At 43.0% G+C, this 57,671-nt stretch carries 54 protein-coding genes, 2 tRNA genes and 5 pseudogenes (2 of these 61 running past the window's edge); 39 read left to right on the top strand and 22 right to left on the bottom strand.

The features are described 5' to 3' along the window. The 7 genes from JMY01_RS13945 to JMY01_RS13915 all read left to right on the top strand — a co-directional run. Positions 1-683, top strand: the 3' portion of a protein-coding gene (locus JMY01_RS13945; RefSeq protein ID WP_201576955.1) for an inovirus-type Gp2 protein. Its footprint begins 202 nt before the window's first position; only the last 683 of its 885 coding nucleotides appear in the window; the start codon falls outside the window, past its left edge; it ends in the stop codon at positions 681-683. 150 nt (positions 684-833) lie between these two features. Beyond that, complete coding sequence (locus tag JMY01_RS13940; RefSeq protein ID WP_227677946.1) at positions 834-1,115, top strand: hypothetical protein; 282 nt, start codon at positions 834-836, stop codon at positions 1,113-1,115. Positions 1,116-1,163: 48 nt separating this feature from the next. Beyond that, on the top strand, positions 1,164-2,156 hold the full coding sequence (locus tag JMY01_RS13935; protein ID WP_201576948.1) for a DUF932 domain-containing protein: 993 nt from the start codon (positions 1,164-1,166) through the stop codon (positions 2,154-2,156). A 121-nt stretch (positions 2,157-2,277) separates the two neighbouring features. Next, on the top strand, positions 2,278-3,387 hold the full coding sequence (locus tag JMY01_RS13930) for a YqaJ viral recombinase family protein (RefSeq protein WP_201576946.1): 1,110 nt from the start codon (positions 2,278-2,280) through the stop codon (positions 3,385-3,387). Between the two features lie 126 nt (positions 3,388-3,513). Beyond that, complete coding sequence (locus JMY01_RS13925; RefSeq protein WP_201576940.1) at positions 3,514-4,425, top strand: hydrolase or metal-binding protein; 912 nt, start codon at positions 3,514-3,516, stop codon at positions 4,423-4,425. A gap of 170 nt (positions 4,426-4,595) precedes the next feature. Further along, on the top strand, positions 4,596-4,856 hold the full coding sequence (locus tag JMY01_RS13920) for an AlpA family transcriptional regulator (RefSeq protein ID WP_227677944.1): 261 nt from the start codon (positions 4,596-4,598) through the stop codon (positions 4,854-4,856). A gap of 131 nt (positions 4,857-4,987) precedes the next feature. After that, on the top strand, positions 4,988-5,434 hold the full coding sequence (locus JMY01_RS13915; RefSeq protein ID WP_201576938.1) for a hypothetical protein: 447 nt from the start codon (positions 4,988-4,990) through the stop codon (positions 5,432-5,434). A gap of 80 nt (positions 5,435-5,514) precedes the next feature. Here the strand turns inward: JMY01_RS13915 and JMY01_RS13910 are convergent, their stop codons facing one another. Together JMY01_RS13910 and JMY01_RS13905 are read right to left on the bottom strand one after the other, a co-directional pair. After that, positions 5,515-6,504 carry an ATP-binding protein gene (locus JMY01_RS13910; RefSeq protein WP_201576936.1) on the bottom strand — a complete coding sequence of 330 codons (990 nt, stop codon included), beginning with the start codon at positions 6,502-6,504 and terminating at the stop codon, positions 5,515-5,517. 135 nt (positions 6,505-6,639) lie between these two features. Continuing rightward, on the bottom strand, positions 6,640-7,575 hold the full coding sequence (locus JMY01_RS13905) for a LysR family transcriptional regulator (protein ID WP_045452403.1): 936 nt from the start codon (positions 7,573-7,575) through the stop codon (positions 6,640-6,642). 162 nt (positions 7,576-7,737) lie between these two features. Here JMY01_RS13905 and JMY01_RS13900 point away from each other — a divergent pair, with 162 nt between their 5' ends. The 6 genes and pseudogenes from JMY01_RS13900 to JMY01_RS14495 form a co-directional block, all read left to right on the top strand. Further along, complete coding sequence (locus tag JMY01_RS13900; protein ID WP_045452401.1) at positions 7,738-8,685, top strand: glutathione S-transferase family protein; 948 nt, start codon at positions 7,738-7,740, stop codon at positions 8,683-8,685. Between the two features lie 21 nt (positions 8,686-8,706). Continuing rightward, positions 8,707-9,525: a class III extradiol ring-cleavage dioxygenase gene (locus JMY01_RS13895; protein ID WP_201576934.1), complete on the top strand. Its 819-nt coding sequence runs from the start codon at positions 8,707-8,709 to the stop codon at positions 9,523-9,525. A 97-nt stretch (positions 9,526-9,622) separates the two neighbouring features. After that, entirely contained in the window at positions 9,623-10,426 is an 804-nt protein-coding gene (locus tag JMY01_RS13890; protein ID WP_201576932.1) for an SDR family NAD(P)-dependent oxidoreductase, read from the top strand. 49 nt (positions 10,427-10,475) lie between these two features. Then, a complete protein-coding gene (locus JMY01_RS14210) occupies positions 10,476-10,748 on the top strand; it encodes a DUF2218 domain-containing protein (RefSeq protein WP_101210643.1) in 273 nt (90 codons plus the stop codon). 172 nt (positions 10,749-10,920) lie between these two features. Then, positions 10,921-11,304 (top strand): cytochrome b, encoded by a 384-nt coding sequence (locus tag JMY01_RS14205; protein WP_227692073.1) that lies wholly within the window; start codon positions 10,921-10,923, stop codon positions 11,302-11,304. Between the two features lie 207 nt (positions 11,305-11,511). Then, positions 11,512-11,634: pseudogene (locus JMY01_RS14495) on the top strand (IS3 family transposase); the annotation flags it as partial. Here the strand turns inward: JMY01_RS14495 and JMY01_RS13880 are convergent. After that, positions 11,629-12,102 carry a helix-turn-helix domain-containing protein gene (locus JMY01_RS13880; protein WP_201563759.1) on the bottom strand — a complete coding sequence of 158 codons (474 nt, stop codon included), beginning with the start codon at positions 12,100-12,102 and terminating at the stop codon, positions 11,629-11,631. The pseudogene JMY01_RS14495 and the gene JMY01_RS13880 overlap by 6 nt on opposite strands. Before the next feature lie 102 nt (positions 12,103-12,204). Between JMY01_RS13880 and JMY01_RS13875 the strand changes: the two genes are divergently transcribed. The 3 genes from JMY01_RS13875 (at position 12,205) to JMY01_RS13865 (ending at position 14,122) form a co-directional block, all read left to right on the top strand. Beyond that, complete coding sequence (locus JMY01_RS13875) at positions 12,205-12,933, top strand: SDR family oxidoreductase (protein WP_201563757.1); 729 nt, start codon at positions 12,205-12,207, stop codon at positions 12,931-12,933. 36 nt (positions 12,934-12,969) lie between these two features. Continuing rightward, on the top strand, positions 12,970-13,563 hold the full coding sequence (locus tag JMY01_RS13870; RefSeq protein WP_201576929.1) for a 2-hydroxychromene-2-carboxylate isomerase: 594 nt from the start codon (positions 12,970-12,972) through the stop codon (positions 13,561-13,563). Positions 13,564-13,756: 193 nt separating this feature from the next. Then, positions 13,757-14,122: a hypothetical protein gene (locus JMY01_RS13865; protein ID WP_201576926.1), complete on the top strand. Its 366-nt coding sequence runs from the start codon at positions 13,757-13,759 to the stop codon at positions 14,120-14,122. A gap of 127 nt (positions 14,123-14,249) precedes the next feature. Here the strand turns inward: JMY01_RS13865 and JMY01_RS13860 are convergent, their stop codons facing one another. After that, positions 14,250-14,756 carry a plasmid replication DNA-binding protein gene (locus tag JMY01_RS13860; RefSeq protein ID WP_201576924.1) on the bottom strand — a complete coding sequence of 169 codons (507 nt, stop codon included), beginning with the start codon at positions 14,754-14,756 and terminating at the stop codon, positions 14,250-14,252. 288 nt (positions 14,757-15,044) lie between these two features. Between JMY01_RS13860 and JMY01_RS13855 the strand changes: the two genes are divergently transcribed. Beyond that, positions 15,045-16,121, top strand: coding sequence for a Fic family protein (locus tag JMY01_RS13855; RefSeq protein ID WP_201576923.1), 1,077 nt, complete (start codon positions 15,045-15,047; stop codon positions 16,119-16,121). A gap of 74 nt (positions 16,122-16,195) precedes the next feature. Here JMY01_RS13855 and JMY01_RS13850 read toward each other — a convergent pair whose 3' ends face one another. Continuing rightward, positions 16,196-16,897 carry an IS1 family transposase gene (locus JMY01_RS13850; RefSeq protein ID WP_201576457.1) on the bottom strand — a complete coding sequence of 234 codons (702 nt, stop codon included), beginning with the start codon at positions 16,895-16,897 and terminating at the stop codon, positions 16,196-16,198. A gap of 161 nt (positions 16,898-17,058) precedes the next feature. On the opposite strand from JMY01_RS13850, the gene JMY01_RS13845 reads away from it, so the two are divergent. The 5 genes from JMY01_RS13845 to JMY01_RS13830 all read left to right on the top strand — a co-directional run bounded on the left by JMY01_RS13845 (position 17,059) and on the right by JMY01_RS13830 (position 20,360). Next, entirely contained in the window at positions 17,059-17,445 is a 387-nt protein-coding gene (locus tag JMY01_RS13845) for a hypothetical protein (protein ID WP_201576922.1), read from the top strand. Positions 17,446-17,504: 59 nt separating this feature from the next. Continuing rightward, positions 17,505-18,491, top strand: coding sequence for a WG repeat-containing protein (locus tag JMY01_RS13840; protein ID WP_201576921.1), 987 nt, complete (start codon positions 17,505-17,507; stop codon positions 18,489-18,491). 313 nt (positions 18,492-18,804) lie between these two features. Next, positions 18,805-19,014: an IS630 transposase-related protein gene (locus JMY01_RS14200; protein WP_307781411.1), complete on the top strand. Its 210-nt coding sequence runs from the start codon at positions 18,805-18,807 to the stop codon at positions 19,012-19,014. Then, positions 18,956-19,513, top strand: a complete 558-nt coding sequence (locus JMY01_RS13835) for an IS630 family transposase (protein WP_145989766.1) — start codon at positions 18,956-18,958, stop codon at positions 19,511-19,513. Before JMY01_RS14200 ends, JMY01_RS13835 begins: the two co-directional genes overlap by 59 nt. Before the next feature lie 70 nt (positions 19,514-19,583). Further along, a complete protein-coding gene (locus JMY01_RS13830) occupies positions 19,584-20,360 on the top strand; it encodes a lysozyme inhibitor LprI family protein (RefSeq protein WP_201576920.1) in 777 nt (258 codons plus the stop codon). A gap of 88 nt (positions 20,361-20,448) precedes the next feature. Here the strand turns inward: JMY01_RS13830 and JMY01_RS13825 are convergent, their stop codons facing one another. Together JMY01_RS13825 and JMY01_RS13820 are read right to left on the bottom strand one after the other, a co-directional pair. Beyond that, positions 20,449-21,375, bottom strand: a complete 927-nt coding sequence (locus tag JMY01_RS13825) for an IS30 family transposase (RefSeq protein WP_201576919.1) — start codon at positions 21,373-21,375, stop codon at positions 20,449-20,451. 190 nt (positions 21,376-21,565) lie between these two features. Continuing rightward, positions 21,566-22,198 (bottom strand): recombinase family protein, encoded by a 633-nt coding sequence (locus JMY01_RS13820; protein ID WP_201576918.1) that lies wholly within the window; start codon positions 22,196-22,198, stop codon positions 21,566-21,568. A gap of 101 nt (positions 22,199-22,299) precedes the next feature. Between JMY01_RS13820 and JMY01_RS14490 the strand changes: the two are divergent. Beyond that, a pseudogene (locus JMY01_RS14490) lies at positions 22,300-22,483 on the top strand (DDE-type integrase/transposase/recombinase); the annotation flags it as partial. Positions 22,484-22,944: 461 nt separating this feature from the next. On the opposite strand, the gene JMY01_RS13810 reads toward JMY01_RS14490, so the two are convergent. Then, positions 22,945-23,391: a hypothetical protein gene (locus JMY01_RS13810; RefSeq protein WP_025651568.1), complete on the bottom strand. Its 447-nt coding sequence runs from the start codon at positions 23,389-23,391 to the stop codon at positions 22,945-22,947. 253 nt (positions 23,392-23,644) lie between these two features. On the opposite strand from JMY01_RS13810, the gene JMY01_RS13805 reads away from it, so the two are divergent. Beyond that, the gene (locus JMY01_RS13805; protein ID WP_062846051.1) at positions 23,645-24,064 is read left to right on the top strand and encodes a PPC domain-containing protein; all 420 of its coding nucleotides are present in this window, start codon (positions 23,645-23,647) and stop codon (positions 24,062-24,064) included. A 392-nt stretch (positions 24,065-24,456) separates the two neighbouring features. On the opposite strand, the gene JMY01_RS13800 is transcribed toward JMY01_RS13805, so the two are convergent. Beyond that, complete coding sequence (locus JMY01_RS13800) at positions 24,457-26,250, bottom strand: helix-turn-helix transcriptional regulator (RefSeq protein ID WP_201576914.1); 1,794 nt, start codon at positions 26,248-26,250, stop codon at positions 24,457-24,459. A 758-nt stretch (positions 26,251-27,008) separates the two neighbouring features. Between JMY01_RS13800 and JMY01_RS14350 the strand changes: the two are divergent. The 5 genes and pseudogenes from JMY01_RS14350 to JMY01_RS13775 form a co-directional block, all read left to right on the top strand. Next, positions 27,009-27,155 (top strand): annotated as a pseudogene (locus JMY01_RS14350) (polyphosphate kinase 2); the annotation flags it as partial. Positions 27,156-27,490: 335 nt separating this feature from the next. Beyond that, positions 27,491-28,687, top strand: coding sequence for a benzoate/H(+) symporter BenE (benE, locus tag JMY01_RS13790; protein ID WP_201570490.1), 1,197 nt, complete (start codon positions 27,491-27,493; stop codon positions 28,685-28,687). Positions 28,688-28,799: 112 nt separating this feature from the next. Continuing rightward, complete coding sequence (locus tag JMY01_RS13785) at positions 28,800-29,213, top strand: hypothetical protein (RefSeq protein ID WP_201576910.1); 414 nt, start codon at positions 28,800-28,802, stop codon at positions 29,211-29,213. Positions 29,214-29,434: 221 nt separating this feature from the next. Continuing rightward, positions 29,435-29,908 carry a hypothetical protein gene (locus tag JMY01_RS13780; protein ID WP_201576908.1) on the top strand — a complete coding sequence of 158 codons (474 nt, stop codon included), beginning with the start codon at positions 29,435-29,437 and terminating at the stop codon, positions 29,906-29,908. A gap of 264 nt (positions 29,909-30,172) precedes the next feature. Further along, positions 30,173-31,693: a phospholipase D-like domain-containing protein gene (locus JMY01_RS13775; protein WP_201576906.1), complete on the top strand. Its 1,521-nt coding sequence runs from the start codon at positions 30,173-30,175 to the stop codon at positions 31,691-31,693. On the opposite strand, the gene JMY01_RS13770 is transcribed toward JMY01_RS13775, so the two are convergent. From JMY01_RS13770 to rsmH, 7 genes are all read right to left on the bottom strand, one after another. Continuing rightward, a complete protein-coding gene (locus JMY01_RS13770) occupies positions 31,674-32,660 on the bottom strand; it encodes a putative RNA methyltransferase (protein WP_201577699.1) in 987 nt (328 codons plus the stop codon). The genes JMY01_RS13775 and JMY01_RS13770 overlap by 20 nt on opposite strands. A 117-nt stretch (positions 32,661-32,777) precedes the next feature. After that, the gene (gene mraY, locus JMY01_RS13765; RefSeq protein ID WP_201576904.1) at positions 32,778-33,896 is read right to left on the bottom strand and encodes a phospho-N-acetylmuramoyl-pentapeptide-transferase; all 1,119 of its coding nucleotides are present in this window, start codon (positions 33,894-33,896) and stop codon (positions 32,778-32,780) included. A gap of 3 nt (positions 33,897-33,899) precedes the next feature. Next, positions 33,900-35,351, bottom strand: coding sequence for a UDP-N-acetylmuramoyl-tripeptide--D-alanyl-D-alanine ligase (gene murF, locus JMY01_RS13760; protein WP_201576902.1), 1,452 nt, complete (start codon positions 35,349-35,351; stop codon positions 33,900-33,902). A gap of 134 nt (positions 35,352-35,485) precedes the next feature. Further along, positions 35,486-37,153 carry a UDP-N-acetylmuramoyl-L-alanyl-D-glutamate--2,6-diaminopimelate ligase gene (locus JMY01_RS13755; protein WP_201576900.1) on the bottom strand — a complete coding sequence of 556 codons (1,668 nt, stop codon included), beginning with the start codon at positions 37,151-37,153 and terminating at the stop codon, positions 35,486-35,488. A gap of 304 nt (positions 37,154-37,457) precedes the next feature. Then, the gene (locus JMY01_RS13750) at positions 37,458-39,566 is read right to left on the bottom strand and encodes a penicillin-binding protein 2 (protein ID WP_201576897.1); all 2,109 of its coding nucleotides are present in this window, start codon (positions 39,564-39,566) and stop codon (positions 37,458-37,460) included. After that, complete coding sequence (locus JMY01_RS13745) at positions 39,559-39,996, bottom strand: cell division protein FtsL (RefSeq protein WP_201576895.1); 438 nt, start codon at positions 39,994-39,996, stop codon at positions 39,559-39,561. The genes JMY01_RS13750 and JMY01_RS13745 overlap by 8 nt, the downstream gene beginning before the upstream one ends. Before the next feature lie 201 nt (positions 39,997-40,197). Then, positions 40,198-41,256 (bottom strand): 16S rRNA (cytosine(1402)-N(4))-methyltransferase RsmH, encoded by a 1,059-nt coding sequence (gene rsmH / locus JMY01_RS13740; RefSeq protein WP_201577697.1) that lies wholly within the window; start codon positions 41,254-41,256, stop codon positions 40,198-40,200. A 384-nt stretch (positions 41,257-41,640) separates the two neighbouring features. Here rsmH and gltX point away from each other — a divergent pair, with 384 nt between their 5' ends. Further along, complete coding sequence (gltX, locus tag JMY01_RS13735) at positions 41,641-43,185, top strand: glutamate--tRNA ligase (protein WP_201576893.1); 1,545 nt, start codon at positions 41,641-41,643, stop codon at positions 43,183-43,185. A 74-nt stretch (positions 43,186-43,259) separates the two neighbouring features. Here gltX and JMY01_RS13730 read toward each other — a convergent pair whose 3' ends face one another. After that, positions 43,260-43,847 (bottom strand): hemolysin III family protein, encoded by a 588-nt coding sequence (locus JMY01_RS13730; protein WP_201576891.1) that lies wholly within the window; start codon positions 43,845-43,847, stop codon positions 43,260-43,262. A 105-nt stretch (positions 43,848-43,952) separates the two neighbouring features. Here JMY01_RS13730 and JMY01_RS14195 point away from each other — a divergent pair, with 105 nt between their 5' ends. The 4 genes from JMY01_RS14195 to JMY01_RS13715 all read left to right on the top strand — a co-directional run bounded on the left by JMY01_RS14195 (position 43,953) and on the right by JMY01_RS13715 (position 45,496). Then, on the top strand, positions 43,953-44,306 hold the full coding sequence (locus JMY01_RS14195; protein ID WP_227677608.1) for an IS630 transposase-related protein: 354 nt from the start codon (positions 43,953-43,955) through the stop codon (positions 44,304-44,306). Further along, positions 44,257-44,799 (top strand): IS630 family transposase, encoded by a 543-nt coding sequence (locus tag JMY01_RS13725; RefSeq protein ID WP_265089828.1) that lies wholly within the window; start codon positions 44,257-44,259, stop codon positions 44,797-44,799. Before JMY01_RS14195 ends, JMY01_RS13725 begins: the two co-directional genes overlap by 50 nt. 400 nt (positions 44,800-45,199) lie before the next feature. Then, positions 45,200-45,275 (top strand) — tRNA-Ala (locus tag JMY01_RS13720). A gap of 145 nt (positions 45,276-45,420) precedes the next feature. Continuing rightward, positions 45,421-45,496: transfer RNA gene (locus tag JMY01_RS13715), tRNA-Glu, on the top strand. Positions 45,497-45,731: 235 nt separating this feature from the next. Here the strand turns inward: JMY01_RS13715 and JMY01_RS13710 are convergent. Then, positions 45,732-46,277 carry a rhodanese-like domain-containing protein gene (locus JMY01_RS13710; RefSeq protein ID WP_265089877.1) on the bottom strand — a complete coding sequence of 182 codons (546 nt, stop codon included), beginning with the start codon at positions 46,275-46,277 and terminating at the stop codon, positions 45,732-45,734. Positions 46,278-46,648: 371 nt separating this feature from the next. Next, a pseudogene (locus JMY01_RS13705) lies at positions 46,649-47,919 on the bottom strand (IS256 family transposase). A 501-nt stretch (positions 47,920-48,420) separates the two neighbouring features. Between JMY01_RS13705 and JMY01_RS13700 the strand changes: the two are divergent. The 3 genes from JMY01_RS13700 to JMY01_RS13690 all read left to right on the top strand — a co-directional run bounded on the left by JMY01_RS13700 (position 48,421) and on the right by JMY01_RS13690 (position 51,163). Then, on the top strand, positions 48,421-49,800 hold the full coding sequence (locus JMY01_RS13700) for a solute carrier family 23 protein (RefSeq protein ID WP_201576884.1): 1,380 nt from the start codon (positions 48,421-48,423) through the stop codon (positions 49,798-49,800). A 104-nt stretch (positions 49,801-49,904) separates the two neighbouring features. Continuing rightward, positions 49,905-50,558, top strand: a complete 654-nt coding sequence (locus JMY01_RS13695) for a LysE family translocator (protein WP_201576881.1) — start codon at positions 49,905-49,907, stop codon at positions 50,556-50,558. A 254-nt stretch (positions 50,559-50,812) separates the two neighbouring features. Next, complete coding sequence (locus tag JMY01_RS13690) at positions 50,813-51,163, top strand: glutaredoxin family protein (RefSeq protein WP_201576878.1); 351 nt, start codon at positions 50,813-50,815, stop codon at positions 51,161-51,163. 93 nt (positions 51,164-51,256) lie between these two features. Here the strand turns inward: JMY01_RS13690 and acnA are convergent. Both acnA and JMY01_RS13680 read right to left on the bottom strand, forming a co-directional pair. Then, a pseudogene (gene acnA / locus JMY01_RS13685) lies at positions 51,257-54,063 on the bottom strand (aconitate hydratase AcnA). Between the two features lie 410 nt (positions 54,064-54,473). Next, positions 54,474-55,481 (bottom strand): DUF3025 domain-containing protein, encoded by a 1,008-nt coding sequence (locus tag JMY01_RS13680; protein WP_201576875.1) that lies wholly within the window; start codon positions 55,479-55,481, stop codon positions 54,474-54,476. Between the two features lie 254 nt (positions 55,482-55,735). Here JMY01_RS13680 and JMY01_RS13675 point away from each other — a divergent pair, with 254 nt between their 5' ends. Both JMY01_RS13675 and JMY01_RS13670 read left to right on the top strand, forming a co-directional pair. Further along, positions 55,736-56,452: a metal-dependent hydrolase gene (locus JMY01_RS13675; protein WP_201576872.1), complete on the top strand. Its 717-nt coding sequence runs from the start codon at positions 55,736-55,738 to the stop codon at positions 56,450-56,452. A 45-nt stretch (positions 56,453-56,497) separates the two neighbouring features. Continuing rightward, positions 56,498-57,079 (top strand): YchJ family protein, encoded by a 582-nt coding sequence (locus JMY01_RS13670; RefSeq protein WP_201576868.1) that lies wholly within the window; start codon positions 56,498-56,500, stop codon positions 57,077-57,079. Positions 57,080-57,083: 4 nt separating this feature from the next. On the opposite strand, the gene JMY01_RS13665 is transcribed toward JMY01_RS13670, so the two are convergent. After that, a protein-coding gene (locus JMY01_RS13665) for a class II glutamine amidotransferase (protein WP_201576866.1) crosses the window boundary here: on the bottom strand, positions 57,084-57,671 show its 3' portion. The gene runs 309 nt beyond the window's last position; only the last 588 of its 897 coding nucleotides appear in the window; its start codon lies beyond the right edge, outside the window — the gene reads right to left on this strand; the stop codon is at positions 57,084-57,086.

Genomic DNA, 57,671 nt, shown 5'->3' with positions numbered 1-57,671 from the left:
AAAAGTTTTTACATGCGCTAAATTTTTATCAGTACGAATTTACTACTACCCTTACGGACTTCGCTTTTCAAGAGCAGCGCAATAGCCAATCACTTAAAAAATATATGAGTTATTTTTTAGAAAAGTACGCACGTGTGCTTATCGTGAGGGTTGATATCAAAATAAAAGCAGAGTTTGCGCACCTTGTCGACGTTGAAACCTTTCAGGATTTCATGAATCAGCTTATGAAGGCTATCCAAAGAGATAGAGAAATAGAAAAGAAAAGAAAGGCTGGAAAGATAGCTGATAAATATAAAGGCTGTTTCGAGGATTTAAGGGGTTATGCTTGGGCTATAGAGCAAGGTGTTGATAACGGTGGTTTGCACTGTCACCTGTTATTGATCTATAACGGTGATAAGCGGCAGAAAGACTGGTATTTAGGCGATGCTGTCGGTAAGAGGTGGCTTGAGATAACAGAAGGTTTAGGATGGTCCACCAATGGTAATACCTCTGAACGTAAACAAGATTATGAGCGTAAGGGTCAGCGTGGTATTGCTATGATTCACGGAAATAAGCCCTTGGAAGTAAAAAACGCTTTCTATACAGCGCTGTACTTAACTCGACCTGACAAGTACGAGCAGCGCCTTAAAGCATGGCTACCGAATATGCGTAGCTTTGGTCGCGGTAGCTACCCTAAGAGCTAACTAGCGCTTGGTATGCTTATATCAAACTAATTTCAGATACATACTACAGTCATGAGATCGAGCATTAGCGTTTTAATGCTTATCCTTCTTCACCCATCAAAGGCCTGCCTCGTGCAGGCCTTTTTTATGCCCGCAATAAAAGGAGCCCTTATGAAACCAGTATGTCCACACTGTCAGTCATCCTCTGTTTATGTAATGACTGATAGTACTAGCCATCCACTTATCGAAGAGCTGTTATCACCTGCTGCACTGATCGGCCTTGGTGTCAGTTTATGTAAATTATTCAAAGTCCATCCTGTGATCGGTGTGGTTGCAGGTACTGCAATCGCAACCGTCATCGAGCTTGCAAAGCCTCATAGCGCTTTACCGATGCTGGTCAATAAGCAGCATCGCTGTAATGACTGTACGCATATTTTTTCAACCATCAACTAACTATCAATCATCAATTTACGTAACTTATCAATAAAAAGGAAATTAATCATGGCACATCTATTAGAAAGTATGGCATACGTTGGCGATACCCCTTGGCACGGTCTTGGCAGTCAACTACCTAAGAATCAGCCTATCGAGGTCTGGGCTAAAGAAGCTGGTATGGATTGGCGTATCGAATCATCGGACGTCAGCTATATGGCAAACAATGAAAAAGGTCAAAGTCTTATCATGCCCTTTGACAGCAACAAAGTGTTGTATCGCTCAGATAACTTAGAGCCGTTATCCGTGGTCAGTCAACGTTACCAAGAAGTGCAGCCACGTGAGATTTTAGAGTTCTATCGTGATCTCACTGAACAATCGCACTTCGAGCTTGAGACTGCTGGCATCTTAAAGGGTGGTCGTAAGATGTGGGCACTTGCTCGTACAGGTCAGTCTATGAGTCTAAAGGGTGGCGATGTGAGTAATGGCTACCTTTTGCTAGCAACCGCTTGTGATGGGACTCTAGCGACCACAGCACAGTTCACTAATATTCGTGTAGTTTGTAATAACACTTTAGCGGTAAGCCTCGCTGATGGCAGCGGTGGTGTGGTGAAAGTACCGCACTCTACGTCGTTTGATGCGGACAAGGTCAAGCAGCAACTAGGCGTTTCTGTTAAGCAGTGGAACGAGCACGTGTATGAGATGAAGCAGTTAACCCAGCGCCGTGTCACTCAGGCAGAAGCGGCAAACTATCTCAACCGAGTGTTCAACGATCAGGACAACGACATCATTCTGTTTAACAGTGCTAAGAAAGAGAAGGATGCGGTGCCTAACGCTCGAGCGATGAATCAGGTGATGAATATGTTTAACGGTCAAGGTCGCGGTGCAGATCTTGATTCTGCACGTGATACCGCTTATGGCTTGCTGTCGGCAATGACAGAATATGTTGACCATGAGCGCCGTGCGATGTCTACCGATCATAGGCTCGATTCCGCATGGTTTGGCGCTGGCGCTAAGCTTAAAGATAAGAGCTTAGAGGAAGCGCTACTGATGATCGCCTAAATCAACGTATGAAACTTAATGATTAAACCACGCTCAAGGGCGTGGTTTTTTTATGCCGTTTGTTTCTTATTAATCAGTAATCAACTAAAAACCAATAATCAATTTATCTAAGGAATTTACCATGAACATCATCGCTTTACACAACACCAATCGCACTGAGCCAAGACAGGCTAAGCGTGCAACCGTTAAGCTTAAACCCTCAGTAGTGAAAACAAAGCAAAACGATAGCTTTGATAAACCTGCTCAGTCTAATACCTCAACCACGGCCAAACGTCTGATCAACACCAAAGACTTAAGCCGTGAAGAGTGGTTAGCCGTTCGCAAGCAAGGCATTGGCAGTAGTGATGCCGCTGCTGCTTGTGGTATCCATCCGTATTTATCCATGCTGGAGCTATGGATGATTAAGACAGGACGCATGAGCTCAGACATCGATGAGAGCATTGAAGGGTACTCGCCTTTGTATTGGGGCAATACTTTAGAGCCCATGGTGGCCAAATACTACCAAGAACACACAGGCAATAAGGTACGGCGCGTTAATGCCATCTTGCAGCATCCTGATCCTGACAAAGCCTTTATGCTCGCCAATTTAGACTATGCCATTACTGGTAGTGACGAAGTGCAGATACTTGAATGTAAAACCGCTGGTGAACATGGCGCTAAGCTGTGGAAGCATGGCGTGCCGTTATATGTCACATGCCAAGTACAGCATCAGTTAGCGGTTACAGGTAAAACTGCAGCGCACATCTGTGTGTTGCTCTGTGGGCATGAGGCTAAGATTTATAAAGTTGAGCGTGACGAGCGCTTGATTGAATCCATCATCGAGCATGAGCGTCTGTTCTGGCAGTATGTAGAAACCGACACCCCGCCCACCCCTGATCATTCTGAATCTGCAGCCAAAGCACTAAAACTGCTATATCCAAGCCCTAAGCCGTCAAGCAAGATTGATCTGACGGATGACGACGGTGCCAATAAGTTATTTGAGCAATTACTGAGTTATCGTGACTACATGCAAGAGTTAGAGCAGCGTCATGATCAGGTGAAGCACCAGCTGCAAACGCTGATTGCTGATAATGAGATTGCGGTGTTCTCAAGTGGTGCGATCTCTTGGAAGCGCTCGAAAGACAGTATTGGTCTTGATAGCAAAGCGGTGATCAAAGCGCATCCTGAGCTGATGGATAAATTTAGTAAAACTCGCCAAGGTAGCAGACGCTTTGTGATCTTAAACGACTAGGTACTTATCTCATTAACTACAAATCAATCCACTTATCAAACAACGAAAATAAGCCCATAACAGCCCACCAGAATCGGTGGGCTTTTTTATGTCTTAACCAATTTATTAAATTTAAGGAATACCACCATGATTAAAGGTCTCACGATAACCCCACCCGTCTTAGGCAGAATCAGCATAGGACGTGTTATTCAAAAAGATGGCAAACGTCTGCCTGCCAAAGACGATCAATTCACCATTACCAGCCAAGTGCAGAATAAGGATGGCTGGGTCAATCATCCACTAGATGCAAAGCTGCGTAAGGGTACAACCGATAAGCTCAGACAAATACCAGTACGGATGTTGTTTAACGATCCTGAGCTTAACTTGCGAGCTGAATACACTTTGTTTGATAGACAGACAGGCAGACCGTTATGCGTGGGCGACGGTGAGCAGTGTCAGCGTCGCACAAGTAACGGCGTTGAGAAGTTGCCTTGTCCATCCCCTGATCGTTGCCCATTGGCGCAAGGTGGCGCTTGTAAGCCTTATGGGCGGCTTTACGTGAATCTCAGTGAAGACGATGAGTTGGGTACCTTTATCTTTCGCACCACAGGCTTTAATAGTATTAGAACGCTTGCCGCACGCTTAAGCTACTTTGCCGCGGTCTCAGGCAATAAACTGTCGTGTCTACCGCTGCAATTAACCCTAAGAGGTAAAAGCACCACCCAAAGCTATCGTACGCCCATCTACTTTGTGGATTTAACCTTGCGTGAGGGCGTCACGCTTAAGGATGCAGTACAACACGCTGGAGCGATTGATCGTGAGCTGAGTGAACACGGCTTTGATCAAGCGGCATTGGAGGAAGTCGCCAAACAAGGGTATGTGAACTCAGCCTTTGAGATCGATAGTGATGAGGCACTTGCCGCTATTGAAGAGTTTTATCCAGCCGAGAGTAGTGACACTAATCAACAGCAGCAAGAACACAGGCAAAATGGGCTAGCCACTCATGAGGTGAGTAGCATTGAGCAGGGACTACGGCAAAGTGTAACGGCTGTGAGTTAAAGCGGTTAAGACAGATAAGCGGCATAAAAAGGAGCTGAGTAATCAGCTCTGTTTTTTTATTAGCTACATCAAAGGCTAACTGTCGGACGGCATGGGATGCAGTAAAAAAATATAGGTCTCCCTAACTGTATGAGAGGAAATGCTCTCAATTACTCACAAGGAGCTCAATCATGGAACAGTTAAACACAAGCACTCATAAAAATGTAACAGTACCAAGCATGCCGCAAATACCGCGTATGCTACCGCTCAAGCAAGTCGTGCACTATACAGGGCTTAGCAGTACAACGATTTACGATATGCTCGATAAAAGATCAAATCGTTATGACCCTAACTTCCCTGTTCAGGTAAAATTATCAAAGGGACGTGTGGCTTGGGTTGAAAGTGAAGTTGCTCAGTGGATTGAAAGTAAGATAGCTGCTAGGATTTGCTAAATGATAATACAAAATAAGTTGCTTAGTGCAGCTTATTTTTTTCCTTCTTTTTGATCTAGTAGTTTAGTAGCATGCAATATAAAACATAGCGGCAATTATGAGTATAAGGCGATTAGACACGGACTTTTATTATGGACTTAAAGCAAGAAATGGCATTGGATATTGCTGCTGCACTATCTAAAAACCTCTCAGAGAAGATTACTAGACAAACTATCAGATGGATGCAAAGCCTTGATACCGCTTTAGATATGGGCTATCTCAAAAACCTATGGGATGACGTTTGCTATCAAAGTCAGAAAGAGGAATCTATTTTCTGGAGTTATTACGATGATATGATTTTACAATTTGTCTCATCGCAGCTCGAAGAGCTGAGTAAGCATGAGATCTATGCTATATGGTTACAAGATCCTGATTTATACTATCAATTAGACGATATCGACGTTGGCGAAGAGCGTATAGGTAAAAACCCACCTTACTGTATAAACGATATATCGCGATACATCATAAGCGAATATATTTACAAAGAAGCAGAAAGCTGGAGAAATGACAGACTCAGGCAGCTATTAGGCTACTTCTAGAATACTTACGTAGCTTGACCTAGCTACGTTTAGCCGCCTTTAGCTACGCTTAGCTGCATCTAGCTACCTTTTAGCTAAACCTAGCTATTTGCAAGATACCAAGTTTGGTTTTTAGAGGTCACTAGACCATCACGTCGCATTTTCTGCAATAGATTACGTACTTTGTTCTTACGTTGTTTGTCGTCTAGCACTTGCGGTAACTTATTAGCCAGCATTTTATCAAAGTCAGTTAGCCTACCTCGCTCAAATGTCTTGAGGTACTCTATGATCAAGCTTTGATAATGCATGTCATCTAAACCACGCATTTGCATATACTCTGCCTGCTGCTCAGTATGCTTGGCAAAATCAGCGGCAATGATATAGCTGTTTTTTCGTCCTTCAATCAATGACTTTTTACGTAACGTCTCCGCCTCCTCTTCAGTAATCGACTGCCCTTTTTGTACTTTATCCAGCGCTATGATGTCGTGTAATGTGAGATTATCGACGGTCGCTAGCTGTTTAGCGTACTCTTGATCAAGCACTTTGCCTGTGAACTTTACGAGTACTCTTTCACGGGTCAAGTCATAATCTGGCAATGGAAAAAAGCGTTTGGACTGAATCTGATACATTTTTTTGATGCCGCTACCGATGGTATCCATCATATTTAGACTGACCATGGCATTGACTAAAAACGGATTACGGTAACTCGCTTCAGGCGCGTCTTGTAGCAAGACATTTTCAATAGTCTTAGGAATAAACGCTCCGCTATTTTGAAAAATCAGCGTTGAGTCCTCTTTTTCAACCACTGTGATACGTCCGCCTAGTCGGTAGTCTTGATGACCAATGGCATTACTTAATGCTTCACGGATGATATAGAGGTCGTACTGCTGCACCTCTTCAGGGAACAACGTACCAGCAGGCATGTAGCGGTAATTTAGATTGCGAATTTTGTTATACACCTCGTCCAAGGCTAACAAAAATGGTGGCGAAAAATGCTCATAGTCTTTTTCAATACCATCAACGCCCTTTAGAATCCAAGTGATATGTGCTTGCGCTGGACTTAAAAAATACGTGGATTCATAACGTCCCAATAAAATAATCGCTGTGTTAGTTTAGGGGATAGTTACAAGCGGATACTAACAGCAATATCTCAACCGCTGTAAAGTGTAGTAGCATAAAAAATAGCAAGCCGCATCTATCTTAGGAGAAGCTAGTTATCCAGTGCCTCACGTATTACTGAGCGACTGGCTTTTGGCTATAGACTCATCCCAATAAGGCGGCGCTCCATAATAGCCTTCCATAAAATCGATAAAACACCTGACTTTGTGCGGTAGTAGCTTTCTATGGGCGTAGACGGCATATAAACCTAAGCGTTTAGGTTCAAGTTCAGGCAATACTATCACCAGCTTGCCACTGCTAACTGCTTCACTGACAATAAATGTCGGCTGTAATACCAATCCTGCACCTTCAATAGCTCCTTCTACCAACACATCACCGTTATTACTAAGAAACTCACTACCTTGCTTGAGAATCTTCGCCTTTAATAATTGGTAGACCTCTTCCTTCGCGTCCATGTTCATATAGCTATAATGTAAATAGCGATGATTCTCTAAATCTTCAGGCTTATCGAGTGTGTCATGCTTTTTCAAATATTCAGGCGACGCACACAGAACCACACGAATAGGTGCCACTTCCTTCGCAATAAGTGATGAGCTTTTCAGTTGACCTATACGCAGTGCAATATCAAACCCTTCTTCAACAATATCGACTTTACGATCAGTCAATTGTAGATCGACTGTGACCAATGGATAACGGATCTGAAAGTCAGTGACTAATTTAGCCATATGTTTTAAAGCAAAAGATACTGGCGCACTTATGCGCAACACACCTTTAGGGTTTTGCTGCAAACCACTTAGTTGCGACTCCATATCATCCATACTCAATAAAATCTGCTGCGCATGACCAAAGTAATGACTACCAGCTTCGGTGAGGCTTACTTTACGGGTGGTACGATTCAGCAGACGATTATTTAGCTGCTCCTCCAACTTAGAGACATATTTGCTCACCAATTGAGGTGACAGTTGCAGAGTATTTGCCGCATTAGTAAAGCTGCCTTCGGTCACCACCGCTACAAAGGCACGCATCGCATCGATTCTATCCATATTTTGCCCTGTTTTTCTTTAACTATCGAAATTGAACAATAAAGCCATTATCAACGATATGTTGTTAATTAATCAATATCACCTATCTTACTCTTTTTTTATGTTGATGGTAAAGTAGGGTCATGCTTTTTAAAAGCAATCATCTGACTAGGAGTAAGTATTATGTTAATCAATGGCAATTGGACTGAAGACTGGCAACCGGTACAAGCAGAAGACGAACAAGGGCGTTTTATTCGTCAAACCTCATCGTTCCGTCATTGGATTACTGCTGATGGACAAGCAGGACCAACGGGTACTGGGGGCTTTAAAGCAGAAAAAGACCGCTATCATCTATACGTAGCGCTGATTTGCCCTTGGGCCTCACGTACCTTGATGGCACGTCAGTTAAAAGGTCTGCAAGATATAATCGATATTACCGTGGTCAATCCGCAGCTTGGCAATCAAGGCTGGCAGTTTGGTGGCTTTGACGGTGCTGACAGTGATCCTATTAATCATGCCCAATTTGCTCATCAACTTTATACCAAAGCAGACCCTCAATTTACCGGACGCGCGACTGTACCTGTGCTTTGGGACAAAAAAACCAATACTATCGTTAATAATGAGTCTGCTGATATCTTACGTATGCTAAATACCGCTTTTACAGAACTCGTGCCAAATTACGTTGACTTGTTTCCAAAAGAGCTTGCTGATGATATCGAAGCCCTAAACTTAGTTATCTATGAGAATTTAAACAACGGCGTATACAAAGCAGGATTTGCGACGACACAAGGGGCTTATGAAGAAGCTTATCAGCAAGTATTTGACACCTTAGATATGCTTGAGGCGCGCCTGAGTGATGGTCGTCATTATCTATTTGGTGAGCAGCTGACGGAAACAGATATTCGACTGTTTGTGACTTTAGTACGTTTTGATGCCGCTTATCACGGTCTATTTAAATGCAACCGTAACTTGATCAAAGATATGAGTTCTCTACATGCTTATATGCTACGAATCTTAGCGCTTGATGGCATTTCAGAGACGGTGAGTATCAAGCACATCAAAGCAGGCTATTACTCTATCAAAGCGTTAAATCCCAATGGAATCGTGCCCACAGGGCCTGAACATATTTAGCAAGATAAAGGAGTAAAGTTCATGAATAATGAATCAACCACAGTCAAGCAACCTGTATTGTTTATACCTCATGGTGCCGGGCCTTGTTTTTTTATGGATTGGCAACCAGCAGACACTTGGGATCAGATGGCTGACTTTTTAACTAATAGCTCAAATGGTTTGCCAGAGCGTCCCAAAGCTATTTTAATAGTCAGTGCCCATTGGCAAACGCGGGAGTTTAGTATTACTGCCAGCAAGCAGCCTGAGCTGATTTATGATTACTCTGGCTTCCCTGAGCATACGTATCAGCTGACTTATCCAGCAGCTGGTGCGCCAGTACTGGCTGAGCGAATTGGTCATTTGCTCATCGATGCTGGTTTAAGCAATAAGCAGGACAGTTCCAGAGGTTTTGATCATGGGGTGTTTATTCCACTGAAACTGATGTTCCCTGACGCCGATATTCCAGTAGTACAGCTATCTCTGCGTCATGATTTAGACCCAAAAGTACATCTAAGAGCGGGCCAAGCGCTTGCCTCACTACGTGATGAAGGCGTGTTGATCGTAGGCAGTGGTATGAGCTTTCATAATATGCGCGGCTATGGTGATTCGAGTTTTACCGCACCGTCAGTAATATTTGACGAGTGGCTAACGACAGCAGTTGCAGCTAATGCAGATGAGCGCTTTGCAGCGCTTGCTAATTGGCCAGAGGCACCTCATGCATTGGATTCTCATCTATTAGGTGCGGAGGAGCATTTGCTACCTTTAATGGTTGCCGTAGGGGCAGCAGGAACAGATAGAGGTAAGAAAACATATTCTCAGCAAGTCATAAAAACTCAGATTTCAGCCTTTCAGTTTGGCTAAATTTATTAATCTGATATTCATTTAATTCTTTATAAACTGATACTCACAAAGCAGCAAACATACATAGACAAAAATTATTTATAAACGGAGAAATATTATGAACATCGACCTTAATGGAAAAACAGCACTCGTCACAGGTTCAACTGCGGGTATTGGCCTCGCTATTGCAACAGGTCTTGCCAAAGCTGGCGCACAAGTCACTATCGTTGGTCGCGATCAAGCTGGCGTTGATGAGGCGATCAAACAGCTTCAACAAGCTGATGCTGTTAATGATGCCAATAATATAAAAGGCATTGTTGCTGATGCGGGGACGGCTGGTGGCTGTCAGACAATTATCAACACCTTGCCAGAAGTAGATATCTTAGTGAACAATCTAGGGATTTATGGCGCCGCCCCTTTCTTTGATATTGATGACAATGCTTGGGAGGAGATGTTCCAAATTAATGTCATGAGCGGTGTCCGTCTGTCGCGGCATTATGCAAAAGCAATGAAGGAAAAAGGTTGGGGTCGTATTCAGTTTATCTCTAGTGAATCGGCATTGAATATCCCAGCTGAAATGGTGCACTACGGCGTGACTAAAGCAGCTATTCAAGGCGTATCACGTGGTCTTGCCAAAGTGTTAGCGGGCAGCGGTGTGACAGTGAATAGTATTTTGCCAGGACCGACTCGAACCGAGGGCGCAAAAGCCATGATGCAAGAACTGGCGGATGAGCGCGGCGTCTCAGCGGAGGAGATGGAAGGCGTATTCTTAGATGAGAACCGTCCATCAACGCTACTTAAGCGTTTTGCAACCCCTGAAGAAATTGCCAACATGAGTGTCTATATTGCCTCAACACAAGCGAGCGCAACCACGGGTTCAGCACTACGGGTTGAAGGTGGTATTGTAGAAAGTATTGCTTAACGAGTTTTAGACGGTAAGTTTCTATCATTAATAATAAGGGTATTTAATTATGCTAACATCTAGCGCAACGATACAAACACAAAATCCGCAGCAAATAATGAATCGACTGTGCAAGCACTGGGCACATAAGCTGCCCGTTACCCTAAGCTCAGATAAAGGTGAGATTGAGCTGCCCATGGGTGTCTGTCAGATGTATTGTACTGACTTACTGATAGTAACACTCAAAAGTGATACCGAGCAGTTGCCAAAATTACAGCAAGTTGTCAGTGATCATTTGCTACGTATGGCTGGCAAAGAGACGCTTGTTATCGAATGGGCTTAATTGAGCATCACAGCCAATACAAGAAGAAAAGGTTATGAATATTGATTCGAAAGAGCGCTATGGTCGCATTAGCAAATTTTTTCACTGGAGTATGACAGTATTAATCTTCTGGTAGTTACTTAAGTTCACTGACCGTATCAGCGACGGCGAGCATTGGATCGGTCAGACGTTAGTGCCTTGGCATGTTTCTATTGGTGTTCTATTGCTCGTATTAGTTGTCCTGAGACTGATGTGGGTCGCTTCGCAACGCCATCAACGTCCAGTACACGAGCCAACCACTGCCAAGCTGGTTATCGCTGGTCATGGTTTGCTTTACGCGTGTATGTTACTGCTGCCGCTAGCTGGAATCATGATAATGATTGGTGGAGGCTATGGCCTAACCGCATTCGGCTTTGATATCTTTGCTGAAGGTGAAAAGGTTGCTTGGGCGGCAACGCTGGGTCAACTGCATGCACCACTGGCTTGGATGCTGACAGCACTAATCATTGTCCACACTGCTATGGCTTTGTATCATCATTACATTAAAAAGGATAACACCTTAAAGCGGATGCTGTAGTGCCTTTAAAATTACTACAGAATAACTCTATTGAACTGTCCTGAGATGGTCGGAGACTTAACATTCTGAGTCAGGCAGCTAAGCCTGATAGATTTTTATTGAATAACCTGCCTATTCAAATGAGCCACCCCGATATTGATATTGAGCTATGCTGAAAAGACCGTAGAGATGAACTTGGTAGACTAAGCATCATAACAGGCGTTTATCATGCATAAAAAAATCAGGGCCTACAGAAACTACCTTAAAGCTCAAGCAGTTAAACAGATAGTAGACAATAATGGCAATATCTCAGCAACTGCAAAGCCGCTTGGCAGAACACTCTCTTCATATAGTAAGCTCATCGTCACCTATCCAATCAGGTCCTATTTCAACCTTAATATCCCGTGCATTAATTGGTTCATGGCATTCTGAACATACCGTTACGGAATGCATTATTTGGCCGCACTTATTGTGTCTATGTAGCAGCGGCGCACCCCGTTCATCAGCCATGTGTTTGTCTCCCCAGCTAACCAATGCTAAAACGATTGAATGCAAATCTAAACCACGCTCTGTCAATCGATATTCCTCGCGCAGTGGTTGCTGTTGATAGGCTACTTTTTTCAGAACGTCAAATTCAACCAGCTTACGAAGCCGGTCAGACAAGACATGACGTGTGATGCCTAAGCGTTTCTCAAATATATCAAAACGTCTGACACCTAAAAAACAGTCACGTAAAATCATTAGCGTCCAACGATCACCAATGACTGCCAAAGTGCGAGCTACTGAGCAAGGCTGTTTATCAAGTTCATCCCAACGCATATGTTACCTCCTACATGTGTGAGTAATAGATTAGCTTGACAGTCTCTGAAAAGAAAGCTATATTTTTGTTAGTTCTAAAAAGGAACCTATAAGGAAATAGAGATGTATAGAGCACCCGTAGCAGTTGTAATTGGCGCAGGCGATGCCACTGGCAGCGCTGTTGCGAGACGTTTTGCAAGAGAAGGTTTTACCTTATGCGTGACCAGAAGGAGTGTCGACAAACTTAGCTCGCTAGTCAGTGATATTGAAGCCGCTGGTGGAATAGCAAAGCCATTTGGTTGTGATGCGCGTGTAGAGCAAGAGATGGTTGAGCTGTTTACCCATATTGAACAAGACATTGGGCCGATTGAAGTGGTGGTATTTAACATTGGTGCGAACGTCCATTTTTCCATTGTAGACACCACAGAAAGAGTCTACCGAAAAGTATGGGAAATGGCAGCGCTATCTGGATTTCTCACAGGTAGAGAGGCGGCAAAAGCAATGCTTCCCCGTGGAAAGGGTACGATTATTTTCACTGGCGCGACGGCTTCTTTACGAGGTAGTAAAGGTTTTTCTGCTTTTGCTGGTGCTAAATTTGCTTTACGGGCTTTGGCGCAAAGTATGGCTCGAGAGTTAGGGCCAAAAGGTATACATGTGGCGCACCCTATCATTGATGGTGCCATTGATACCGCCTTTATTCGCGACAATTTTCCTGAGCGCTATGCACTTAAAGACCACGACGGGATCTTAAATCCTGAGCATATCGCTGAGCAGTATTGGCAATTGCATTGTCAACCGAGAGACAGCTGGACGCATGAGCTTGATCTACGCCCATGGTTAGAGACTTTTTAGAAACTTTTTAATATATTTTGTCAGGAGTACTTTGAGATGAGTAAAAAAGTAGAGTTTTTCTTTGATGTAGGCAGCCCAGCCAGTTATTTGGCATGGACACAATTAGAGGGTATTGCACAGCGCACCAACGCTAAAATCATTTGGCGGCCTATGCTGCTTGGTGCTGTTTTTCAAGCCACTGGTAATGCGTCACCAGCTGTGGTTCCTGCTAAAGGCGCTTATATGCTCAAAGACCTTAAGCGTTTTTCAAATATTTATGGGGTGCCGTTTAACTTCAATCCATTTTTCCCGTTGAATACGATGCATTTAATGAGAGGTGCGACCGCTTACTTGGAAGAACCTGAGTTCCAGACTTATTTAGCAGCCATTTTTAACGCTTTATGGTCTGAACAGCTAAACATGGAATCACCAGAAGTAGTGGCTGAGGTTTTGACCAAGGCAGGCATTGACGTGACTGATTTTATGGCTCGTATTAGTGAGACTGAGGTCAAGGAGCGTTTGAAAGATAGCACTGAGGAAGCTGTGGCGCGAGGTGTTTTTGGTGCGCCTAGTTTCTTCGTGAACGGTGAGATGTTTTTTGGTCAAGATCGCTTAAGTTTCGTTGAGACTGCTTTAAAAGAGTGGTCTTAACTAGCAGCGGTATAGCATAAGTTGAAAGCGTGTAGACTGTGCTCTTTCCTAATGATGACAGAGACCAATAAGAATATTAGTTATAATTGTAAATTGATTGAATAAACACTTTTGTGGTGTACTGTATGGGTTAATGAACTATGATTGTATATTGGTAAATATCTTCATATGTTACTAATAAACGGGTCATATCATGAAAAAAGAGACGCTGACAGGTTTGTCTATTATTACATCATTTGCAGCACTTTATATTTGGATTCAAAGCGACAGTAACTCATTTTATGAAGAAAAAGACACTGAACTCGAACAAGCTCGCAAAACATCAAAGATTGCACTGCTAACGAAGTGCCAAGAAAAGACAAAACCTATGCTTAGAAACCTTAAGTCTATGGAGATTAACCGCAAAAATACAGACTACAGACTATTAAATAACGGTAATTTCAAAGTTACAACGCATTACTACGCTAAAGATAGCGTGGATACTACTCCTCTGGTTGTGGTCGATTGCCTATTCGATAAAGATGGTAATTTACTAAAGACCATCCCAGATTCTGTGTAGCTGTCATTCAGCTTATAGCAATACTTACACACTTTTCAGGAAAGTCTCCTTTAACAAGCCCAATAAGGCTTTAGAGAGCTATCTACCAAAGATTAAGCACTAATACTTTTTCTAACACCCATTATAGTCAAAAGAACCACCGTTTTTTTTTCTTAGCCGTCGCGACGATTGAATCATCTTTTTTTTCTTGCTCTTGTTCAAGTGGCGGCTCATCACTCATTTCAGCCTGCTTAAATTCTAGTAGTCTCACCTGAGCAAAATCTTGGATACTGGCATTGGCTTTATCCAGCGTTTTGTTCAACTGTCCTATCTGCTGCTGATAATTTTCAATTAACTTTTTTTGATCGCTTACTTGTTGGCTAAGGTGTTCATTCTTGAGCTTTTCAAGCGCTAATAGGTGTTCAATGTCCGTATTGTACTGAACACTTTGACTGTTCAGAGGTGTACTTTGAACAGTGTCCACTGAACGTTCAGTACGTTTTTTAGAGATTGGTTCACCAAACACGCGCAACATTTCTGAAACGTCTATTTTTTTATCTGCTGTCCTAGAAAGCTCACCATCATTGACTTTCTGATAGATCGTAGTTCTTGATATACCCCATTCTTTTGCCGCTTTCGTCACTGATATGTTCATTATTCACCTAGTGTTCAAGTACGTTTTTAAGACCTGTACAGTACAACCGTCCAGAACGTTCAGTGAACAACTATCGCACTAACCTACCTATGAGGCAAATTATAATTTCTTGTCAGTCATTAGGCTCAAAAATTACTAAGGGTGTCATTGAGCGATACTGAATCAGTTTAATAAATCAGAAAATTTATATATCTCAAAAAAACATGTATAGAAAAGCTGGTTTTCTATACGTATATATATAACATGTATAGAAAAGCTGAAATATTATACATATCCAAAGAGGTGTCCATGGACGAGTATCAGATTATCCCTTTACCACTTCCTGACATGGAAGCGCTAGAGACCAGAGCAGTTCTTAAAAAACTGTCATCAGCCAATCGATATTTGGCTGAACTCAAAGGTGTGGTCTCATCCATTCCCAATGAGGCGATCTTAATCAATACCTTAGCTCTACAAGAAGCAAAACACAGCTCTGAGATAGAAAATATTGTCACTACCAATGATGAGCTGTTTAAAGCTGAGCTTGATATAGTCAACCAAAGCCTTGCGACCAAAGAGGTGCAGAACTATACGCAGGCGCTAAAATCAAGTTTCGATACGGTACGAAAAAGTGGCATTATTCGCTTAAGTGATATTCTAGCGATTCAAGAAGAATTAGAGAAAAACGTTGCAGGGTTTCGTAAGCTGCCGGGTACGACGCTTAAAAATAGCCAAGGTGATATTGTCTATACACCGCCTCAACACGGCGACGACATCAAAGCATTCATGGATAACCTAACCACTTTTATAAATGATGATGCGATATGCGATCTTGATCCACTGGTAAAAATGGCGGTCATTCATCATCAGTTTGAGAGTATTCATCCGTTCTATGACGGTAATGGGCGCACAGGGAGGATTTTAAATATTATCTATCTGGTGGCGCAAGGCTTACTAGACTTGCCCGTTTTATACCTCAGTCATTACCTGATTCGACATAAGGCTGATTATTATCACTACCTACAGCACGTTCGAGATACTGGCGACTGGGAAGGTTGGCTGTTATTTATGCTTGATAGTGTGGAAGAGACGTCTAAATCAACCATCACTTTAATTAAAGATATTAAGGCGTTGATACAAGCATATAAGCTCAAAATGCGCGAGGAGAAGCCCAAAATCTATCGCCAAGAACTATTGAACAACCTATTTAATCACCCCTATACCAAAATAGAGTTTGTGATGACTGAGTTAGAGGTATCGCGCACCACCGCGACTAAATACTTAGATGAGCTGACTGATATTGGGCTACTACAAAAAGAGAAAGTCGGGCGTAGCTCTTACTACATCAATGTCGAGCTATTGCAGATATTAATGAATCGAGCGTAGTATGACAAAGGTTGTACTCTCGTTTTAATGAGCAGCATTACTTTTTCGGTGGTGTTCTAAAAAGTATGCCGGCATCAGACGTAACCATAATTGATGTAAAAGAACACCAGATCAAACACTTTGAAGTGATTATCGAGCTTCTTAGAGAAACAACAGGTTTTTCTAACCGCCCGACGCAGTCGGTGTCTAAGACGACAGTTATTACCTTCAATGCCTACCGTATGAGGTTTACCAACTCGTTTGTGGTCAAATTTAAAGGCGGTTATAAAACTGTCCCAGTTATCCATGCTAATCGAGTCATAGCTGACTTTAAGCTGCTTGAGACGAGCTCTTAACTTCTTAGCCGTTTTTAAGTCACGTTTGCCCCAGACATAAGCGACAATCTCATTAGTAGCGCGATCATAAGCATAAATAAGCCAAACTTTACGCTTTTTGCGATACACGTAAGTCCAGAACTCATCAACCTCTAAGCGTTCATAGTAGCGCTTCTTAGGCGTAATCTTATAAACAGATGAGCCTATAGTACTAAGCACTTTACCAATACTAACTGAGGCTATAATAGCAATATCTCTAACACCGCAGCCTCTAACTGTCATGAGCCGTATAAGCTCTTCCACTTTAGAGTGACAGCCATGATAAGTTAAGGCATGGTCACCAATGAATTGACGTTTGCAGTTCTTACATTGATAATTCTGCTTGCCATAGCTTTTTTTGCCATTTTTCTTTAGACTGGGACTGTGACAGTCGGGGCAACTGATATCTATTTGTGTCTTCATAACCTCAAATATATCATCTTGCTTTGACTGTCACCCTCCTTTTATCTCCTCAGCATACTTTTTGATACACCACCACTTTTTCAAATCTTGTGACACCACCGTTATCGAAAGATCAGTATTTCCATGAAACTATCAAATACCTAATTATAAGATGTTATGTCATGAAACTATCTACCCTAAAAAAATTCTTATTAGTATCTATAGTTCTTCTTACTTCACCACTTGGCTTTGCAAGTAATAAGATCAGCGATGGGGCAGTTTATCCCGGTCCTATTAAAGTGTTGCCAACAATTTGCACTAAAGGTGGTAGTGCTTCAGTCATTATCAAAAGTGTAGATCTTAGCGATGGGTATCATGCTGACATGCTGCTAAATGGAAAGGTAGTTAGTGCTTATTGTGAAACGGGTGATTGCGCTCTACTCTATAATTATGGCATAACCAACGTCAGGGCTAAGGTTAAGCTTGGTTATACTTATATGGAAGAATACGAAAGTACTAAGACCTGTACGATTACCGATATAGAGCTTACTCCTGATCAAAAAATTTAAGACGGCATATCAAATGGATAGTAAGTAAAAGCGCTTTACTTGCTCTTGAGGGTTATTTAATGAGTAAAAGCTTAGTTAAAGCAGTTAGTGTTAGTTGGATAATTTTGATGCTTTGTACAACTGCATCAGCAAAGCTGACGCCATTTTATGAACAGTCTAATGACGAATGGTATTGTGGGTATAAAAATGATATAGGGGAAATAGTTGTACCTATTAAAAAATATGAACATTGTGGAGATTTTTCTGAAGGCCTAGCATATGTTGGCGAAATAGCGAGACCTCTTGTAGAAGTTCAGAGCGGTTATAAGTACCTACAGGGTTTTATCGATGAAACAGGTAATTTAGTAATACCTATTGAGCATGAAGTTTTAGATGGTGCTCTCTATACTGAGTTCAAAAGTTTCAGCGAGGGTTTGGTAGCCATTTATAGGAATGGTAAATATGGTTATATGAATAAGCAACGTGAACTTGTAATACCTTACAAATATCAAGACGCGCAAGATTTCAAAAATGGATTGGCTATAGTAGTTAATCAAAACGACAAATATGGCGCTATTAACCGTTTAGGCAATGTTGTTATTCCATTTAAATTTAACTACCTTAGTTCTTTTTCGGACGGACTCGCGCTATATACTGAAGATAACCATTGGAATGAAGGTTTTCAGTATGGCTTTGTTGATCTAAAAGGAAATATATCAATTAAAGCAAAATGGGATAGTGCTTGTCTGTTTTCTGAAGGACTGGCTGCTGTCAGAGTTGGCGACTATGAAACTGGTAAATGGGGAGTTATAGATAAAGCGGGTAACTTTCTTGTAAAACCTGAATATGATGCTCCACAAATTCAAACCTGGAGTGATGCCGATTATGATGACTGCTATTACAAAAAAGGGAAAATGGATATGTATAAATATACAAACCCAGAAGACCCATATGAAAGTAGTATCACGCGTTATACTCTTAATCATAATGGATCTATTCTTGCTAAGAAGTTTTATAGCAACTGGAATACAATTATTGATGAGTTTATTAAAGATAATGGTTTATAGAACTATTACCTAGATTGTTAAGCACTTAGGATTTTGAGCTTTTACTAAAAACCAAAGTACATGGTCTGTTGGCTTCCTTAAAAATGCTATAAATTAACTCCTGCGTACTGTATAAATATTGGCCTTTCAGATATACATCAAATATAGGACATATAGTAGAGCCTTTATAAAAGTGGTACATTAGTTTTAAAACAAGCGAAAAGTAAAAAGATTATGACTTATTCAGCAGATTTTCGTGCTCAAGTGATTAAAAGTGTTAAACAACAAGGTATGAGTATCAGACACGCTACAGAATTGGCTCAAAGATCCTAGTATCAAACTCACTCGCAATAAACCACCCAGTAAAATACCTAACGAAGCATTATTAAAAGATGTTGAACAACATCCAGACGATTACCTGTACGAGAGAGCACAGCGTTTTGGGTGTAGCAAGTCGGGCATCGAGGCTGCTTTAAAACGCCTTGGTGTCAGTCAAAAAAAAGACCTTGGCGCATCCAAAAGCTTGCCCCATAAAGAGAGCTAAGTATCTAAGCAAACTTAACAAATACATTGCTCAAGGCCTTGCTATTGTATACATGGATGAAAGCGGCTTTGAGTCTGAAACCATTCGTTCTCATGGCTATGCACCTATTGGAACCCCTTGCATCGATAGTTACAACTGGCAAGGTAAAAAACGAACCAACGTTATTGGTGCTCTCTATGACAAGACGCTGTTTGCACTCGATTACTTTGAGAAGAACATCAATGGCGATATCTTCTATAACTGGTGCAAAGACACGCTAATACCAAGCCTTAAAACTAAATGCGTGATTGTCATGGATAACGCTAGCTTTCACAAACGCGTTCAGAGACTGCTCAATAGACATGGTCATCGCTTGTTATTTCTACCGCCGTACAGTCCCGATTTAAACCCTATTGAGAAAAAATGGGCACAGGCTAAATTTCTACGCCAAGGATGGATGGAGAATAATCTACCTAAACTATTTCATAATATGGGTTGTACTAATTTTATTGTGGATTGACTGTAGCAAATAAAATACTCCCCTATAATTTTTATGTTTCAAAACACGTATTTTAAACAGAGAGAGCCGCATGAAACTATTCAACTTTACCACCCTAACCGCTATCGGTCTTCTAAGTTCTAGTCTACTCGCCATGCCAGCTTTTTCGGCCAGCTTTGATTGCGGTAAAGCCAGTACCTGGATCGAAAAAACGGTCTGTAGTAACTCTGAGCTATCACAACTTGATGAGAATATGGCAAAAAAATATAAAGCCGAGTTAGCGAGTGCTGATAATGAGGACTATAGCCAAAATCATAGAGTTATCACTAAAAATGCTCAGCGGCAATGGTTGAAGTTTCAGCGAAACACTTGCCAAAGCGAAGCCTGCCTCATTAGAGAATATCAAGAATATCTAGGTAAAAAGAGTCTCAATGGCGTAACTTGGGGCGATGCAGAAAGCTTAAGCGCTTCTGAGCTACCCAATAAAACAGCCTTTGGTAAATTTGCCACTACGGTAAATATCTCCATGTATAACCCGGATACTCAGCGCTGGGAAGATACGGGTAAGGTAACCAATGCAGTTTCTATTCATAAAGTTTCTGACAAACCTTATTTTGCCATCATTGATGGAGATTTAATTTTCACCAATGCTCATTCGTGCAGTCTCGATAATGAAAAAGCCATGTGGTCAGAGAACCATTGGGTATTAAACGATTATCAAGCGGGTAAGACCGTTGAGCTGCGTTTATATCCGGCCATCTATCAAGGCAAAACTCAGCTGTTATTCAAAGATATCAATAACGACTACCGAGAGTCGCGCTGCGGTATGCGTGGTTATTTTGATGGGATTGTTATAGATAATAAATGAGGGAGAAGTGTTTTGTAGGGTGGGTTAGCGGTAGCGTAACCCACCATTATTGATAATAAAAACTTAGATTAACACACCAAGTGCAACGCTAATTAATATTATAGAACGCCTGCATAGGCGTCTTAAACCCTAAGCGTTTTCTTGGTCTGTTGTTTAGTTTGTTCTCAATGTCCTGCATCTCATCATCAGAGACTTGTCTAAAGTCACAACCCTTAGGCAAGTACTCTCTGATAAGGCCATTGGTATTCTCGTTGGTTCCTCGCTGCCATGACGCATAAGCATCGGCAAAGAAGAAAGGGCTAAAGAGCTTTTGTTTCACCTTCTTATGCTGAGCAAACTCTTTACCATTGTCAGAGGTAATGGTCTTAACCTGCAAACTCACTGGCGCTAAGAGTTCTATCATTGCCTCTGATACTTGCTGTGCTGTTTTATGACCCACACGCTTCATCTTCAGCAGCCCCGTTTTACGTTCAACGAGCGTGACAATCGCTTGCTTGTGATGCTGACCGATAACGGTATCCGCTTCCCAGTCACCAATACGTGAGCGTTCTTCAACAATACAAGGGCGCTCATGGATAGAGACTCTGTCATTGATACGGCCTCGAGTCTCAGCGGTTAGACGCTGCCGATAAGGCTTGGCTTTACGTCTGAGACACTGCCATAACCTGCCGCCCTTACGCTTGTTTGTCCATATATAGCGATAAATGCTCATATGACTGAGTCCACCATGAACACCTGCTATTTGCTGGGGACTCCAGTTCTCTTTAAGCTTGTCTGTGACCCAGTCCCATACGTCAGCGATGATGCTGAGCGCATTGTTTGATCGTCTTGCACAAGCTTTCTTATGAGCGTTATTGACTCGGTAACCGCGCAGGCTTTTATTGCGTCTGATTTCTCTTAATATGGTACTGGGACTTCTGTTTAACGCCCGCGCTATAAAATTAATACTATGTTCTGCCCCTATAAGGGCATAAATCTGGTATCGTTCCCCTAGGCTTAGATGCGTATAGTTCATGGTTGCAATCTCACTTTGGTCGGTGGATAAAGACTTTGATGCTAGCGCATCTAGGCCTCTTTTTCACCTGCTCTTTGATATTGCACTTCATGTGTTAATCTAAGATTAGAAATATCCCAGCGGAACCATTTAAAAAGGCTCATTAATCCATTAATAAACTATTCATAGTAGACTGCCGTAGTGGATCTACTTAATGAGCAATGATAAGTTCCGGTCTTTCCTTGGCCACATCAGCAATCAGATGCCGTGAGCACTTGGTCATACCTTGTATCTCAGAATAGCTATGACCTGATTTGAGTAGACTAGCGATGATCTTACGCTTTTCGATATCTTTCCTGCGTCCTGAATACTTACCTTCTGCCTTAGCACGAGCAATACCTTGTATCTGACGGTTACGGCGATCCTCATAATCTTTTCGAGCGATAGCAGCGAGCATATCCAGCATCATCGAATTAATGGCCTGCAGTACACTACTCATAAATTCAGTGCTGCTTTCAGATTGAAGCGCCATATATGAGGTAGGTAGCTCTTTTGATACGATAGATAGTTTCTTTTCTGATAGCATTCTTTTGAGAGTATCCCAGTCAGCTTGGTTCAAACGCGCTAAGCGATCAATCTGCTCAACTAAGATAACATCGCCCTTATGAGCATCTTCAATCAGCTGCATAAGCTTGGGTCGCACCAAGATAGCTCCTGATTCGTTTTCGACATAGAAGGCGGCAATCTTGTGGCCATGCTCGTTGGCAAATGCTATGAGGTCGCTTTTGGCACGCTTAGCATCTTGTTCTTTGGTAGACGCTCGTAGATACGCTCTAATAAACATAAACACCTAAAATAGTCTGTTATAAGTGGTTCCATTATACCAGTCTGTTTTAAGTGGTCTATTAATACGTTTGAGGCGTGAAATAGCTGGTTCCCTTGGGGTATACTGCGTTTATTATAGATGTGTTTGTCCGTAGTATTGTTGGCTGGAAGGTGTCTAATCGTATGAACATCGATATGGTGATGGCAGCGTTAAATCAAGCCATTGCAGACAGAAACAACCCAAAAGACGTTATTCATCGTAGTGATAGAGGCGTTCAGTATTTATCTATTCGTTATACTGATCAGATGGCTGATTCTGGCGTTATTACCTTTGTTGGAACGCGGGTAATTCATGTGATAATGCATAGTACGATTGGTTATGTATCACCTTTTGAGTTTGAAAAGCAATATTATGATCGTCTTAATGAGTCAGGCAAAGTTGCCTGACTCAAATAAAACGCTCTCCGATATAGTCGGGGCGGTTCAGATAGCCAACTGGTTTAATATTATTCCGGTATATATGGGGTTAAAAAACGCACTAAGGCAGTGATTATTAAGAGTATTAGAAGAAGGTGTTGATATTTTATAAATCGTTCTGGGATAAATAAACACAGCACGGATACTATAAAAATTCCTATAATTTCAATCAAATTAGATAGACTTTGAGAGCCAAATCCTAGCCCAGTTAATACGACCCACAAAAATGATGGTAAGAATACTAGGCTAAATTTTTTCAATGGTTTATTCATAGGTTAGGCTTATCTTCTATGTGGGCGCAATTTCTATTGCACCGGCAACGGCACAACCCTGATATACTTCGCCTGCGTAAGTTAATATTGCAGTAAGTTCATTTTGATAGCCATTGTCATCGATACAAAGGTTATTTTTTATATTCACAACAATAGGCTGTCCATTGATAGTACTCGCGTATTCGACACCTTCAGTATTGACAGAACCAGAACCCACCACGATAACTGTTGCTGTCGTTGGCTTTAAGAAATTCGCCTCTATACTTAGCTCATTTCCTTCAATCACTATTCGCCAAATTTTTTCTTTAGCGGTGTTTCCAAAAGCAGTAAATGCCGCTGACGCTACCGGCACTTCTATTGTAGGCTGCTTACTCAGATCCGTGGTGTCGGCACGATGGTTATTACAAGCCACTAGAGCTAAGCTGCCCGTTAAGCACATTGTCGTTAGAAGCAAAGAACGCATAATTTTTCCTTTAAATATAATAAGAGAACACCACTATTTAGCAGTGTTCTCTTTGTTTACGTGATGAAATTCAGGTTTTTACTACCATAGGTAGGTTTACGGTAGGACTAGAAGTTAGGGTCGTTACAGGTGGCCTTATTCAGTAACTTACCAACGTACTCTCTATATTAGTAATACTAATATAACATATCTATAAAGGTTGACAGTGTGGAGTAAGATAAAATCGTTTTTTTACTGTTTGAGTGTTTAAAATATGAAAAACTTAACTGCTGCTATTCTAATTGCGCTTCCTGTTCTAATGGTAAGTCCTACAGTAATGGCCGCATCTTCAGATGCAGTGGCTAAAACTGTTGATGTTCAATTTAAAAAAGGCGCTAGTTCAGCTAACTATTATGGGAAATTAAAGGGTAGTAAGTACGATTCCTATACATTTTATGCCAAAAAGAACCAAAAGCTTTCTGTTAAAACAACGGGAGGGAATGTAGATTCTTATTTATTTAATAAGAATTTATCAGATTCTGTCAATGTAGGAGAATATTCCTCTGAACTAGATAACCAAGGTTATTACAAGCTTCCATATTCAGGTAAATATGAATTGCGTATTCTTCAGCCACGTTCTCAAGCTTCTAAAGGAAAAACACCTCCATATTGGCTAGAATTATCTATTCTATAGGTATATAAGCTTAATAATGGAGAGCATCCTATATTCTGTGTAACAGCTATGTGGCTTTCATCAATAATTACACAAAATGTAGGATGCTCTCAGCTTTTCATGCTACCAGCCATCTGCTGGGCCAGTTTTTTAATGTCGTTTTGGTTAGTCATTGCTTATTCTCCTGTTAATGGATTATAAGCAGTTACACAGTTTTTAGGAAACTCCCTAAAAGCCATCAATAAGGCTTGCTATTAGTTATTAGAATTTTTGAAAAAGTGCTTTTTTACTGAAAAGATTACCAAGCCAACAAAAGTAAAACGAGTTAAGTCTTGCGTAAGACTTAACTCCCCATACTTTGATAGTTACCATTAAAAAACTCCTAAAAACTTTAGGACTTTTCTAGAAAATGTTTAGCGTAGCATTTGTTTCTTTTCATATTGAATATATTCAGACTCCGATACCCCTAGACGTTCAGCTACCTCAGCATGCGACAAGTTTAGATGTTTTCTTAACCCTTCAAGGGTAGTTACGCCTTCACGAGCCATTAACGATGCCAATATATCAGGGTTAATTTTTACCCTTTGCATTGGGTCTATTGGAACTGGGTTTACCCAGTCGTTAAAAATATCTGGTAATACTGGTTCTAGCCTACCATCATCCCGAGTAGCAAACCCACTTTTACTGATATTGATACAATCAGATAGCTCTCTACCTTTTCCATCAACTAATTTGACGCAAAGTTTCCCGTTGATACGCTGTCCAACGCTCGTAGCTTCAATATTTACTTTAGACCTATTATTAGCATCAAGACTATAGATGAGAGCTCCATGACTTGTATTAATCTGGTTGTTTTGTCCTTCTACAAGAGCTTCTTGATTAAAGAACCACTCGTAATTAATAGGAAAGGCAGCTCTACAAACTGAAGCTTCAAACTCACCATGCCACACAACCTCTTGGGAGAACCTCCCAGGAACTCTCGATAAGATCAATGCTCCTGCTGCCTCTGTCCAACTCCTCTTAATTGAAACAAGTGGAGTGTTTTCTGGCATATCAGCTCTTTTAAAATCTGCAGCTAATATCAGATTATCTGTAATTTGCGCACTCGCAATTTCAAACTCATCTGCAATGGCACCAAGAGAATAAGATTGGGACGTCAAACCTCGGAGTGCGCTCTTAATTTCATCCTTAATAGCTTTTGCACCCAAAGTTGCTTTAACTTTAGGTTCACTTGCAGTAGGCTGCAACTTCCCATTTGTATCAATCTCAAAACTGATGTCAATAAAAAAACTTGCTTTTATAGGGAAGCGAAATTTAGATGCTTCGATATTACCTGCCACTCGCAACTTTTCGCCAACAATAGACGCTTGCATTTTTGTAATCTTGACATTAGATTTTTTAGTTCGAAGTAATATTGATTGATTAAGCTGTAGCGGTTTATCAAAATAATCAACCGACTTTCCAAGAGCTTTTGCTACTTCTGGTCGTATTACATGAGCCAAAAACCAATAACTACTGATGATAATAGCTGCTGAATGTCCACTTGAGATTAAATATGAATTAAGCTGACTGATATCACCTTCCCTATCATATGCCATTTGCAAGGCAAGTATAAGGCAGTTGCCTTGCGGTGAAATGGCAGTAGTAGCCTCTACGTTCGAAGGTAGGAAAGTATCAGTAATATAGGATCCCAATGGAATATTCGTAAAATCAATGCGTCCAATACTTGCTAGCTCATTACTCACTGTCTCAATTAAAAGACCGTTAGAGGACTCATTATTGCTATAAGAATCTAGTAAGTTCCTTATCGTTAGGTTGTCAATATGAACATCAACTTCAGAAAGTCCATTACCGAAATTTAATCCAATTGAGGCTGATCTAGCATTATTAAAGACGGCAATCCTATTTATAATAGTAATGCTTCCACCGAAAGATGGCCCAAGTGAATTATTATCAATCATTAACTGAGAGTTAGAAAAAGGAATTGTTATTTTGATTTCACCAGCAGATCCAGTTATTTTTATCGTTGGTATATCAAAATTTACACAAGCTCTAACTGATAAGGATTCATTAATATCAAAGCTTCGATCAATACCCGATGGAATACCACCATCACAACTCAAAAAAACTGCCTTTAACTGGTCATTAATTTCTCTTTCCGATATCTGTAAAAGTACATCGAAATCGTATGTATTAAACGTTGACATAACATTTCTCCTTGTTCATGAAACCAACATTACCAATCCTTGTAAAAATAAACTATTGTCTATTTAATATCTAGTTAAATAACTTTCCTTTCTGCTTTCCTTAGATAAGACCGATAACATCGACAAAAGCAATATCTTGTGTGCCTTGATAAATAAGATTATTTTTATAGTTCATTTTCTTAGTCCTTTAATATTACTGTAACATAATACAAATCAACATCAAACTTTTGTATATAGATATCCATACATTTAGTAGCTTAGATACATATAAATAAAAAAATGCATACTGAAAATTCAGTATGCATATATATCGCTAATATTGAAGCCGTACTAAACCTTCTCAAACACATCTGATATTACTTATTGTCTAATAGCTAAAAGTATATGTAGATCTTGGATTAGTATGATGAGCTTTATATAGCACTGGATATGAGACACCATATTTACCAAAAACACTTTTTTGGTTATGATGTATAATTGAATTATCGTAGTGATGACAAAAAACATTTACTTACAATTAATAGTAATGTAAATCCCATTTTTTACCTTGCATCCAACACTACAAACCTGTTGGTCTATTTGTTGGTCTAAGAAGATAGGTTTTTATAATGAAGTCAGTTAAATCAATTACTTACATATAAAGTTAGACTTCCTCCTTCACCGCCAATCTTATATACTCTGCTTAATCAAAACCTCTGTTTTACTATTCTGTTCTACCCCACCATAAAATATATTTTATTTATTTAAATACATTCCATCAAGTCAATGCTATGCGCTATTTACTCAATAAGCTACCGTATGACAATAAAGACAAAGAGCAAATCGGCTATGTTGATCCGCTGATTGTCGGTCGTGCTGGCGCTCTGTATGAGCTGGGTGAAAAAGACGAGCTAGCAGTGGTTTAGATTATTGCAGTGCTTTAACTAGCATTGATACCGCTACTATAAGCTGCCTTATCCTATCCAAGCCATCCAATTACGATCGGGTGGCTTTTGTGTGCGCGGTGATGGCTTTTATGCTTACATTTACTTTCTTAAATTAGATATTATTATTTATATAACGATAAATTATGTATCATTATATAAATAATATCGGTTGGCATGCTATAATATTATATTGATTTTCGTGGGAAAAATTCTGTTGTCTGATAGTGATTTGTACGAGAAGTGACTGTCAAACGATTTCAGGTTTACCCTCAAGATAATCAGTTGATAATATTATAGAGTTTGTAGGAACGTAGATGGTAACTATAATACAAGATTTAAAAAAAGACTGGTCACTTTCAGCATCTGTTGCTGGTTTTTTAGCCGTACTCATTGCTTATGCTGGACCGTTAGTGATTTTTTTTCAAGCAGCACAAGCGGCGCAAGTATCAGAGGCGATGATGGCGTCTTGGATTTGGGGGATATCGATAGGCGCAGCGATACCGAGTATTTACCTCTCTATCAAATATAAAGCACCGATAGTAAACGCTTGGTCTGTGCCAGGAACGGTTTTACTCGTGACCTTATTTCCACAGATGAGTATTAATGAGGCCGTTGCTGGTTATATTATTTCAGCCATTGTCATTTTCATTGTCGGCGTGACGGGTTATTTTGATAAAATTCTAAAGTGGATCCCTAACAGTATCGCCGCAGGTATGATGGCAGGCATACTATTTCAATTCGGTTTGGCATTGTTCGTTGCCACTGACACTATGCCAGTTATCATTTTTAGTATGTTGGGTTGTTATCTATTAGCCAAACGCCTGTCACCGCGCTATACGATGATTTGGGTATTGTTGTGTGGCATTATCTTAAGCTTAGTATTTGGCAAGATGAATCCTGTTGATGTTGATTTTACAATGACGGTTCCTGTTTTTATTTCGCCAGAATGGTCATGGAACTCAACGTTTAACCTTGCTGTTCCCCTTATCCTTGTCAGTTTGACAGGGCAGTTTTTACCTGGGATGGCGATCTTGAATTTAAGTGGTTATGACACGCCAGCGAAACCTATTGTTATGGGCTCTAGCATTGCTTCATTAGCCGTTGCTTTTATAGGCGGTATTACCATTACGCTAGCCGCGATAACTGCTGCACTATGTACGGGAAAAGATGCGCACGAGCTCAAAGAAAAGCGCTATATCGCTGGTGTCGCTAATGGTGTTTTTTACTTATTAGGTGGGGTATTTGCTGGTAGCATTGTACTGGTATTTAGCTTATTGCCTAAAGAGCTGATCGCCGCTCTAGCTGGTTTGGCACTGATAGGTGCTATCTCAGCCAATATTACTGTGGCTATGAAAGATGAGAGCCAAAGAGAACCGGCATTGATTACCTTTTTGGCAACAGCCTCTGGCATGCAGTTTTTGGGATTAAGTTCAGTTTTTTGGGGCCTTTGTATCGGTATCGTTGCTCATTACCTATTAACTAAAAAAATCCCTCAGCCAATTAATGTATAACTGAATTAATAGTTATAGTAGATTAATAATGACAAGGATGTTATTGCTTCAAAATTCGATTATAGTTATTGTTTATAATAATAACTTTCAACATTCAAATAGGGATCGAACTATGCAAAACTTAGGATTAGGGATAATAGCAGGGCTTGGCCTGAGCCTGAGCGCTTGTGTCACCATTAACGGCGCACCGATGGGCACTACAGATGACACGACTATAGTCACCCAATACCCAATTGAAGCCACGATGCTCAACATCTATACCAAAGCGCGTAGTGCAAAACTAATGGCAATAGTCGATGGTCAAACCGTAACGGCAGATATCAAAGTCACGCCCAAAGGGGCTATGCTGTTCAATGGCAAATCTGTACAAGGTGGCGAAATCAGCACTATTAGCACTTTATCTGGTCAAGTGACCAATCAAGCCGTCGCTACTAACTACTTTACGTTGAATCCGCTAGTATTCCACGGCTTTACTAAAAAGGCTCACTATATACAATTGAGTGCTGGCAGTTACCCTTCTTCATAACTCTCAAACACTCGTAACCTATATATAGCCTATACTAGAGGTAGTGAAGTTATTTGGATCAATCGTAGTCAATCCTAAATAAAAACCCTAAGAAAAAAGCATCACCACTATAACGTATCGATTTTATTTAGGATTGACGATACCCATCCACTCACCCTTCATCATTAAATATATACTTAAAATAATAACTAAAAAATAATGCAAGATATAAGGAAAAAATCATGAAAAAATTATTAATGACATCAGTAATCGCTGTCTCCAGTTTATTTACTATCGCTGCTTGCGCTCAGGGTGGAGGAATGGCGAATCCTGCTCCACACCATAATATGAATATGCAACACTATAGCCAAGCACAAATGTCACAAAACATGATATCTAACATGGCAACTGAGCTTAACTTAACTGCCAGTCAGCAAGCTCAGATACAGGCTATTAGGCAGAATAACCGTGGTACTGGCATACAGAACCACAATGCGATGATGCAAGTACTGACTCCTGAGCAGCGTCAAAAACTTAGCCAAATACAATCGCAGCGTATGAACCAAGATGGCCGTATGATGAATCAGGATCATGGTAATCGTATGCATCAAGGCGGTCATATGATGAATCAAAACAATCGCATGCATAAAGGTGGGCAGATGAATATGAATCAAAAGAAAAATATTCAGAACCAAAATAGAAATATGAACCAATAACGTCTAAAAACGAAAAACTGTCTAACCTGAATAATAAAAGCGCATCCGTTGACTCTGATGCGCTTTTTTCTATTAAGCTGTGTTGAACATATCTAGTCTACAGACCTAAATCTTCTTTAGGTGATATCAGCCTCTTTTCTTCTCTCCCTCTGAATATGACAACTTCCCAAATGGCGATGCCAACCGTACCTAGACAGCATTGAATTATAATTGATGTGTAGTAAGGTTTGTTTATACCTCAAATAATAACAACGGATTGCCCTTATGCTGTTAGACATCCTGCTAACCATTCACTTTATATTAATAATACTCATTTCCTTGCGCGTGCTTGCCCGCCAAGACTTTACGTCTCCTGCACGCTTAGCATGGCTGGTGGTATTATTTATCTTGCCTTATCTTGGCGTGCTGGTTTATTGGATGTTTGGCGAGCTGCGTCTGGGTCGCGGCTTCACAGAGCAATCGCAGCAAATTATTGAGGATCTGCATAAGCACAATCCTGAAGTACTCGGTAATGATAGCGCCCTGATAAAGTCCGTCAAACCTGAGTATCGGGCTGCTTTTGCTTATGCGGCTAATATCACAGGCTTTCATACCACAGTGGGCAATCATGCTGAGTTGATGGCAGATGCCGATGAGACTCGCAGACGTATGATTGCCGACTTCGATGCGGCGACTGAACAGATTCATGTGCTGTATTACATTTGGCTCGTCGATGGGATGGGTATTGATACGGCTCAAGCTTTGATGCGAGCGGCACGGCGCGGAGTCACTTGTCGGGCGATGGTCGATGGGATGGGTTCACGTAAGCTAGTGCGCTCCAAGCTATGGCAAGAGATGCAGGACGCAGGCGTAGAGGTCAGTGTGGCGCTACCAATTCGCAACCTCATAAAGGTATTCTTGTTTAGCCGTATTGATTTGCGTAATCACCGCAAAATCACGGTAATCGATGGCAAGATTGGCTATTCTGGCAGCCGCAATTGCGCCGACCCCGAGTTTCGCGTAAAGCCAAAGTACGCGCCATGGGTAGATATCATGCTACGTATGCAAGGCCCTGTAGTGGCGCAAAATCAGATGTTATTTGCCAGCGATTGGCTGATCAAAAACCCTGATACGCCGCTAGACAGCTTTATTTATCATACTGATACTGATTCTGATTCTGATAAAAAGACACAAGAAGCTGGGCAGTTGAAGAATAAACAACCAGAGGATAAACAGATAGAGGATAGAGAGATAAAAGGCTTTGCCGCGCAAGTCTTCGCTGATGGCCCAACCCAACGTCATGGGACGACGCCGCAGTTTTTGGGCGCATTGATTAGCCAAGCTCAGCGCACCTTGATTATCTCGACCCCCTACTTTGTCCCCGATTACTCTTTAGTCAGCATCCTATGCGCTACGGCTTATCGCGGTGTAGAGGTGACGATGATTTTCCCCAAGCACAATGACTCTTTCGTCGTCGCCGCCACCAGTCACAGCTTTTATTGGCAATTGCTTGAAGCAGGAATAAAAATTTATGAGTATAAGCTAGGCTTGCTTCACGCCAAGACCTTGACCGTCGATGGAGAGATTGGTCTCATTGGCTCAACCAATTTAGACTTGCGTAGTTTTGATTTAAATTATGAAAACAACGTGGTTTTTAGCGATGAAGCGCTGACTGCCAAGATTGTTGAGCGCCAATACCAGTACATCGCAGACTCTGAACAAATACTACTTGAGCAGGTAAAAAACTGGCCGTTATCCTATCGGATTTGGAATAATATTGTCGCTACTATGGGGCCGATACTGTAGATGGTATTTTTTGCAAGATATAAACCACAAATTTGGCTTCGGTGTCAAAGGCTTGCGTCTTAGCTGTTGCCAGTAATGCTTGACGCTTCTCACTACGCGCACGATACGCATAAGGGGTCATGGTCAATAAATCAGCGAGGGCATCTGCCGACAGTGATAACTCCGTATTGATGTAATGTGTTGCTATAAGGGTAAAATACGGCGCTAGCTCGTGCAAAAACTTATCAGAGTCGTGCTCACGGACACTATCAAATAACGCCTCGCGTATGGTTGTTAAATGCCCGACATCAGGCTTAGCAATGAGTAAATAACCCTCATCTTGCAGAGCTTTTGCAAAGGCTTCTGGCAATATCGGACTAAAGATACTGCTAATACCTGCCATGCTATGCGGCGCTAGTGGCAAATTGGCAGCACTGGTCACTAGTGGATAAATAGCGGCCATTTTATTTGGCGTATTGTTTTGTGTGCCTTTTTGCTCATCGCTTTGCTGATACCACAGTCTATTTGCCGTTTTACTCACCTTAGCCAGACTGGCAACGGCGGGCTTACTGATATCAGCAGCGACTAAGACATCCATCCCCGTTTGCGCCATCGCCTGCGTGTAATAGCCCTCGCCGCAGCCAATATCCAGCCAGTTGGCGGCTGTTTTATTCTGCTCAATTGTTGGTTCAGTAATGAGATTATCTTGCGCCAGCAGCTGTGCCATTTGCTGACAGATGAATACCTGTAGTGGCTCATAATATCCTGCATTTAAAAACCGTTGACGCGCATCGATAGACGCTTGGCTGTCACCGGGGGCTTTAGACTTTTTTTGTTGCACTGGCAGTAGATTGATATAACCCTGACGTGCCACATCAAATGGATGCGAGGTTTGCTTGGGGCTCAGGCTACCGTCACAGCGCCACGTATCTGCAGCGGGTGTTAATGGTGACTGACAAAGTGGGCAAATAAATAAGGACACTGGTATCTCAAAGTCATACAAATATGGCTAGCATCTTAGCAAATTTTGCTATGCATAAGTGACAAAAAAGCCATCCCTGATGCTTCAGAAATGGCTTTTCATATACTGTCGAATATTTGCAGCTTAACGCAGTTTTAAAGTCATCAAACCTAATACCACCAGTACAATGGCAATAATCCAAAAACGCACCACCACTTGGGTTTCTTTCCAGCCAATCTCTTCAAAGTGATGATGTAATGGCGCCATACGGAACACACGTTTTTTGCGCAGTTTATAGGAGCCGACTTGTAGTATGACTGACACGGCTTCGGCAACGAACAGACCACCCATGATCGCAAAAGCAATCTCTTGGCGTGACATCACCGCAATCGTACCCAGCATCGCGCCCAGTGCCAATGCCCCTACATCTCCCATGAATACCTGTGCAGGATGAGCGTTGAACCATAAAAAGCCCAGACCAGCGCCTACCATCGAGCCACAGACAATAATTACCTCAGAGTTATAGGGAATATAAGGAACCGATAAATACTCTGAGAATCGTATGTCACCTGATACATAGGCCATCGCTCCCAAGCCTGCAGCAACTAAAACCACTGGCAAGATAGCCAAACCGTCCAAGCCATCCGTTAAGTTGACCGCATTAGAAGCGCCATTAATCACAAAATAGGTGAAGACAATAAAAGCAATGCCAAAAGGCACAGCGGAGAATGGAATGATCCAATTCTTAAAGACGGGCAATAATAAATCCTGCATCTCACGGGTCGTACTGATATCCAGTTGCTGAGTGGCAATATAATATAAAGAAACGCCTACGAATAGGGCGCCCATTGACAGCCAAAAGTACTTTTTTCGGGCTATCAAACCTGTAGGGTTTTTATGTTTGATTTTGAGCCAATCATCAGCCCAGCCAACCGCTCCAAAGATGACCATCACTACCAGCAAAATCCAAACGTAGGGATTATTCAAGCGCGCCCATAACAAGGTGGACACGCCAATGGAGGTCAAAATTAACACTCCGCCCATGGTAGGTGTACCCGTTTTGACAAGGTGCGACTGTGGTCCATCGTTGCGTATAGCCTGACCATACTTGAGTGTACGCAAATGCCGGATAACACGGCCACCAAACAGCAAGCTGAACCCAAGCGCGGTGATAACGGCCAATAGCGCCCGCAGTGTCAACGAAGAAACCGCAGTAAACGGCGTATAATACTGGCCAAGCCAGCCAAACAACCAAACTAACACCGCTTACTCCTTTATTAGCGCATCAATAAGTGTTTCCATTTCCATGGAACGAGAGCCTTTAAACAACACAGTACAAGGCTGAGCTTGCTGCTCGTCCAAATATGGCTGCAAGTACCGCAAGAGACTGCTCTTATCATCAAATGCATGTGCACTAATGCCGCCGATTTCGTCCGCGCCAGCCACGCTATATTTGGCATACTCACCTACACAGAGCAGCACATTGATACCTGCTGCTGCAATGGTACGACCGAGACTTTGATGCTCACTGATAGCCGCCTCACCAAGCTCAGCGATGTCACCGAGCACCATTACTTGCGTACCCGTCTGCGCCGCCAATACTTTGGCAGCTGCACGTACGGAGTGCGGGTTGGCATTATAAGTATCATCGATTAAACGGTGCATACCTAGCAGCTGACTGTTCAGGCGACCCTTGGCAGGGCGCGAGTTTTCGAGACCGATGACGATATCAGCGATATCGATCTTTAGGGCATGAGCACAGGCAGCCGCCGCAAGCGCATTATTGACATTATGCTCACCTGCCAATGGTAGATTGATATCCTGAACCTGACCGCCGACATGCAATTTGAACTCACTGCGCTCAGGCTCAACATCGAGGTGGCTGGCGCTGACATCAGTATTGCCAAAACCAATCACTTGTGAGGTATATTTTTCAGCGATACGGCGTAACTGGTTGGCATAGTCATCTTTATCAGGAACAATCGCAAATTGCGTATCACTTAAGGCATGATAAATCTCTGCTTTGGTTTGGCAAATACCATCACGGCTACCAAACTCACCCAAATGCGCTGTACCAATATTTAAAATACAAGCCACATCAGGACGGACAATCTCAGTGGTATAAGCAATCTCACCGATATGATTGGCACCAAGTTCTAATATCGCATAACGATGATGGTCTGATAACTCAAGCAGCATCATCGGTACGCCCAAGTCGTTGTTCAAATTGCCGCGAGTGATTAGCGTTGGCGCTAGGCGACCAAAGATACTACCCAGCATCTCTTTACAAGTGGTCTTGCCACTAGAGCCAGTAATAGCAATCACGGTCAGATCTTGATGTTGCTGGCGACGAAAAGCGGCCAGTTGACCCAATGCCAAACGGGTATCGCTGACGATCAGCTGCGGGATTTTATTAGCAACGGAGGTAGTTATCGGACGCGAGACAATAGCAGCAATCGCACCTTTTTCTGCAGCGACATCGATATAATCATGTCCATCAAAATTATCGCCACTCAATGCCAAAAAGATATCGCCGGCTTTGATGGTGCGGGTATCGGTGGTAATGCGCTTACTGGTGACATTAACGTCTGTCTTCGTTGGCGCTGTTGGTGCAGAGTGCCAGCGGCTCTCAAGCGTCGCTGTTGCCGCGAGCAAATTATCTGCTTGCCAGACATAAAGCCCTTGCGACTGGCTGCTGTTATCATTATCAGCTGTCATAGTTTTTACCTTGTATGGTGACTTGCTTATCTTTTGCTTATCTTTGTCTTATCGCATGTTGTCTGCTGTCATCATCTTTCTATTTATAGAAAATAAAACAGACAAAAAAGTAAATTTTGCACTCAACTTATAAATTAAATACGTCCTGCTTGCTGCAGTGCTTGCTGCAAGATAATACTGTCGTCAAAATCATGACGTACACCGTGAATTTCTTGATAAGTCTCATGACCTTTACCCGCGATGACGACGATATCATCAGCACTGGCATGACTTACCGCGTATGCAATCGCTGTTTGGCGCGCAGGTTCGATATGGGTGCGTTGATACTGCTCGTCATCCATGCCAACCTGCATGTCTTGCAGGATGGCATTTGGATCTTCGCTGCGTGGATTGTCGGCGGTCAGTATGACTTGATCAGCACCTGCTAGCCCTGCTTGTGCCATTAACGGACGTTTGCCAGCATCACGATCACCGCCGCAGCCAAATACCGCCCATAGCTGCCCATGACAATGGGTTCTAAGGCTGTCTAATACTTGACTCAAGGCATCAGGCGTATGCGCATAGTCAACGATAAAGCAGCCATCATTTGATGGCACCCGCTGCATACGGCCAATAGCGCCTTGTAGCTGTGGCACTAAAGTCGCAATACGCTCAAGACTTATACCTAAAGCGACTGCCGCCGCAATCGCAGCGAGCAAATTGGCCACATTAAAACGCCCTAATAAAGGGCTGACAATATTTATCTGATTAAGCGGTTTATTGGCAAATTGATTATCTTCAAGCTGACTTTCTGCTTGACTGTGCAAGCTGATGTCTACCCCTTCTAAGCTTGGCGTAATAGCAGAGGCTACAAAACTGGCGTCTTTTGAGGCATACAAACTGTAGGTGAAAACAATCAAACCGCTCGCCTGAGCAGTCTCTAACATCACCTGAGCATGCTCATCATCGATATTGATAATGGCGTGAGTCAATGTCGGAAAATGACGCTTATCAAACAGTTTTGCCTTGGCAGCGGCATACTCTGCCATATCAGCATGATAGTCCAAATGATCACGGCTCAAATTGGTATAAATAGCTACCTTGACTGGCACACCCTGCAAGCGCTGCTGATCCAGACCATGGGAGCTGGCTTCAAGCGCAAGTACTTCGGCACCCTCAGCGCCCATCTGATATAAAAATTGCTGCACTGCCAGTGCGTCACCCGTGGTATGACTGGCTTGTACGAGCGCACCCAGCTTACCGTTACCCGCTGTCCCCATCACTGCACTACTCATGCCTGCCAGCTGGGTTAATTGCGCCACCAGCTGACTGATTGTGGTTTTGCCATTAGTACCAGTAACGGCAACGACCGTCGGCAGGGCGACAGGCTGCTGAGATTGCAGACAAGCTTGAATCAGCTCACCTAAAAACTCTCGGATATCGGGCACATAAATGACAGGGCAAGGCAGCGCTGCTAGTTGCTGCTGTGCGCTGGGCTGAGTGTCATCAAGTTGACGATCACTGCTACTAAACAACGCCAGTGGATCAATTTCTGCTAAGATAAATGCCGCTGTTTTAGCGGCCTGTGACACGTATTCACGGCTTTTTTGACAGTTTTTTGACTGGCTTTGTAACAGTACAAACACCTCATTAGTCGCGACTTGGCGACTGTCTAAACGTATGTTACTAAAAGCGATATTGGTAATATCGCTTGGATTCTCTAAGCCTTTGACCATCTGTGACAACTGTAGACCTAACGCATCACCACGACTGCTCTCCATAAGCTGCTGCAAGGTAACGGCGTGCTGTGATGATGTGGTCATAAGTAAATCCTAAACGGTGAAAAAATTAAAATTATTATTAGCGTCTGTTAAGTATTTATAAATATCGACAACAACCAATACAGCCAAAAAATCAGTCAATACTGATTCAATCAGTATTTATAAATGATAAACACTGATATAGTCGATCCACTATAAAATAAATGCAGTGCTACTGGGATGAATTTTATGCAGCCTCTGGAGTGACGCAGTCGCACAGCAAGCAAAGAAAATTTATACCAGTAGCACGCCGTAAAAGCTGTACTCTTTTTATCTAGGACTCACTATACACCCGTTCTATTGTTAATTATTCAGTTTGTAGCGGCTTATCTAGGGGCACATTATACAGACGTAAGGCTTCTTTCATAACATTATGAAAGACTGGCGCGACCGTCAAACCTGCATAAATCTGACCACGAGGGTCTTCGATGAGCATCACACCCACCAATCTAGGGTTCGACGCTGGTGCCATACCCGCAAAAACGTTGCGATACTGATCAGTATAATAGCCACCGTCAGGATTCACTCGGCGTGAAGTACCCGTCTTACCTGCCACGCGATAGCCATCGATAGCCGCAGCTCTGGCTGTACCACCTTGCACTGTCACCGCCTCAAGCATCTTCACAATCGACATCGCTTGCTCGTGCTCCATAATACGCTTACTGGGTGGCTTCTCACCATCCTTGATAAGCGTTAAGGGATGCATCACCCCGCCCGAAGCCAATGCTGCATAAGCCTGAGCGACCTGTGCCAACGTCACTTGTAGACCATAACCATAACTCACGGTTGCCCGCCTAGCCGTTTCTTTTTCTTTTGGTGTCACCACCAATCCACTGCCCTCGCCTGGGAACTGTAGAGGGGTTTTTGCGCCAAAGCCAAACTGCTTTTGCATATTGGTGATCGCATCGGGCGGTAGCGACAGCGCAATCTTGGTCGAGGCGACGTTACTGGACTTCTGTAGTAGCGTGGCCATATTAATCATACCTAGATTATTATGGTCACGAATCGTATAGCCACGGACGCGAATAGAGCCAGGGTTGGTATCGATTAAAGAGTTGGCAGTGTATTTACCAGAGTCCAAGGCCGCCGCTACTGTAAACGGCTTCATCACTGAACCAGGCTCAAACACATCAAGTAGCGCACGATTACGCTGGTTTTCACCTGTCATCTCATTGAGGTTGTTTGAGTTAAAGGACGGCCAAGTCGATAGGGCTAGCACCTCACCAGTCAGTACATCAACGACTATTCCGCTCGACCAACGCGCTTTTTGTAAGCGACCTGCTTTTTCAAGCTCTTTATATAGTAAGTACTGCAACCGCGAGTCAATCGTCAACGCGACATCTTGACCAGCAATTTCTGGCTCAAGCTGTTTGATCTCTTTTAGGCTATTTTGCCGAGCATCTTTTAGCACCAAAACTTTACCGTCATCGCCGGCCAGCACTTTTTCGTACTGACGCTCAATGCCAGCGCGACCTTCATAGCCACCTTCAGGATCATTGGCGTTTTGCCCCATAAACCCTAACAATTGCGAGTTTGGTTGTGGCTGTGGATAATAACGCTGAAAGAAGTTTCTCTCATAAACGCCAGGGAAATTGAGCGAGCTGACACCTTGGGCAATTTCTGGCTGCACTTTATTAAGTAGCGGCAGATAGTGTGACCCTGCACCTGATGGTAACGCCGCCTTCACGGCTTCCTCATCCGTCACATCGACGCTAGCATCGATACCAGCTGCTTGTTGTAACTTATCCACTGGTATGTTGGCCGCCGCCGCCAGACGAGTCAGATCCATATTCTCCAAGCGCTCTTTTACCCGCGCTTGGAGTTGTGGCTGATTAGGATTTTCGATTTGTATGCGTCTTAGCTCATAGTACTCACGCGCATAGTCATGCGGGCTGAATGATACAGTGGACAGTGGCGCACTGATGGCAAGCGGCAGCTGATTACGATCCGTAATCATGCCGCGATAGGATGCCTGCGTGCGCACACTGGTGATGAGCTCATCCCCTTTTTCTTGATAAAACTGCGCATTTAGCACTTGTATGTAATAGGCACGGCCTATTAACAAACCTAATATGATCAGCGCAATCGCCCAAATGGTAATAAAGCGACCTTTATCGTCTTCAAACCCACCACGTGATGAGGCACCAGAAGCCTTGGTAAAAATCACTTTCTTGCGATTCTTGACACTGGTATATGCCCCTTGAGTCTTATTCTTTTTTAGACGGCCGAGCAGCTTGGCACGATTACTTGCAGTGCCTTTTTTCGCTTTGGGATTGGCTTTCGTGTTTGTAGATGTGGTATCTGACTTAGCAGTGCTGGCAGGGCGTAAAGGCTTGATAACCTTGCCACTGGCTGACTTTTTTCTGGTATTTTTGGCTGTGCCTTTGCCAGGCTTAGTCGGTTTTTTATCACTCATTGCCAGCCTCCACTACTTCAGAAGTTGCAGCAGGTGGCATGGCTTCAATTGCCGCGACAGGAGCCGCCGCACCCGGTTGGATAATGAGCTTGTCTTTTAGCGTCGGTGAATACATGCCCAATTCAGAGACCGCTCGGCTAGCGATTTGCGGGGTGGCACTAAAGGTTTGCTGTTCAATTAACAAACGTTGGTGTTCTACTTGCAGCTTGCGTTCTTGCTTTTTCATATCTTGCAACGTTCTATAGTCTTGATGGTATTGTTGAACGTCTTTGGCAGTCTGAATACCGCTCCACACAATGGCGCCTGCTAGCAGCAGCAATACCACCACATAAATGTTCACCACACTAAAGCGGTGCACGAACAACTCGCCGATATCGGTATTGTTTGATGAAGCGGCACGACGGTTGGTGGGTTTGTCAGATATTGCCATGACGATCTCAAAAAAGTGAACTTAAATATAAAAGATGGGTGAGGTTACGTTTATGCTCATCATTACCATCAACAAAGGATAACTCTAATACCTGACTTATCACAAAGACTAAAAATACAGATGAAAACCAACCGATTAGCCTAACAGATAATGTTTACAGCTTTTTAACAGTTGCGTAATTATTACAGCGTTTATGACACATCATGACTCTACAACAGGCTGATAGCTGACATCCGTACGCGTCGCTGTGCGTAACCAAGCGCTGCGCGAACGTGGATTATGGCTGACCTCAGCTTTGCTCGGTGCAATCCGTTTTGGCTTGCTAAAATAGCGTGGGCGCTGTGGCGGCATCGGCAAATTCTCGTCTTCTGGATACTGCCCTTTACTATGACGCTGCAAAAACTGCTTGATACGGCGGTCTTCTAATGAGTGAAAGCTAATGACTGCCAGCTGTCCGCCCGACTTTAAAATCGGAATGCTTTGTGCTAAAAAGTCATCGACATCGCCAAGCTCATTATTGATAAAAATACGCATGGCCTGAAAGCTCTGGGTCGCTGGATGCTTGCCTTTTTGCCATTTCGGATGCGCTACCTTTATCACTTCTGCCAACTCAAGCGTGGATTCGTAGCTATCCATCTGCTTGATGGCACGGGCAATGCGCCGACTATGACGCTCTTCACCAAATTCATAGAGCACATTGGCCAAGGTTTCGTCATCGACTTGTTCAAGCCACTCAGCGACAGACTGGCCGCGGCTGGTATCCATACGCATGTCGACAGCGCCATCACGCATAAAGCTAAAGCCGCGGCTGCCATCGTCAATTTGCGGTGATGAGATACCCAAATCTGCCATCAAACCATCAACCTGATGGATGCCCATAGCGGCTAAGCTGTCGGTCAATGTCGCAAAGCTGTCATGAACCACTGTGACGCGATTATCGATACTTGCCAATTCATGAGCGACGGCAATGGCGGTTGGGTCTTTATCAAAGACGATCAATTGTGCATCATCGGCTAATTGCGATAATAACAATCTGCTGTGACCACCGCGCCCAAAGGTGGCGTCGACGTAGATACCACTTGCTCTTAGGCTGCCTGCGTCTTCTATCTTGTCTGTTTGTTTTGCTAATGACTTGACACCCAGTAACGCTGCGACAGTCTCCTCTAGCAGCACAGCGTCATGCACAAAGCTCAATTCGTCAGCCCTAGCACCCTCCTGACTTTTTTCTTTAGCAATGGCGTGAGCAGAAGCTTCACCCATAGAAGAAGATAGTGTCAACGATTCAGAGGTATCGGCGGCAGAAGAAGAGCTAACGTTAGATTTTGACTTAGATTTCGATAGGGACACAAACAACTCAATAAATGACGACCAACAAGGCCAGTAATAGTAAAAAATCAGATAAAAATAAACAAGTTATGATTTGCCTAGCATTATTATCGCAAGGATACACTGGTAGTCAAGCGCTAGAAGGGGTTTTCGTTAAAAATATCCCATCTCTCTGTTATACTAGCGATATATTTTACGCTATTTTTCTATATAAACGGCTATTGTTTCATCTGTATTTTTTATTCAAACCTCTGATTGACATTTAGCATTGCCTTTTTTCACTGCCCTATTCATTAACGACAACATTCTGAGATTTTTATGATACAAACATCAACTCAACCTACGACTGCTACTAGCGGAAAACGTCCTGTGCGTACTCGTATCGCCCCGTCACCGACTGGATTTCCGCATGTCGGCACGGCTTATATCGCACTGTTTAATTTAGCCTTCGCACAATCGCACGGCGGCGAGTTTATTTTGCGTATCGAAGACACCGATCAATCGCGCTCAACTGAGCAGTCCGAGCAAATGATTTTGGATGCATTGCGTTGGGTCGGTCTTGACTGGGCAGAAGGTCCTGATGTCGGTGGCCCTCATGCACCTTATCGTCAGAGTGAACGTAGCGACATTTACAAAAAACACGCTGAGCAGCTAGTAGAAAGCGACCATGCGTTTCGCTGTTTTTGTACCAGCGAAGAGCTGGATGCCATGCGTGCTGAGCAAATGGCCAATGGCGAAACCCCACGCTATGATGGTCGCTGTGCTCACCTACCTCCAGAAAAAACTGAGCAACTCATCGCTGCAGGCAAGCCACATGTGATTCGGATGCGCGTGCCAACCGAAGGCATCTGTCTGGTACATGACATGCTTCGCGGCACCGTTGAGATTCCTTGGTCACAAGTCGATATGCAGGTGCTGCTCAAGACTGACGGTCTGCCAACCTACCATCTGGCCAATGTCGTCGATGACCATTTGATGGAAATCACTCACGTCATGCGCGGTGAAGAGTGGCTCAACTCTGCGCCGAAGCATCAACTGCTTTATGAGTATTTTGGTTGGGAGATGCCTGTCCTCTGTCACATGCCCCTACTGCGTAATCCAGACAAATCCAAACTGTCGAAACGTAAAAACCCCACCTCGATCACTTACTATCGTGATGCAGGCGTGCTTCCAGAAGCATTGCTCAACTATCTGGGTCGTATGGGCTACTCAATGCCTGATGAAGCTGAAAAGTTCACTTTGGATGAGATGATCGCAAGCTTTGACATTCAGCGTGTGTCACTTGGCGGCCCCATCTTTGATATCGAAAAGCTTAACTGGCTCAATTCGGAATGGTTGCGCGCCCTAACACCTGAAGAGCTGAAGAACAAAATCCTTGCTTGGGCCAATGATAGCGACAAGCTCACGGCTATCGCTGCGGCTATCCAGCCTCGTATCGAGCTACTCTCAGATGCGGTCAATTGGAGCGGTTTTTATTTCCAAAACCTACCTGATATCACTGCTGAGAGCTTTGCTCATAAATCGCTTACTCCTGAGCAAATCATAGAGATGCTGCAACTGGCGCTGTGGCAGCTAGAGACCTTACCTACTTGGTCTGAACAAAACATCTATGCCACGCTAAAAGGCCTTGCTGCCCATCTTGATATCAAAATGCGTGACTTTATGGCGCCTTTCTTCGTCGCCATTGCTGGTAGCACCTCATCGACACCAGTCATGAACTCTATGTGGATTATCGGCGCTGATATGACCCTGATTCGCTTGCGTCATGGCATTGAGGTACTTGGCGGCTTGGGTAAAAAGAAATTAAAAAAGCTTGAAAAGCAAGCGGCAGAGTTGCCAGATTTTTTGGCTGATGGTGAGTAAGCTTATTAAATAGCTTGTATAAAGATACGCTTAACGTGGGTAGCGCAATAGCAAAACCCACGTTTTTTTATGGCCTAAACCACATAATTTAACACCATTAAATAATGACAAACAGCCCCAGCTAAGACAAATAAATGCCAAATAACATGGTTATAAGGTATTTTTTCAATGGCATAAAAAATGATACCCACCGTATAAAACAGCCCACCAGCAGCTAGGTATAGCAAACCATTAAAAGGTACTGCCTCTTTTAGCGCCGAAAAATCTATGACAATCAGCCAGCCCATGACGAGATACAGTAAGGTCGAAAAAACCTCAAATCTTCCGGTAAAAAACAGCTTCATGATGGTACCCACTGCCGCGATAGTCCAAACCGCAATGAGCAAAAACACTCCATTACCATCTAATAAATTTATCACCAGTACGGGCGTATAAGTTCCTGCTATTAATAGATAAATACTGACATGATCTAAAACTCTGAGTTTTTGTTTTAGACGTTGGTTGGTCACCCAGTGATACATTGCCGACGCTGTGAATAATAAAATAATAGATGAGCCATAAACCAAAATGCCAACTTGGCTAAATTTTGTCTTATAGCTGTCTTTTAGCAAAAGCAGAATGAGACCGATTGCGCCTAAAAAAGCACCAATGGTATGAGTCAAGGTATTATTTGTGTATGCATAATCTACTTAGACCACTGTTATATAGTCGGTCTTTTATAAATAAGATACAATACTATTAAAACTAAGAGAAAGATATTAATAACGATGACTTATTCTGCAGACTTCCGGGCGCAAGTGATCAAAAGCGTCAAAAACAAAGACATGACTATTCGTGAAGCGTGTACTTTCTATGACGTTAGCAAGACGGCATTACAACGCTGGTTGAAAAACCCAACAATCAAACAATCTCGGGATAAAGCACCCAGTAAAATACCAAATGAAGCACTTCTTCAAGACGTTGCGCAATATCCAGACGATTACATGTATGAGCGAGCACAGCGTTTAAATTGTAGCAAATCAGGCATTGAGATTGCCTTAAAGCGTCTTGGTATCAGTCAAAAAAAAGACCTTGGAACATCCAAAAGCCTGTCCGATCAAAAGAGCGATATTCCAGAGTAGGCTTGATCACTTTAAACAGCAAGGCTATCCCATTGTCTATATGGATGAAAGCGGCTTTGAGCACGAGACTATCCGCTCTCATGGCTATGCACCGATAGGTACACCCTGTATAGATAGCTACAACTGGCAAGCAAAAAAGCGTACGAATGTCATCGGGGCATTGTATGAAAAAATGCTGTTTGCGCTTGATTACTTTGAGCAGAATATTAACAGCACCATATTCTACAACTGGTGCAAACGAACACTAATCCCAAGCCTTAAAACCAAATGCGTTATTGTCATGGATAATGCTCGGTTTCATAAAAATAAGCGTATCCAAAAACTACTCAACAGACATGGTCATCGTATTTTGTGGCTACCACCGTACAGTCCTGATCTTAATCCCATTGAAAAGAAATGGGCTCAAGCTAAGTTTCTACGCCAAGGCTGGATGGAGAATAATCTGCCTAAGCTATTTCATGATATGGGTTGTATCTCTTTTATTGTGGATTGACTATATGATTTAAAATAATCGAATCTTAATGCAGTCACGTAGGCTGTACGGAATGCACCTCCCAATAAAAACCACTCTAAACCTTCAAACACTTCTTTGATCAACTCATCATATCACCTCTCCGACTTGCTAGATACGTGCTCTCATTCACCTACTGACGAAAACCTCAATGACGACAGTTTACTGAGTTTTGCACCCACTCAAGCCTGAGAAAATTTTCAGAATATCGTTTTGAGCGTAAGCAATGCTTATCCTAAACACCTTCAAGGCACCTTCAAAATATTATAAAAAAGAGTAAATCCTTAACTTCTAGGTACTTTTCAGCACATTTATGAACTCTTTTTGAAATAGTTGTTGACAACACTGCCAGTCTTCCCTAAAATGTGCTCACTCTTAGCGAGGGGCTATAGCTCAGTTGGTAGAGCACTTGCATGGCATGCAAGGGGTCAACGGTTCGACTCCGTTTAGCTCCACCATACTATTTATAACGAAGCTCAGCACTGCTGAAACTTGATATAAATACTCGCTAGTAGGACGATATCAGCACCTAGGCAAGGCTTTTTATAAACACTCTGATATTGTGAAGTACCGTTGTAGCCATTTGGTTATGACACTCTATGCGTCCCCATCGTCTAGAGGCCTAGGACACCGCCCTTTCACGGCGGTAACGGGGGTTCGAATCCCCCTGGGGACGCCACTATTCGGCGTCACTTATTAGCACTTTTGCTCAGCATCGGATTAGACTAATAAGCGCACACTAAAAAACCCAGTCATCATACGGTGACTGGGTTTTTTTTATGTCTGTTATCTTTTAAATCAAAAGCTGAAAAGCTGCTGTTAGCGATTCGTTAGTAGCTTTTAGTTAGCGAAGTGGGCTACGCTGTCGCTAACCCACCTTTATATCTCAATACCATTTAAAGTATCTAAAAAGCTTACGGCTTATTGATCTTACTCGGATTAATCTTCGATGACCAAGGCAATCCAGAATTCTGCCAACCGTTCTTCAGACGAAACCCTTCTCTCTCACCGTCTTCAATCTTATCCCCTTGAAAACCATGATCGATATACTTCACGTTGGTAAATCCTTGGCTTAACAGATAGTCAGCGCTGGGCTTGCCGCGAGCAGAACCCGAGCGGCACATAGTAACGATGAGATCATCTTTGCCCAAACCTTTAGCCTTGAGTGCTTTTTCAACCTCGCTGGCAAAGTCTGGATTACTGGGCATGGCAAAGACAGCTTTTTCCTCATTGAACTGAGTGCGATCAACGCTCTTAAATGGAATGTTGATATCTACCGCATCGGTAAATCCGACAAACATGATCTCTACAGGGTCTCTGACATCAACGAATAATACCTCGTCAGCATCTTCTTGCACCATGTTCCAAACCGCTTGTGGGGTGACAGATAGTGCATCTTTAGCAATAGCATGAGAGGTCAGACCAAACATGATGAGTAATGACAATATAATGGCTTTCACTTTTTTCTCCATAGAACGCGGCAGTTTATTCAGCAATGTTAACCATATCTTATGACGATTAAAGCCATGATGCAATGAATACGGCAGTTAGGGTTCGGCCTGGTTATATAGTCGACCCACTACAAAATAAGTAAAGTACTATTGGGATGAATTTTTTGCAGCCTTTGGAGTGGCGAAGCCGCACAGCAAGTAAAGAAAATTTATACCAGTAGCACGCCGTAAAGCTGTACTCTTTTTATTTAGAATTCACTATAAAAGTAGTAGTAAAGATGAGCGGAACTACAGTCAAATGAGAAAAATAGCTGTTTATTATGAAATAAAGTTTGGTATAATCGGCAAAGAGACCATCCCAGATTCTGTGTAACTGCCATTTAGATTAAATGCTTACTGATGCGATCATCAAACATAATCATAAAGCGATTCAAAGCAGACGTCCAGTTACGGATTGGCATCGACCACTTTTTAGACGCCTGCTGGGTGGCTAAGTACACCACTTTGAATGCTGCCTGATCAGAGGGGAAGACCTTACGCTTATTCACCGCCGTACGAATCACACTGTTTAATGATTCTATAGCATTGGTGGTATATATGACTTTTCTGATGTCTTTAGGATACTCAAAGAACACCGTTAGGCCCTCCCAGTTATTGCGCCAAGACTTAACCACGTGCGGGTAATCCTTACCCCAAGTCTCATCAAAGTGCTCAAGATTGGCCTCTGCTATCTCAAGCGTATCCGCACCGTAGATGGCTTTTAAATCAGCCGCTACGGCCTTCTTATCCGTCCACGGTACGAACTTCATTGAATAGCGCACCATGTGTACGATACACAGCTGAACCTGTGCCTTTGGATAGACGGTGTTAATGGCATCAGGGAAGCCCTTTAGACCGTCAACACAAGCGATTAAGATGTCTTGTACGCCACGGTTTTGAAGCTCGGTAAGAACACCTAGCCAGAACTTAGCGCCTTCATTCTCTGAGAGCCACATACCAAGCAGCTCTTTCTTACCGTTAAGGTTAACGCCTAGGGCTAAGTAAATGGCTTTGTTGATGATCTGCTTGTCTTGACGTACTTTGACGACGATGCAGTCTAAATAGACGATAGGATAAACACTGCTCAGCGGCCGGTTCTGCCAAGCAGTGATGTCCTCTAATATGTTATCGGTGACTCTTGAGACAAGAGAGCTTGAGATGTCGACATCGTAGAGCTCTTTAATGCTCTCTACGATCTCAGTGGTGGTTTGACCCTTGGCGTAAAGGAATATGATTTTATCATCGAGACCTGAGATACGGGTTTGATGCTTGCGCACCCACGCGAGCACAGCTCTTGTCTTGCGCTCGGGCGAAGCAGTGCTTCGCTATTTCCTCGCTCAGGTTCAAAGTCACCATGACGGTCTCTTGGGGTGGAGATTTCAAGATCGCCTGTGTCACTGCGGACGGTCTTTTTAGTGTGCCCGTTACGCTTATTAGGTTTATCCGCCTTTTCATGCTTGGGATAGCCGAGATGGTCTTCCATCTCAGCTTCTAAGGCAGTATCAATAAAGGATTGCATGAGCTGCTTTTGAAAATCTTTGATGTCATCGAAGCTGTTCATGCTACCAGCCATTTGCTCAGCCAGTTTCTTGATGTCAGTTTGGTTAGTCATTGCTTATTCTCCTGTTAGTGGATTATAAGCAGTTACACAGTTTTTAGGAAACTCTCTCGGCAAAAGCCAACTACAGACATCACCTAAAGCGTGGTCAGACTCATAAAACCCTAGCAAACTGCTGATAAATAGTAACTTATCTCATTTTCTTTACTTTTTGCCAATTACTCGTTATTTAGACTGTCAACATTATTGCATTCTTTATTTTTACCACGTATCATACTCCGACCAAAAAATCTAAAACCAATGCCAGCATTTGATCTTATTGAATCAGCTCATATTGAGCTTTCGATATGCCCTAATTGTGATGCTTTTTATTGGCTCCACCTTGCCTCTCTTTATATCACCTTAATTTAACGTCATTTAAACGTTGTTCGCCAACTGCAAAACCCCTATTATCATATTCTCATGGTTTAAAGTTATCATGATTTAAAAGCAATAATTTCTACTCTAGACCAATATTGTTTATATCGCAAAACTCACTTAAAAGGACTTAAGACGATGGCTATCGTTCGTAAATACGGTGAAGAACAGCCTTATTGGCCTGCCGGCCCGTTCAAAATACGCCTGCCCTTTGTGCATTACCGCTGGGAAATCCCTGAGATGATTCAGGGGCTGTTCATGTTCGTGGTCAGCCTTGGTATGATTCCCTTGTTAGAGCAGTATCTGGGCATGCCATATGATGCTGCACTGGCGTTTTGTGTGGTCGCAGGGCTGATGTATCTATTGCCATCATTGCTTGGTGTACCACTGGTACCTGGCTGGATTACGCCCGCTATTCCTGTGGTGCTTTTATATCTGCAAGCGTTTGAACCTGGGCCTCAAGCGGTACAAGCAATGTTTGTACTACAAATTGAGGTATTCTTAATTTTTATTGTGTTGGGTCTGACTGGGTTTGGTAATCGTCTGGTGAGTTTTATTCCCAACTCTCTAAAAGCCGGTATCATCATTGGTGCAGGTATCGCCGCCTTGATGGGTGAAATCAAAGTCGGTGGCCGTGTTGAAGCCACGCCAGTCTCCCTGATTATTGGGGCGATTATCTCCGCTTATGTGCTGTTCTCAGTTTCTTTTAAAGATAAAATTCAGAACAACCGCCTTGCCAAGATGTTCGCCAATCTAGGTATGATCTCAGGTATGTTAATCGCGATGGTCATCGGTTGGATCATCGGTGAATATCCTTTGCCCAATATTGAATGGGGCATCACTCAGCCAAACTTTGGTTTGATGACTGACTACCTCATCTTTAACGTCGGTATGCCTGATATTAGCGTGTTCTTATTGGCCTTTCCTACAGCGATGATCGCTTATGTCATTGCCTTTGGTGATATCTTGGTGGGTAAAGCGCTGAGCGAACGGGTCGATAGTATCCGCCCTGACGAAAAAATCGAGACCAATATCACTCGTATCCACGTGGTCACAGGTATCCGTAATGGCGTGCATGCGCTATTTGCACCTTGGCCAGGACTTGCTGGGCCTATTTGGACAGCTGCTCATGCCACGCTTGCGGAGCGCTATGCGCTAGGGCGTAAAGCGATGGACTCTATCTATAGTGGTGGCGGTACCTTCTGGTGGACAGGTCTAATTGCTATATTTATGCTGCCACTGGTCACGCTGTTTAAGCCTGTGTTGCCTATTGCGCTGTCATTGACGCTATTGCTGACTGCTTATATTTGTATTATGGTTGGTATCGAACAGCTCAAAAACTCTGCTGAGCGCGGGGTTGCTGGTATTGTAGCGGTCACTCTGGCCATGCCTGCAGCACAGTCAACGATTTACGCGATCATCATCGGTATCGTGCTCTATGTTTTGCTCGAAAGACCAAGCTCAGAGCAGAGAAAAAAGGCGCGAGAAGCTTCTCTGACCAAAAGTAATCTGGAGTAGGTTGATAAAGATCACTAAATAATGCTTTGATTAAGCGGGTATCAGAAGAGCATTTTTTTCTTCTGATACCCGCTTTTTTATGATATTTAAAAGGCAGGTTGGCGATGTTTGGTATTGAGAACTACCTGGGGTTTATCTTAGCAGCCATTTTGCTCAACCTGACGCCAGGCACAGATAGCATGTACATCATCACACGGAGTATGGCTCAAGGACAGACAGCGGGGTTTTACTCTGTATTAGGCATTACCTCTGGCATTTTAGTGCATACCTTACTGGCTTCGCTAGGGTTGTCAGTATTACTCGCCAACTCACCAACAGCATTCATGATCGTCAAGTATATCGGTGCCAGCTATTTATGTTATTTGGGTTTTAAGATGCTAACGAGTAAACAGCAGCCTTTGATAGCAGATAGTTTGTCTGAAGATAAGCAGCTCGCAACTGCTAAATCTACAAACCATTGGCAAATATACCAGCAAGGCGTGCTCACCAATGTTTTTAATCCAAAAGTCGCCTTGTTCTTTTTAGCATTCTTTCCGCAGTTTATTGACTCGAGTTACGCTCATGGCATGTTGTCTTTTTTAATCTTGGGATTGACTTTTGCCACAACGGGCTTTATATGGTGCTCATGTTTGGCGTTGTTGGCCTCACTATTGAGTAAAAACCTGAGGGAAAACCCATCCATCGAAGTTGTTTTAAATAAAATAAGTGGCGTGGTATTTATTGGCTTGGGTATCAAGCTGCTTACCGATAAGGCTTGAATACTCGTTGAAATCTTGTCCAAAGGTAACTTCCTTTAATATCTATAATAGTCAGTTTAAGATAGCGTTCTGCTGGTATAAACTCCCCTCGCTTGCCGCCAAGCCTGTTATAAAAACTCTATTTAATAACCAAATGCTCTCTCTTCTCGTCATGGGTTTTCGCAGTGATTAGACTTCATGTTTCATCCCTACTATACTCTCGTCAATATAAGCTTGAAACGCAAGAGTGAAAAACAGGACTGAATAGGTGTGACATGGGTTTTGTAAAAGTGTTTTCGTTCGTACTCGGTGCTATTGTGCTCATTAGTAGTGTCTACCTTATAAACGCTAGTACCGTTACTCCAGACTCTGTCGCCTGTGACGCATCAGCGAGCAATGACATTGTTTTGTACGGTGCCGTCTGGTGTGGCTACTGCGAGCAGACCAGACAATTGCTCGCCTCGCACAATGTCGACTACTGTGAATACGATATAGAACGCTCTGCTGAGGGCTATAGACAGTACCAAAGCTTAGGTGGTGGCGGTGTGCCTCTGGTGTTGTTTAACGGTGAAGTGATTCGCGGCTATAACAAACCTGAAATTGAATGGCATGTGCAGAATCAGTAAGTTACGCTGCACGCGACATTCAAAAAACAACCCCACACAAGAAAGCCCAGTCATTACGACTGGGCTTTCTCTCATTCTAGCTCTAATCAATCACTACGCAGCTTCTTTATTCTCAGCAGCGAGCTGACGCAGTACATAGTGCAATACACCGCCATGACGCACGTATTCGCGCTCTTTTGGCGTCTGCAGACCAACATTCACTTCAAACACTTCCTCTGAACCATCAGCACGAGTAGCAGTCACTTTGGCAGTTTTGCTCTCGCCATTGTCAAGCCCAGTGATACTAATGACTTCTGAACCATCAAGCTTGTAAGTATCTGCGTTTTCACCATCTTTAAAGGTCAATGGCAACACGCCCATACCGACTAGGTTTGAACGGTGAATACGCTCGAACGAGGTCGTGAGTACCGCTTTTACGCCAAGTAGAATCGTACCTTTCGCTGCCCAGTCACGGCTAGAGCCAGAACCATACTCTGCACCGCCAAGTACTACTAGGGGACGCTTATCTTCTTTATATTTCATTGCCGCATCATAGATGGCCATTTCTTCGCCGTCTTGTAGCGTGGCTTTGTCGTCTTTGAAGTAATACGTATAACCACCCTCCTTGCCATCCATCATAGTGTTTTTGATACGGATGTTGGCAAAGGTACCGCGAGTCATGACCGCGTCATTACCACGGCGTGAGCCATAACTGTTAAAGTCGGCTTCCATTACACCGCGCTCTTGCAAGTACTTGCCAGCAGGCGATTCGGCATCGATGTTACCCGCCGGTGAGATGTGGTCAGTAGTGATTGAATCACCGAATAGACCTAGGATACGCGCGCCTTCGATATCTAGGATACCTTCTGGCTCCATGGTCATATCATCAAAGAACGGTGGGTTCTTGATATAAGTAGACTCTTCGCTCCACGGATACAACTGGCTATCTGCTGAGCTAATGGCATTCCACGCTTTACTACCGTCAAACACTTCGCCGTAGTTTTTGCGGAACATTTCAGCATCGATGTTATTGGCAATCAGCTCGTTGATCTCTTCCGAGGTTGGCCAGATGTCTTTTAAGAAGACATCATTACCTTCTAAATCTTGACCTAGTGGATGGGTCGTCAGGTCAATATCGACCGTCCCTGCTAGTGCATAAGCGACAACCAGTGGTGGTGAAGCTAAATAGCTGGCTTTCACATGTGAGTGAATACGACCTTCAAAGTTACGGTTACCTGATAGTACGGCTGCGGCAACCAAGTCATTGTCTTCGATAGCCTCTTCAATCGCATCTAATAGCGGACCTGAGTTACCGATACAAGTAGTACAACCATAACCAACCAGATAGAAACCTACTTTTTCAAGTTCATCCATTAGCTGAGACTTTTCGAGATAATCAGTCACAACTTTTGAGCCTGGTGCAAGAGAGGTTTTGACCCATGGCTTAGCTGTCAACCCTTTAGCCGCTGCTTTTTTAGCGACTAGGCCTGCACCAATCATAACGGCAGGGTTTGAAGTATTGGTACAAGAGGTAATCGCTGCGATCACAACAGAACCATCACGCAGTTTATACTCTTCATCTTCAATTTTGATAGTACATGAGGTGCTACCATCCGCGCAGAACGGATTCGGTTTGGCTGCTAGCTTTTCAGCTTGCTCTTGCTTACCGCCTTCTTCATCAAAACGCACTTTGGCATCTTCTTCGACTTTACGGCCTTTGGTCATCTCTTTTAGAGTTTCGCCAAATTTTTCGTGCATATCAGATAGGTTGATACGCTGCTGCGGTAAGTTAGGACCAGCAAGCGCAGGTTGCACTGTACTGAGATCTAGATGCAAGTTACTTGAGTAAGTCGCTGGCTGAGTATCGGCATCATGCCACATACCTTGTGCCTTGCGTACTTCTCAACCAATTCGATCTGATTTTCATCACGACCTGATAGACGTAGATAATCAATCGCCATTTGGTCAATCGGGAAAATACCACAAGTTGCGCCATATTCTGGTGACATGTTGGCAATCGTCGCACGATCCGCCAGTGGCATTTGATGTAAGCCTTCGCCGTAAAATTCGACGAACTTACCAACCACGCCATGCTTACGCAACATCTCAACCACACGTAATACTAAGTCAGTTGCCGTGACGCCTTCAGACAGCTCGCCCGTCATCTCAAAGCCGACGACTTGTGGAATGAGCATCGAAGAAGGTTGGCCTAGCATTGCTGCTTCGGCTTCAATACCGCCCACACCCCAACCAAGCACACCGATACCATTAATCATCGTGGTGTGACTATCAGTACCAAAAACAGTATCTGGATAAGCAGTCAGCTCGCCATCGACTTCTGCTGCCATGACGACGCGTGCTAAATACTCTAGGTTAACTTGATGCACGATACCAGTAGCGGGTGGTACGACCACGAAGTTTTCAAAGGCATGCTTGCCCCAATGCAAGAATTCATAACGCTCATTGTTGCGTTTAAATTCAATTTTTTCGTTCAAATCAAGCGAGTCTTCACGCCCGTACACATCGACCTGTACTGAATGGTCAACGACCAATTCACTTGGGATAAAGGGATTGATTTGCTCAGCTTTACCGCCAAGCTTAACAACCGCATCACGCATCGCTGCCAAATCGACGACTGATGGTACACCCGTAAAATCCTGCAATACCACGCGCGCTGGCATAAAGGCGATTTCTTTTGAAGCCTCTGCTGCTGCATCCCAGTTGGCAACCGCTTCGATATGGTTTTTACCGACAGACTGGCCGCCATCTTCGTTACGTAATAGGTTCTCTAATACGACCTTCATACAAAACGGTAGCGTATTGATGTTGTCATAAGTCTCAGCAAGTTTGGGCAGACTATAGTAAGCATGCTCCTTGCCGTCGACCGAAATGGTGTCTTTTACATTAAAAATATCACTCATGGGTGGCTTCCTTATCTATTGTTATATGGATTTATGGTTTTGTTATTGCTTAAAACCGTTATAAAATTTTATGATAGGTGGCTAGTTGGACTAAAAATAACTGAAATAAAAAATGGTTGAATAAGCAGTTTAATGAACTCAACCACTTTTAATTGAATAGTATATGTTTGGTATATAGCGGCTATTTATTTTTAATAGCACTTTCTTACTACTGCGCTATATACCTGCTTTATATCTTTTATATCTGTGCCGATGTTCAATAAGTTCTAGTAGAACCATAAGCATATCCCTGCTTATGAACATTAGCACCTACTACCATAACAAATTACCCTACACTTGTTAACACTAACTGGTTAACAAATCGTGGCACAATCGTAACCGAAACATATATTTAGAGGATCCTTAAGTAGTTACGCTTGCCGACGGCGGCCACTCCTAAAAACATAACTGTCGTCATAAAACTCAGTATTGGCATTGGCTGCCCAAAAGTGCGGCACGCCCAATATAGGTAATGGCGCAAGTTTGCGCGGTGTCACCTCATCCTGTGACAATAGCTCATCCATGTGCGCGGCCACTCTATCATCTAAATATATCATGCGCTCAGACAATGATAAGGCAAAGAAATCTTGCGAGACGTTGATAACGATACTATGCGCGCACAAAGGCTTGCGCGGTTGCAGCAGTTGCTCGAGCAATGCATGACCAAAAATATAGACCGCAGCCTGAGACTGCTTACTAACTTGTGTTGGATTGTCCCACTTATCACGCGGCACAACCAAGCTTGCCTGCCAATCAAAATCAATTAACGCCTCACCAATGCTAGGATCTGCGGTCACTAATATCACACCGTTTTCGTCAAATACCGTAATAGTGTCGCGTACTCTGCCACGCGTCCCTCCTACGCCCTGTCTTGCAATTTCGAGCATATGATAGTAATTGAGCAAGGCTTTGGTCTTGGGAAACGTCAACCAGATGCTACCGTTAAATAAGTCGTGCAAGTTATCACGCGTCGGAATGTTGCCAGTCGTAGCGATAAAACCCTCATAAGCCTCACCCTCTGGCAACGCATTTTGCGAGACAAAGGTAAGCGTATGCGCTCGATTATCATGTGCAGGTTTGGTGCTCGGCAATGTGTCTTGCAGAGCTGCGCTTTGCTGCTTTAACGCGGTATTTAAAGTATCAGCAATGATGTCAGCTTGTTTGTGGTCATTCGCTGAAGTGTCTACTCGCTGATTCAAAGCACTCAGTTGCTTTATAATTTCACTCAAATAATTTAGCTGACTTAAATGACATAACCACGGTGCTTGCCAGTCAATGTCAGCAAAGCTTGAGTCCAGAGCTTCTGTTATAGAAGTGGGCATAGTGGGCGTGGCTGAATGTGACGGTTGGCTGTCTTTGAATACGGAAATAGACGTCATATAAAGGCTCTCTATTGTGCGGATAGTGATGAGTATGAAAGATAGCATCATGGTATCATAGGCCGCTTTTTTACTGCTTATAAGCGGCAGTGTGCGCTGATATAGTTGATACACTTTAAAAATGACATAGCGCTACTGGTATAAATTTTACTTGCGTGCTGCGTCCCCAGAGGCTGCGCAAGATTAATCCCAGTAGCACGTTTAGATTTATAACAATTTTATTTTAAATTGACTATATTTTATGATGAGTTTTTATGGCAAATTTTAACACCCACTTAAACGGTGCATTCATCGTAAGTGGTACGCTTGGCTTGACGGTTTATAAAGCGGGCTTCATCGATGACGCAGGGTTTTTGATGTGCGTAGCGCTTGGCACCATAGGCGGTCTATTACCTGATCTTGACTCAGACAACTCTACGCCCATCAAAATTGGCTTCAATGTGGCCTCTTTTGTTTTTGCCTTTGCACTGGTAATGCATTGGCGCAGTGAGTTTAGTTTATTGGCGTTGATAGCGCTCTGGCTAGCAGGCTACGGTTTCATGCGTTATGTGGTTTTTTATATTTTTACCAATATGACTGTGCATCGCGGTGTCATCCACTCTGTGCCTTATATGGCGATACTGGGGCTAGGTCTCACCTGCTTAAGCTATTTTGGTTTAGAGTATTCGCTCACTACCAGTTGGTTTTATGGGCTGTTTTTATTTGGCGGTGCGATGGTGCACTTAGCATTGGATGAGCTATATAGCGTTAACTTGTCAGGCATGAGAATGAAGCGCTCATCGGGCACGGCAATGAAGTTTTATAAGCACAAAGACCGTTGGTGGTATCTGCTACTCTATGTGATACTTGCATTATTGGTTTATTTTGCGCCACCACTTGAGCCGTTTTGGCAACAGCTACGTGACCCTGCCCCATGGGCAAAGCTAAAACTCGGCCTATGGCCAGAAATGATAAAAAACATGCTGTATTGAAATTTATAAAGCCGCTAAAAATATAAATGATAATGCGAGTAAATAATGTCAATTCCTGTACAAACCTGCCCATGTCAAATCAATCCATCACCAGACTTTACAAGCTCAGCGCTGGCTTATCAAGACTGCTGCCAGCCCTACCATGATGGTCTACTGAATAAAGAAACTGATAAAGCTGACTGTAAAAATGAATATTCTGCTGAGCGTCTGATGCGCACGCGCTACAGTGCGTTTGTCTTGGTCATTCCAGAATATATCGTCAAGACTACCCTGCCCGCACAGCAAAGCTTGCTCGATATCAAGGCGATTGAAGCGTGGGCAAAAGAGACGGATTGGGCAGGACTAGAAATCGTAGCGCACACGCCAAAGCTGGGTAAGCGTCATGCGCAGGTTGAATTTAAGGCTTATTTTAATAGCTCTGATAGTACAGCTGACAACTTGCAAGCCCACCATGAGCTATCGGCTTTTGTAAGAGTAGCGGATAAGACTACTGACAAGAAAAGTGAGCATTATGAGAATTGGTACTTTCTTGACCCGACGGTAGCGATGAGCGTGACGCAGAAACAGCCCTGTATTTGTGGTTCAGGTGAGAAGTTTAAACGCTGTTGTGGGGTTTATTTACCCTAATCCCCTAAACACTCGCCCCAACTGCTCTCGCTATCGCAATCCCTTCATCGATGGTTAAGAACTTACGCTGGCTTGGACTGTCTTTATAGAGTATTTCACCGTCTTGAAAGATTAAGCATTCATTGACAGCCAACTGTTGCCACTCCTCGTTTTCAGTCAAAGGTACGGTGACCAAAATCGTCACCTTATCAGTGTCTGTCGTCACATCACCAAAGTTAATCACTAGATCATCATCCGCCAGTTTTGCTTCACCAAATGGCGCTTGGCGTGTGAGATAAAACAACAAACTACCAGCATAGGCCAGCTGCCAACGACCATTCGATATTAGGCAATTAAATAACCCATTAGCAGATAAGTAGCGACATTGGGTGGTCAGAAAGTTAAACAACGTTTGATCGTCAGGGCGTGATTTAAAGGTACTTTTCAGCCGATTTACTAAATAGCAAAACGCCATTTCAGAGTCGGTATTACCGACTGGCTGACAATGTGAGGCATTACCATTATCTTGCAGGCGCTGACAGCGTTTAATAAACTCGCTATTCATCTGGCCGTTATGCGCAAATACCCACTGCTCGCCCCACACTTCACGGAC

The organism is Psychrobacter sp. H8-1 (genome assembly GCF_904846575.1).
GTDB classification, from domain to species: Bacteria; Pseudomonadota; Gammaproteobacteria; order Pseudomonadales; family Moraxellaceae; genus Psychrobacter; species Psychrobacter fulvigenes.
This window is presented reverse-complemented; position numbering and strand designations above follow the sequence as displayed.

What these genes read in the sequence shown, in the direction of transcription:
- JMY01_RS13895 (WP_201576934.1), top strand. Translation starts at nt 8,707, where the DNA reads ATGAATAATGAATCAACCACAGTCAAGCAACCTGTATTGTTTATACCT.
- JMY01_RS13940 (WP_227677946.1), top strand. Translation starts at nt 834, where the DNA reads ATGAAACCAGTATGTCCACACTGTCAGTCATCCTCTGTTTATGTAATG.
- JMY01_RS13695 (WP_201576881.1), top strand. Translation starts at nt 49,905, where the DNA reads ATGTTTGGTATTGAGAACTACCTGGGGTTTATCTTAGCAGCCATTTTG.
- JMY01_RS13935 (WP_201576948.1), top strand. Translation starts at nt 1,164, where the DNA reads ATGGCACATCTATTAGAAAGTATGGCATACGTTGGCGATACCCCTTGG.
- JMY01_RS13825 (WP_201576919.1), bottom strand. Translation starts at nt 21,375, where the DNA reads ATGAACTATACGCATCTAAGCCTAGGGGAACGATACCAGATTTATGCC.
- JMY01_RS13890 (WP_201576932.1), top strand. Translation starts at nt 9,623, where the DNA reads ATGAACATCGACCTTAATGGAAAAACAGCACTCGTCACAGGTTCAACT.
- JMY01_RS13675 (WP_201576872.1), top strand. Translation starts at nt 55,736, where the DNA reads ATGGCAAATTTTAACACCCACTTAAACGGTGCATTCATCGTAAGTGGT.
- rsmH (WP_201577697.1), bottom strand. Translation starts at nt 41,256, where the DNA reads ATGGGTGAAGCTTCTGCTCACGCCATTGCTAAAGAAAAAAGTCAGGAG.
- JMY01_RS13830 (WP_201576920.1), top strand. Translation starts at nt 19,584, where the DNA reads ATGAAACTATTCAACTTTACCACCCTAACCGCTATCGGTCTTCTAAGT.
- JMY01_RS13810 (WP_025651568.1), bottom strand. Translation starts at nt 23,391, where the DNA reads ATGCGTTCTTTGCTTCTAACGACAATGTGCTTAACGGGCAGCTTAGCT.
- JMY01_RS13750 (WP_201576897.1), bottom strand. Translation starts at nt 39,566, where the DNA reads ATGAGTGATAAAAAACCGACTAAGCCTGGCAAAGGCACAGCCAAAAAT.
- JMY01_RS13915 (WP_201576938.1), top strand. Translation starts at nt 4,988, where the DNA reads ATGGACTTAAAGCAAGAAATGGCATTGGATATTGCTGCTGCACTATCT.
- benE (WP_201570490.1), top strand. Translation starts at nt 27,491, where the DNA reads ATGGTAACTATAATACAAGATTTAAAAAAAGACTGGTCACTTTCAGCA.
- JMY01_RS13925 (WP_201576940.1), top strand. Translation starts at nt 3,514, where the DNA reads ATGATTAAAGGTCTCACGATAACCCCACCCGTCTTAGGCAGAATCAGC.
- JMY01_RS13870 (WP_201576929.1), top strand. Translation starts at nt 12,970, where the DNA reads ATGAGTAAAAAAGTAGAGTTTTTCTTTGATGTAGGCAGCCCAGCCAGT.
- JMY01_RS14195 (WP_227677608.1), top strand. Translation starts at nt 43,953, where the DNA reads ATGACTTATTCTGCAGACTTCCGGGCGCAAGTGATCAAAAGCGTCAAA.
- JMY01_RS13845 (WP_201576922.1), top strand. Translation starts at nt 17,059, where the DNA reads ATGAAACTATCTACCCTAAAAAAATTCTTATTAGTATCTATAGTTCTT.
- JMY01_RS13800 (WP_201576914.1), bottom strand. Translation starts at nt 26,250, where the DNA reads ATGTCAACGTTTAATACATACGATTTCGATGTACTTTTACAGATATCG.
- JMY01_RS13920 (WP_227677944.1), top strand. Translation starts at nt 4,596, where the DNA reads ATGGAACAGTTAAACACAAGCACTCATAAAAATGTAACAGTACCAAGC.
- JMY01_RS13670 (WP_201576868.1), top strand. Translation starts at nt 56,498, where the DNA reads ATGTCAATTCCTGTACAAACCTGCCCATGTCAAATCAATCCATCACCA.
- JMY01_RS13745 (WP_201576895.1), bottom strand. Translation starts at nt 39,996, where the DNA reads ATGGCAATATCTGACAAACCCACCAACCGTCGTGCCGCTTCATCAAAC.
- JMY01_RS13820 (WP_201576918.1), bottom strand. Translation starts at nt 22,198, where the DNA reads ATGTTTATTAGAGCGTATCTACGAGCGTCTACCAAAGAACAAGATGCT.
- JMY01_RS13805 (WP_062846051.1), top strand. Translation starts at nt 23,645, where the DNA reads ATGAAAAACTTAACTGCTGCTATTCTAATTGCGCTTCCTGTTCTAATG.
- JMY01_RS13900 (WP_045452401.1), top strand. Translation starts at nt 7,738, where the DNA reads ATGTTAATCAATGGCAATTGGACTGAAGACTGGCAACCGGTACAAGCA.
- JMY01_RS13875 (WP_201563757.1), top strand. Translation starts at nt 12,205, where the DNA reads ATGTATAGAGCACCCGTAGCAGTTGTAATTGGCGCAGGCGATGCCACT.
- JMY01_RS13785 (WP_201576910.1), top strand. Translation starts at nt 28,800, where the DNA reads ATGCAAAACTTAGGATTAGGGATAATAGCAGGGCTTGGCCTGAGCCTG.
- JMY01_RS13860 (WP_201576924.1), bottom strand. Translation starts at nt 14,756, where the DNA reads ATGAACATATCAGTGACGAAAGCGGCAAAAGAATGGGGTATATCAAGA.
- JMY01_RS13690 (WP_201576878.1), top strand. Translation starts at nt 50,813, where the DNA reads ATGGGTTTTGTAAAAGTGTTTTCGTTCGTACTCGGTGCTATTGTGCTC.
- JMY01_RS13840 (WP_201576921.1), top strand. Translation starts at nt 17,505, where the DNA reads ATGAGTAAAAGCTTAGTTAAAGCAGTTAGTGTTAGTTGGATAATTTTG.
- JMY01_RS13775 (WP_201576906.1), top strand. Translation starts at nt 30,173, where the DNA reads ATGCTGTTAGACATCCTGCTAACCATTCACTTTATATTAATAATACTC.
- JMY01_RS14210 (WP_101210643.1), top strand. Translation starts at nt 10,476, where the DNA reads ATGCTAACATCTAGCGCAACGATACAAACACAAAATCCGCAGCAAATA.
- JMY01_RS13755 (WP_201576900.1), bottom strand. Translation starts at nt 37,153, where the DNA reads ATGACCACATCATCACAGCACGCCGTTACCTTGCAGCAGCTTATGGAG.
- JMY01_RS13865 (WP_201576926.1), top strand. Translation starts at nt 13,757, where the DNA reads ATGAAAAAAGAGACGCTGACAGGTTTGTCTATTATTACATCATTTGCA.
- gltX (WP_201576893.1), top strand. Translation starts at nt 41,641, where the DNA reads ATGATACAAACATCAACTCAACCTACGACTGCTACTAGCGGAAAACGT.
- murF (WP_201576902.1), bottom strand. Translation starts at nt 35,351, where the DNA reads ATGACAGCTGATAATGATAACAGCAGCCAGTCGCAAGGGCTTTATGTC.
- JMY01_RS13905 (WP_045452403.1), bottom strand. Translation starts at nt 7,575, where the DNA reads ATGGATAGAATCGATGCGATGCGTGCCTTTGTAGCGGTGGTGACCGAA.
- JMY01_RS13855 (WP_201576923.1), top strand. Translation starts at nt 15,045, where the DNA reads ATGGACGAGTATCAGATTATCCCTTTACCACTTCCTGACATGGAAGCG.
- JMY01_RS13680 (WP_201576875.1), bottom strand. Translation starts at nt 55,481, where the DNA reads ATGACGTCTATTTCCGTATTCAAAGACAGCCAACCGTCACATTCAGCC.
- JMY01_RS13930 (WP_201576946.1), top strand. Translation starts at nt 2,278, where the DNA reads ATGAACATCATCGCTTTACACAACACCAATCGCACTGAGCCAAGACAG.
- JMY01_RS13780 (WP_201576908.1), top strand. Translation starts at nt 29,435, where the DNA reads ATGAAAAAATTATTAATGACATCAGTAATCGCTGTCTCCAGTTTATTT.
- JMY01_RS13880 (WP_201563759.1), bottom strand. Translation starts at nt 12,102, where the DNA reads ATGCGTTGGGATGAACTTGATAAACAGCCTTGCTCAGTAGCTCGCACT.
- JMY01_RS13850 (WP_201576457.1), bottom strand. Translation starts at nt 16,897, where the DNA reads ATGAAGACACAAATAGATATCAGTTGCCCCGACTGTCACAGTCCCAGT.
- JMY01_RS13700 (WP_201576884.1), top strand. Translation starts at nt 48,421, where the DNA reads ATGGCTATCGTTCGTAAATACGGTGAAGAACAGCCTTATTGGCCTGCC.